The organism is Flavobacterium notoginsengisoli (assembly GCF_042686225.1).
In the GTDB taxonomy this organism is placed as follows: Bacteria; Bacteroidota; Bacteroidia; order Flavobacteriales; family Flavobacteriaceae; genus Flavobacterium; species Flavobacterium notoginsengisoli.
Map to the genome: position 1 here is coordinate 57,672 of NZ_JBHUOT010000001.1, position 57,671 is coordinate 115,342.

Below are 57,671 nucleotides of genomic sequence, written 5' to 3' on the forward strand. Positions count from 1 at the left end.
CTCGTCTAAACACAAAAAATCCAATTTTAATACTGTACTTTCATTTGTTTTAGCATTGTTTGCTATTGTTTTTACTGATGAAAGTGTTTATTCGCAGGATTGTACTGTAAATGCTGGAAATGACAGTGAAGTTTGTGCCAATGCTCCACTTGTTTTAAATGGAGTAGTAGGGGGCAATTTAGTAAGTCATACCTGGACTCAGATAGCGGGTCCGTCGGTGGTGATTCAGAATCCAAATAGTGCCATAACAAACGTTTTAGGTGCAGTTGGAGGAAATACTTATACCTTTCGTTTATCGGGCGTTTGTGCAATAGGAAGACCTTCTCAGGATGTTAGTATTGTGGTAAATCCGATTACTATTGCCAAAGCAGGAAATAATATCCAGGGCTGTCCAGGTACTTATGCACTGTCTGCAAATGCTCCTCTAAATCCGGGAGAAACAGGAGAATGGGTAAAAAGTGGTGCAGATAATGCTGGTGTAATAATAAATTCTCCAAATTCTCCAAATTCAACAATAACAATGTCTTCAACTGCGGCTGGTACTACGCAGTTAACCTGGAGAATTAGTTCTTCTTCTTGTTCATCATCTTCAACGATAACTGTAACCAACTATGGAGGAGAGGTTGTTGCCCATGCTGGTCTTGATCAAAATTTATCAGAATGTTATACTGCTACACAGTCTACAAGCTTAAATGCATCGATAGGAGGAAACGGAACAGGAACACAGCAAGGAACATGGTCATTTGTATCAGGTCCTTCTGTACCAACAATTGCAAACGCTAATACTCCAAATGCAACAGTTTCCAATTTAACTCAGGGATCTTATGTATTTAGATGGTTAGTTCAGGGACCATGTGCGGTTGGTTCTGACACGGTGACTATAAATGTACCGGCTGCAACACAAGATGTTACAACTGCAGGCGGAACCAATACATCACAATCTTTTTGTGATAGTTCTATAACTTCAACAATTTTACAGGGAAATACACCTTTATACGCGGGCGAAACGGTAGAATGGTCTACCAACTCAGGAGCAACTATTGTGTCTCCAAACAGTCCGACAACACAAATCACAGGTTTGAATTTTAGCAGTAATGCAACTTACACTTTTATTTATAAAATTAAAGGAAATAGTGCTGTCAATCCAAATTGTGAGACCCAGTCTACTTTTACGGTGCGTTATGTTAGCAGTGCTACAAGTTTAACCTTAAACAATGGTGTAAGTACTATTGTTTTGCCAGTTAATAATACTTCAGGCAGTGTACCAATGCTTACTTCAGGTGGTAATGCCAATGAAACAATATTTATAAAAGGACCTGCAGGTGTTTCACCTTCTTCCAGTGTTAATGGAGGTAATTTTACTTTTTCAGGTTTAACAAGACCGGGAACATATACTTTTAGAGTAAGAAGATTTACAGATGGTAGTTTTGCTACGGGTTGTTCAGAAGCATTTGCTGATATTAATGTTGTCGTTTCTTTAAGTCCTGAACCGTCAAATGCGGGTACTACTGTTGCTTTGCTTTGTGGCGTTACAACAACTCAATTATCGGGGAACAATCCAGCTTTGATGGCAACATCAGGCTTATCAGGTTACTGGTCACAAGTAAGTGGACCTAATAGTGCCATTTTTGATAATATAAATAATTATAACCCTACTGTTAGTGGGTTGGCTATAGGAGTGTATGTTTTTAGATGGAACATCACAGGAGGAACAAATGCGGTGGATACTTTCAGCGAAACTTCTATCACGGTATCGGGGCCTCCTAGTGCAGATGCAGGAACAACACCTGTTACTGTATGTGCGGGTAGTTATTTCCTAAAAGCTGGTGCATTAGTAGATGGGCAAACGGGACAATGGACACAAGTTGGAGGTCCTTCGACTGCTTCAATTGTAAATCCGGTAAGTCCTCAAACTTATGTTAACGGAATGTTACCAGGCAGTTCGTATACTTTTAGATGGACTGTAACAAGTGCTGCAATAGATTGTGCTCCTGCATCTAGTGATGTTGTTATAAATACTACGTCTTCATTTTCGCCTTCTCCTGCAGAAGCTGGAGCAGACAGATGTTTGCCTTCTGGAACAACTGTTGCTACATTATCGGCGACAGCACCCGCAGTAGGTACGGGAACCTGGACTCAGGCTTCGGGACCATCAATAGTTACTTTTAACGATCCTAATAGTCCTAATACAAATGTAACTGGACTGGTAGATGGAATTTATACATTTGAATGGACTACATCAGCTGATCCGGCATGTTCGGATTTTTCGGACAGAACAACTCTTACAATAGCAGCGACACCAACTTCTGTTGCCGGAGCTAATCAGGATATTTGTACTGATAGTTCTGGAAATAGTGTTACCATGAACGCAAACAACCTTACAACAGGTTTAACAGGAACATGGGTTCAGGTTTCCGGAAATAGTTTTTGGACCGTTTCTGATATTCATGATCCAAAAGCTGTATTTAGTAATTTAGCACCTGGAAATTACGTCTTTAAATGGGTAGTAAATAGAGGTACTTGTGATTCTGCTTCAAGTGAAGTGAGTTTTAAAGTAAGTTTACCACCAACTATAGCAGTAGTAACAAACTCACCATTATCAGTTTGTACTACAACTGCAAACTTAACAGGAAACACAATAACAGCAGGAGTAGGAACCTGGTCGGTTGTTTCAGGACCAAATAATCCAACTTTTGCGAATGTAAATAATGGCACAACTACAGTTTCAGGACTTACAACTGGAACGTACGTGTTGAGATGGTCTAGTGTAAATGGACCGGCTTGTGCAACTTCAACTGATGATTTAACATTAAATGTATATGCTCCTGCAGATGCGGGACCAGATCAGGTTCTTTGTGATGCATCTGAAATTATTTTGCAGGGTACAAAAGGATCTACAGGTACCTGGACTTTGGATTCTGGGTCTGGAACAACAACAATTACACCAATTTCTTCTTCTACAGCGAGAGCCACAATTTTACCGGGAAATACATATACTTTTAGATATAGCATAGCAAGTTCAGGAAGTTGTGTAGCTACTAGTGATACTATGACCGTTACAAATAGTGCTTTACCTACAATACCTGATGCAGGAGTTGACCAGGATATCTGTTTGTCAGCTGGTAATTCTATTATTTTAGATGGTAATCCAATTACTTCAGGAACAGGTATGTGGAGTAAAGTCAGTGGACCGGCAGGTGGTACAATAGCTTCACCTACTTTAAGAAATACAAACGTTACCGGACTAACAGAAGGTGTCTATATTTTTAAATGGACAGCCAGCAATGGTACTTGTAATAATTTAAGTGATGTTGTTAGAATAAACGCTTACTCACCTCCAAGTACAGCCGATGCGGGAGCAGATCAAAGCGCTTGTCAGTTAGCTACTCAACTTGATGCGGTAGCACCTACGACAGGAATTGGAACATGGACATTAACAACGGATCACTCTAATGGAGGTATTGTTATTGACAGTCCAAATAATCCAAAATCGACACTATCAATTGCTAATCCATATTTATTGCCGGTAGGAACTTATACTTTTACATGGACAGTAAGAAATGGTTCTGTTTGTGCTGTAAGTACAGATACTGTAAATATTACGTTTACAGGAGCACCTCCAACACCGGCAAATGCAGGACCTGACCAAAATTTATGTAATGCTACTACGGCAGTAATGAATGCGAATCCTGTTAATCCGGGAACGGGAACATGGAGTCAGGTATCAGGACCAAGTACTGCTATTTTTTCTAATAGATTTAGCGCTCAGTCTACAGTGTCTGGTTTGACAAATGGAACGTATGAATTTAAATGGTCAAGTTCTAATGGCGGAGGATGTAATTTAGAAGATACAATGCTGGTTACAATTAATCCGGCTATTGCAGCTGTAAATGCAGGTCCGGACCAAACATTAGGAGAATACAGCACGGTTACTATGGCAGCGACTGATCCGGCACCAAATACAGGTACATGGTCATTTGTATCAGGACCAAACACTCCGGTTATTTTAGATGTTAATAGTCCAACTACACAAATTGCAGGAACTATTCCGGGGAAATATGTGTTTAAATATACAGTTTCTAATGGCTCTTGTGCTGTTGATTCTGATACTGTAGAAATTACATTAATTGGTCAGACCGATTTAAGTTTGACGAAAACAGCTGATATTACATCGCCTAGAGTGGGAGATATTGTAACTTTTACAGTAGCTGTTAGAAATAACGGAAATCGTGATGCGACTGGAATTGCAGTAAGAGATAATTTACCGGCTGGTTTCACTTTAATTACAGGAAGTGTTACTAATCAGGGGAATTATAATGCTGGTGGAAATGCAATAAACTGGTCAGGTTTATCAGTTGCAAATGGAGCTACTTTAAACTTAACTTACAAAGCAAGAGTAAATGCCGCTACAGGAACAGCTAATGAATATAGGAATACAGCTCAAATCACAGCAAGCGATCAGGTTGATCCAAATTCAACACCAAACAATAATATCCCGACAGAAGATGATCAGGCTTCTCTAACGCTTACTCCAACTCCAAGTGTTGATTTAGCGATAACAAAAAGAATAAATAATGCTACGCCAGATGTAGGGTCTACTGTTCAATTTACACTTGAAGTTGTAAATAACGGACCTAGTAATGCTACGGCAGTAGTGGCAAATGATATTTTACCAAATGGTTATACATGGTTAAGTACTACCGGAACAGGATATGATAATGTTTCTGGCCAATGGACTATAGGAAATTTAGCGAATGGTGCAAAAGCAACTTTAATCATTAGTGCCAGAGTAAATCCAACAGGAAGTTATGTCAATACCGCAACTGTAACGAGCATTGTAACTGATACTGATACTAACACTTCTAATAATACAAGCAGCGTTTCTAGTACTCCAAGAGCAATTGCAGATTTAAGTTTAACAAAAGTCGTAAGTGCAGGTCCGTATAATGTTGGTAGTAATGTCACTTTTACGATAACGGTTAGAAACGCCGGACCAAGTGCTGCAACTTCTGTAAGTGTACTTGATTATTTACCTTCAGGTTATACTTATGTGAGCCATACAGGAACAACATATTCTAGCACTTCAGGTTCTTGGAATATAGGAACTATAAATAGTGGTGGTCAGGCAATATTAACAGTTACCGCTAGAATAAATGCAACCGGAGATTATAGAAATGTTGCAGAAATAGTTCACTCTAATGTATTTGATCCAGATTCAACACCTGGAAATAACAATCCAACAGAAGATGATCAACAGCAAGTTGTAATTACACCAGTTCAGTTAGCTGACTTAGAAGTTATTAAAACTGTAGATGTTACTACTCCAAAAGTAGGAGATAATGTTAAGTTTAGAATTGCATTAAGAAATGTTGGACCAAGTGATGCAACAGGAGTAATCGTTAATGATTTATTACCATCAGGTTATACTTTTGTGAGCTATACTTCGACCAATGGAGCTTATAGTGCAGCGAATGGAAATTGGACACTTTCAGGAAGTGTTTTAAATGGAAAAACAGAATATTTAGATATTACAGCTAAAGTAAATCCTATAACAGGAGCAGCTAATGAATATAGAAATATCGCTAGTGTAACGGCAAGTAATCAAACGGATCCAAATCCTGCGAATAATAGTTCAAATGTTACAACTGTTCCGACAGCTTCAATAAATTTATCATTAACAAAAGCAGTAAATAATATTAGTCCTTTAGCAGGATCAAATGTCGTATTTACGGTAACAGTTTCAAATGCGGGACCAAGCAATGCAACAGGAGTACAGGTTAGAGATTTATTGCCTAACGGATATACTTATGTTAGTTCGACAGTTTCAAACGGAACCTATGCTAATGGAACCGGATTATGGAATATTGGAACTATTGCAAATGGAACTTCAGCAGTTTTAAATGTTACAGCTACCGTTAATGCAACAGGAAATTATACCAATGTTGCCGAAGTTATTAGTGCTAATGAAACAGATGTAAATTCGACACCAAATAATAATGTTTTAACAGAAGATGATCAGGATGAAATCACAATATCACGTGGTCCATTAGTAGATTTAAGTTTAGTTAAAATAGTTAATAATAATACACCTAATGTAGGTGATATTGTAACCTTTAGGATTACGGTAAGCAATGCTGGACCAAGCGATGCAACCGGAGTTGTAGTTACAGATAAATTACCTTCAGGATATTTATTTGTTAGTGCTAATCCATCTGCGGGAAGTTATAATGATACACCAGGTTCATGGACACTGGGAACTCTTGCAAACAGTGCAACAGCTACTTTAGAAATTCAGGCTCGTGTATTGCCTACCGGAAATTATAATAACGTAGCAGAAGTCACAGGAGCTAACGAAGTAGATAGTAATTCTACTCCGGGAAATAATGACGCTACCGAAAATGATCAAAGCGAAGTTATTGTAACTCCTGTACAAATTGCTGATTTATCGGTTAATAAAATTGTTGATGTAGTTACTCCAAAAGTAGGCGATAACGTAGTCTTTACAATTGCGGTTTCAAATGCTGGTCCTAGCAATGCTACTGGTGTTGTTATTAAAGATTTATTGCCTTCTGGTTATGAATTCGTAAGTGCAGCTTCAACTGCAGGTATGTATAACAGAACAACAGGAGACTGGACAGTTTCGAGACCAATTATTGCAAATACTACTGAAAGCATTCAGATAACGGCTAAAGTTCTGAAAAATGGCAGTTATGTAAATAATGCTGAGGTAATTGCAAGCGATCAGCAAGATCCTGATTCTACACCAAATGACGGAACCGGAGATGATTTTTCAACAGTAACGACTACACCTTCTGCATTGGTAAATCTTGCAGTGGTGAAAAGAATAAATAATGCAACTCCAGACGTAGGATCTACAGTGGTATTTACAATTGATGTTGTAAACAATGGACCAAGTGATGCTACAAATGTGGTTGTAAACGATGTATTACCTACTGGTTATACTTTTGTAAGCGATGATGCAGCAGGAAGTTATATCAATACTTCAGGTAACTGGACAATAGGTAACTTGGTAAGTGGAGCAAGAAGAACTTTAAACATTTCTGCTACCGTGAATCCAACAGGTAATTACCTTAATACTGCTACGGCAACAAGTACTGAAACTGATGGAAATCCTACGGATAATACAAGTGAAGTTTCCAGCACTCCAAGAGCGATTTCCGATTTGAGTTTACTTAAAACAGTTGTAAATGCATCTCCTAATGTTGGCGAAAATGCAGTATTTAATATTGTGGTAACCAATAATGGACCAAGTGATGCAACAGGAGTTGTAGTTACCGACAGATTACCATCCGGATATTCGTTTGTAAGTGCAGTGGCTTCAGTAGGAACATACGACAGTAATTCTGGCGGATGGTTAGTTGGTAATTTAGCTAACAGCACTAATGCTACTTTAACGATTACTGCAAGAGTATTAGCGACAGGAAATTATAACAATGTTGCGGAAGTGACAGGTGCTGATCAATTTGATCCAAACTCAATACCTGGAAATAATAATCCGTTAGAAAATGATCAAAGTACTGTAGTAGTTACTCCGGTTAATGTATCAGATTTGGTTACAGTAAAAACAGTATCGGCTGTTGCTTTGACAGGTATTTCTGCATCAAGACCAAATGAAGGAGATACTATTAGATATAGTATTGTGGTTACAAATAATGGTGGACCAACAAGTGCTACAGGTGTTAGTTTAACAGATATTCTTCCGGCAGGTTTAACTTACGAAAGTCATACGGTTACTACAGGTAATTATAACTATGCATCTGGAGTATGGACTATTGGAGACTTGTCAGTTAATGCTACAGCTACTTTGGAAATTACAGCAAAAGTAGATGTTGGTACTAAAGGCCAAACGATTATCAATAGAACAACTGCAGCTAAAGGAGATCAAACAGATCCTACAACAGCTGGAGATGATTTAGAAGAAACAATTGTGGTTAGTTTACCACCAATTGCTACAAATGATATTAGTAATGGTAATACAACAAATCAGCCTTCGGCTCCATTAAACATTCTAACAAATGATAGATTAGGAGATGGAACTTTAGCAACTCCTGCCAATACTATTGTTGACTTAAATCCTAACACACCGGGAGTAGAAACAACAATTACGGTACCAGGAGAAGGAACTTGGAATTATGATCCAACAACTGGTTTAATTGTATTTACGCCACAGGCAGGATTTACATCTAATCCAACGCCATTAGAATATAAATTAACAGAAACACAAACGGGCTTAAGTGACACTGCGACTATAACAGTAACTTATGATGCTCAGGCACCAGTAGCCTATAATGATTTAAGCACTGGAAATCCTGTAAATACAGCAGTAACAGTAAATCCATTAGCGAACAACGGTTCCGGAATAGATGCAGATCCGGATGGAACTATAGATCCTTCAACGGTTCGTTTGTTGAGTCCATCAGGAGCAACAGCTATCGTAACAGATTCAAAAGGAATTACAAGTTTTGATGTTCCGAATGAAGGAAAATGGAGTGTTAATCCGGTAACTGGTGCAATTACGTTTACCCCACTGCCAACATTCCATAAAGATCCAACTCCAATTCAGTATAATGTAAAAGATAATGATGGTAATATATCGAACAATGCAAGGGTAACTATAGATTATGTACCAGTTGCAGCAAATGATAGAAATACAACACCGGGAACTCCAGGTTCACCAGTGACAATAAATGTTTCTGGAAACGATACAGCAGGAGATACAGTTAATGTATCGACAGTAGTATTAAATGCGTCAAGTGTTTTTGGAGGAATTCAGGTATCTCCTCAGGAAGTTTCTGTAGTAGGAGTTGGTAATTGGATTGCTGATGCTCTTGGAAACGTAACATTTACTCCAGAAACAGGGTACACAATTGATCCACCGGTAATTAATTATACAATAAGAGACAATCAAGGAAATAGTTCGAATGCAGCTACGATCACAATAGATTATGCTCCAATTACTTCGCCTGATTTATCAATCGGAAATCCAATTAATACGCCGGTAGTTGTTGATGTTACAGCTAATGATACGACAGGAGATTTAGTTGATCCAACAACAGTAAATTTGGTTAATCCAGGAAATGGAACCAATATTGTACAGGATCCAACAGGGGATATTACAAGTATAACAATTCCTGGAGAAGGAAGATGGAATGTGGATTTAGTAACCGGAAGAGTAACATTTACGCCAAATCCTGGTTTCATTACAGATCCAACTCCGATTAATTATACGATTAAAGATCATGAAGGGAATCTGTCTAATAATAGTTTGATTACTATTAGAGTGCTACCTCAAGCTGATTTAGTAGTTACTAAAACAGATAATAAAGAGAAATATGTTCCTGGAACAAACAGTGTTTATACAATAACAGTTAAAAATAATGGACCATCAGTAGCTACAAATGTAGTGGTAGTTGATGATATTACAGATCCAATATTAGAAGCGGTAACGACATGGACGGCTGTTGGTACTGGAGGTACAATAGTTCCAAATGCAAATGGTACTGGAGATATAAACGCTGGTAACGCAACAATCAGCAGTTTAAATGTGGGCGAAACGGTTACATATACCGTAACAATTGCAGTTCCAAGTAACTATACTGGTCAGATTGTGAATACAGCAAGTGCAACATCTGCTGTTCAAGATCCTAATGTTAATAATAATTCTCAAACGGATATTGATACTGTAAACGCTCTAGCAGAAATTGCACTTACAAAAGCAATTGTAACTGCGGCTCCTCATAGAATAGGAGATAATGTTGAGTTTTTAATCACAGCAGTAAATAATGGACCAAGTGATGCTACCGGAATAAACATTGTAGATAAACTGCCAAGTGGTTACACTTTAGTTAGTGCAACACCAAGCAGTGGAACTTATAATGCATCGAATGGTTTATGGAACTTAGGAGGTTTAACCAATACTTCTAATGCTACATTAACTGTAATTGCAAGCATCAATGCAACAGGAAATTATACAAACGTTGCTGAGGTTACTAAAGTAGATCAATTAGATCCAAATGGTGTTATCCACGGAAACAATACACCAAATGAAATTGATCAGTCAGATGTGACTATTACTCCAGTGAAAATAGTTGATTTGGTTACCACAAAAACAGTTGATAAATCAAATCCAAATCAAGGAGATATTGTACAGTATACAATAACAGTTGTAAATAACGGTCCAAGTACAGCGACTGGAGTAAATCTAACAGATAATTTACCTGCAGGATTAGCTTATGTATCGCATGTAGCAACCGGAGGAACAATCAATACATATTCTGGAGGTCTGTGGAATATTGGAAATATCAACATTGGATCTTCTGCAACATTATTGATTAATGCAAGAGTTACTGCGGCAGGAACGGTGAATCAAACACCTATTGTCAATACAGTTACTCCTGCAGCAGGAAATGAATCAGATCCAACAACAGCTGGAGACGATTTAACAGAATCAATTATTGTGACAAGTTCAGACTTAGTTACTGAAAAAACAGTAAGTAAAGCAAACCCAAGCGAAGGTGAAACAATAACTTACACTATTAGAGTTACGAATAATGGTCCAAGTGATGCAACAGGGGTTCGTTTAACAGACATTCTTCCAATTGGAGTTACTTATGTGAGCAACAATCAAGGAGCTGATTATAATTATGGTTCTGGTATCTGGACGATAGGTGATCTTGCAAACGGAGCGACCAAAGTTTTAGATATTAATGTTGTGATTAATTCCGGATCAGCAGGAAAAACGATTGTCAATACAACGACTGCTGCCAAAGGAGATCAATCAGATCCATCAACAGTTGGAGATGATTTAACAGAAACAATCGTAGTTCAAAATGGTGCCGATGTTGTATTGAAGAAAGTAGTAAACAATAGTACACCTAACATTGGAGAAACGGTAACTTATACTGTGACTGTAACCAATAAAGGAACAACATTAGTAACGAACTTGGTAGTAAAAGATGATCTGCCAGCTGGTTTAACGTTTGTTTCAGCTACTCCTGGAAAAGGGGTATGGACAACTCCAAACTGGACAGTAGGTACATTACAACCGGGAGAAGAAGGATCTATCGAGATTAAAGCACTTGTTGGTTTAGATCAGGGAGGTAATGTATTAACTAATACAGTATCTAATACACAGGATCAATTTGATACCAACAGAACTCCTGATGACCCTACTGAAACGATAACAGTTACGAATTTAGATTTAGCAGTTGTTAAGACGGTAAATAATGCGACACCGAATGAAGGGGAAGTTATTAGATATACTATTAGAGTAACAAACAACGGTGCTAGTGATGCTACCAATGTGAGTTTAGTAGATAAATTACCTGTAGGAGTTACTTATGTAAGTGATGTAGTTTCAGCAGGAAATTATAACAATGGTTCCGGATTATGGACAATTGGTAATTTGGTAAATGGTGCTGTTGCAACGCTTACAATTGATGCAAGAGTCAATACAGGAACTTATGGTACAACAATTACCAATACAACTACTGCAGTAAAAGCGGATCAGGCAGATTCTAATCCGGCAAATAACATTGGTAGTGTAGCCATTGTGCCAACGGCTTACATTGATTTGAGTTTATCAAAAGAAATTGTTGGAAATGTTACTAATCCTGCTGTAGGCGATGTAATCACTTTTGAAATAAGAGTGATGAACGATGGACCAACAAAAGCAACAGGTGTTGAAGTAGTAGATTTAATTCCTTCAGGATATAAATTCATCAACTATAGTTCGACTATTGGAACGTACAGTCCTTCAACAGGTCTTTGGAAAGTAGGCTTTGTAGAACCTGGAAACACAGCAGTTTTATTAGTAGATGTTAGAGTTCTGGATAATGGAAATTACATGAACTGTGCAGAAATTACTAAAGCAAACGAACCAGATATTGATTCTACTCCAGGAAATGGTAATGATTTAGAAGATGATTATGCTTGTGCTGCGGCAGCGCCTAATCAATCAGTGGATTTGGCTGTCGTTAAGACAATCTTGAAGAATACGATGAATCCAAAAGTAAATTCTGAGATTTCGTTCGAGATTCAGTTGACAAACAATGGAGATATAGATGCAACAGGTGTTGTGTTATCAGATGTACTTCCTTCTGGTTATACGTTCGTAAATTATAGTTCTACCAGAGGAGTTTATGATTATGTAACAGGAGACTGGAAAGTAGGTAAGATACTAAATGGAGAAACAGAGATTTTGATTGTTGATGTTATTGTTAATGAATCTGGAAACTATCAAAATTGTGCAAGTATAAAAGCAATGCACCAAACAGATATAGATCCGGCTAACAATCAAAGTTGTATTACGGCAGCTCCAATAGCTCTAATAGATTTAGAATTGACTAAAGAGGTAGATATCTTAAAACCAATTGCTGAAACTAATGTTGAATTTACAATAACATTATCAAACAGAGGACCAAGTAGAGGAACAGGTGTAGTGGTAAAAGATTTACTTCCGTCAGGATTCAAATTCTTAAGTGCTGCTACAACAATTGGAACTTACGATGCGGTTACAGGATTATGGAATGTAGGAACTATTGATATCAATGGTGTAGAAACATTAAAAGTAACAGCTTATGTATTACCAGCAGGTGATTTCACCAATGTTGCAGAAGTGATTGCGGCAAATGAAGTTGATATCGATTCTACTCCTGGAAATAATAAATTACAGGAAGACGATCAGGATGCTGTAACATTAGAGCCTACAGTTCCTTTAAACATCCCAGAAGGATTCACTCCAAATGGTGATGGTATAAATGATGTTTTTGAAATAGAACATTTACAAGTATTGTATCCAAACTTTAGTATGGAGATTGTAAATAGATATGGAAATCTTGTGTACAAGTACAAACATAATGGAGACAAGTACACAACGCCATTATGGTGGGATGGTCATTCAACAGGAAGACTTAATGTCTCTGGAGAGACGCTTCCGGCTGGAACTTATTTCTATACTATTCACTTCAACAATAACGAAAGAAAGCCACAAACAGGCTGGGTATATTTAAAAAAATAAAACTATTCTTTAAGGAGAGAAGAGGCTAAAAATCTTCTCTCCTTTCAAAAATTAAACTCATTTTTATGAAAAAAATTAAAATACTAATTGGATTTTTTGTTTTGATATTTTCCACTAGTACTGTTTTTGCTCAACAAGATCCTCAGTATACACAATACATGTATAACATGAACATTATAAATCCGGCTTATGCGGGTTCAAAAGGATTTACAAGTATTGGTATCTTAGGAAGAACGCAATGGGTAGGAGTTGATGGTGCGCCTCAAACTGCAACATTGTCTATCAATGGCCCTGTAGGAAAAAATGTGGGATTAGGATTCTCTGTTATTCACGATGAAATCGGACCTGTAAAAGAAGATAATGCATACGTTGATTTCTCCTATACTTTAAATCTTTCTGAAGAAGATAAATTAGCATTTGGTATTAAAGCCGGAGCAACTTTTTTGAATATACGAGAATTTACAACAGTAGATCCAGATCCGTTAAACGCACCAATAAGTCAGGTTGCACCTAATTTTGGTGTCGGTGTAATGTATTATAATGAGCGTTTTTATGCCGGATTATCTGTGCCAAATTTTATTGAATCAAGATATCTGGACAAGAAAAACGGAATCTATTCTTCTGCTTCAGAAAAGGCGCATATCTTCCTTACTTCTGGATACGTGTTTGATTTGAATGAAGACTTAAAACTGAAACCTTCAACCATGTTAAAAGCAGTATCAGGAGCACCTCTTTCAGTTGATTTGTCTTTAAACTTATTAGTGCAGGAAAAAGTAGAGTTTGGACTTTCAATGAGATTAGATGATTCAGTGAGTGCAATGGTAGGATATAACATAAGCGAAGGGATGAGAATTGGATATGCTTACGATTATACTACTTCTAATTATGGAGTGTTTAATTCAGGTTCTCATGAGATTATGATACTATTTGATTTGTACAAGAAAAAAATAAAAAGTCCTCGTTTCTTCTAGATAAAAAATAAGATATGAAAAAAATTACTTTAATTATAGTATTGTTATTTGGAGCTGGCGTTTATTCTCAAAATTACAACATCAAAAATATAGAGGCCAACACTAAATATTCTGATTTTGGTGTAACCTATTATGGTGAAAACACGGCAATATATGCTTCATCAAAAAAGACCAAACAGTCGAGAAATAAAAAATGGTATTTAAACAATCAGCCATTTTTAGATTTATACAAAGCAACTGTAACCAATACAGGTGAATTTACAGAATCAGAATTGTTTTCAAAAGACCTGAACACTAAGATGCATGAATCTAATGTAACCTTTACAAAAGATTTAAAAACGGTTTATTTTTCCAGAGATAACTACAATAGCAAAAAGTATAAGACAGACGATAAAGGCTGGGTTTTAATTCAATTGTATAAGGCCGATATCGATGCTGAAGGAAATTGGAAAAACATAACAAAACTGCCATTCAACAGCGATCAGTTTGATACGGGACATCCATCATTAAATTCTAATGATACTAAATTGTATTTTACATCAAACAGACCAGGTTCATTGGGACTTACAGATATTTGGGCAGTAGATATCAATAAAGATGGAACTTATGGCGAGCCTTATAATTTAGGACCGGAAGTAAATACCGTAAAAAGCGAAATGTTTCCTCACATTGATGCTGATGATGTACTTTATTACTCTTCAAATGGTAAAAAAGATGGAAATGGCGGTTTAGATATCTATGCTATAGAAATTCAAAATAAAAAAGGAGTAGGAGAAGCAGTTAATTTAGGTTTCCCTATAAACAGTGCAAAAGACGATTTCTCTTTAGTTTTCCAAAACGGAAAAAAAACAGGTCACTTTTCTTCTAACAGAGAAGGTGGAAAAGGAGATGATGATATCTACTTTTTCGAAGAATTAGTTAATCCAATTGCTGCAAAATGTAAACAATTTGTTCAGGGAACTGTTCGTGAAAAAGAATCACAAGCACTTTTGCCTGGAGCTTTAGTAACTCTATATGATGCAAAAGGAGATAAAGTTGAAAGTACCATTGCAGATCAATTTGCTGTTTTTAATTTTAAAGTAAATTGTGATTCTTCATACAAAGTAACCGCTGTAAAAGATTACTATGATATGGACGAAAAGGCTTTTGCCTCATCAAACGAAGCCAATTTGGAGCTCGCGCTTAATCTGGATTTAACTTCTGGTGAATTTGTTTATGTAAGAGGTAAACTAATGGTCAAAATTAATCCAATATATTTTGACTTAGATAAGTCGTTTATTCGACCTGATGCACAGATTGAACTTGAACGAGTAGTAAGAATTATGGAGAAATATCCAAAGCTTAAAATTAATTTAGGTTCACATACAGATAGTAGAGCACATGATGATTACAACTGGTCTCTGTCTACCAGAAGAGCAAGATCTACTAAAAATTGGATTGTTAGGCAGGGAATAGATCCGGCTAGAATCAAAGCCGAAGGTTTTGGTGAAACGGAATTGGTCAATAAATGTTCAAACGGTGTGAATTGCTCTGAAGAGGACCACCAATTAAACAGAAGAACCGAATTTGTTATTGTGAATCCTGAAGTCATAAAAGAAGTTGATGGTGCAGTAGATTTGGTTTCTGCAAAAAATAACGATATACCTTAGTCAAAAAGTCTATTTCATTGCGAAATAGACTTTTTTGTTTTTATACATATTCAACATTTATGGTTTTTTTGGAATAGAAGTAAACCAATTTTTCGCATTATTAGAACAACAAATGTATAATTTTGGAATTGCCTCCTAATCTGCCATAGTTTTTTCTGATAAAATTAAAGATAGCAAATAATGATCTAATAAAGATTTCAGTTATATAGTGTCCTTTTTCTGAATGACATTCAATTCCTTATTAAAAGAATTTCTATATTTTTTGATATACTCTGAAGGTTTCATTCCAAACAATTTTATAAACTGCTGACGGAAATAGCGCTGATCTTCTATACCAACCAGAGGACCAACCTGGGCAATATTAATGTTTTCAGTAAGCATAATTACGGCAGCTCTTCGGATTCTGATAGATCGGATAAAAACATTTACGGTTTGTCCCGAAATTGCTTTAATCTTCTTATAAAGACTGGAGTGACTCATTCCCATTTCGGCGGAGAAAGTCTTTAGGTTAAATTCGCTGTTTTCAAGATTGGCTTCAACAATTTCGATGCATTTATCCAGGAATTCTTTGTATTCAGTTGGAACTTTATTTCCGTTTTCACGAAGTGTAATGCTGTCTAAGAAATACTTGCGCAATTGACCTCTGTTTCGAAGAACTGAATCTACTCTTGCTAAAAGTATATCACTGTCAAATGGTTTAGTAACATAATCATCGGCACCTTCTGTAATGCTTTGTAAATGGATGTCGTTACTCGTTGTAGCTGTAAGAAGTATAACTGGAATATGGCTAAAATCGTCATTTTGCTTGATTTTTTTACATAAATCCAATCCGTTCATGCCTTCCATAGAAATGTCGCTCAGTATAATATCCGGCGTATGTTTTTCTACCAGTTTTAATCCTTCAATACCATTAGCGGCAGCATAAACAACATAGTTTTTGGAGAAAAGCTGCACCAGATAATAATTCATTTCAGGATTGTCTTCTACAATCAGTAATGTTTTTTTAGTACTAATTAATTCTTCCTGAAGAATTTCAGGATAAGATGGTTCTGTTCTTTTTTCATGTGTATTTTGATTAGCTGTAGGCATTCCTTCAAGAAGTTCTCCCACAAGCGTTGACATGTGTGGATGATTCTCGTTAATGTTCATTTCTGCAAAATGACTGTTTCCTTTTGGAAGCGTAATCATGAATGATGTGCCTTCTCCAACTTTACTTTTACAGATGATTTCCCCATGATGTTTGTTCACAAAATATTTGGCAATGTAAAGTCCGATTCCAAAACCATTGGTAGATTTAGACTGAATTTGTTTGAATTTTTCAAAAATAGTATCAATATCATTTTCGTGGATACCACTTCCAGTATCTGATATAATGATTGAAACATCAGTAATATTCTCAATTACTTCAATGGTAATTGATCCTTTATTGGGAGTGAATTTGAAAGCATTCGAGATTAAATTGAATAATGTAATTTCTATTTTTTCATAATCGCCATATATTTCGGTAGCTGTTTCATTTTCAATAAATTGATAATTTAGATTTTTAACAGCTGCCATTTGTGTAAAGCTCTCGTATATTTCTTTACAAAGCAGGTTCAGGTTAATCTTCGAAATTTTAAGTTCATCAAGATCTGTTTCCGCTTTTCTAAACAACAGCAATTGATCTGTAAGACTCAATAATCTTTTAGCATTTTTATAGGCGAGATTTAGGTCAAGATCATCTTCATTGCGGTTTTTTCTTTCCATTGCACTTTTAAGCGGATTTATAATTAAAGACAAAGGAGTTCGTAATTCATGAGCCATATACGTGAACATAGAAAATTGTTTCTCAGCATGTTCTTTGTCTTTAGTATGCTCCATTCGTGCCAATTTTATTTCATAGCGAAGTCTTTCCTTGTTTTTATGATATCCGACATAAGCGTAAATCGCACCAATTATACCAATTAAATAAAATGTATAAGCCCACCAAGTTCTGTACCAAGGCGGAAGGATGGTTACCGTTGCTAATGTTACTTCATTCGTCCAGTTTCCAAAAACATCGGTTGTTTTTACTTTAAAAACATAAGTTCCTTCAGTTAGTCGGGAATAACTTGCTCTGTTATTTTTTGAAGTATAATTCCAGGTTTTATCCCAGCCATCAAGAAAATAAGCGGTATTGATTTTTTCAGAATTGACATAATCCAGGTAAACAAAATCAAAACTCAATGCCGACTTTTCATAGGGAAGTTCGACACTGTTTATCATTTCGAGTTTTTTTTCGGTTATATAAGGACTGTTCAATGGTAAAGATTCATTGTTTACCAGCAAATCATTTAATAAAAATCGGCCCGTATTTTTTTTATCTTTTATGCTGTCCGGATGAAAAACATTGAATCCGTTTAGACCTCCAAAAATAAATTCGCCAGTAGAAAGTTTTGTACCCGCATTCCAGCTGAATTGAGTACCCTGCAGGCCATCAGTGGTGCCAAAATTTCTGAAAGTATTATTTTTTGGATTAAATCTTGAAATTCCATGATACGTGCTCATCCATAAATTACCTTCTTTATCTTCTAAAAGACGCAATATAGTATTGCTTGGAAGGCCATTTTGAGTGGTGTATTTTTTAGTAGTTCCTGTTTTTCTGTCAAATAAAAGAAGTCCGCCTTCTACTGTTCCAATCCAAAGATTATTATTTTGATCCTCAGTTATACATCTAACGTTATAATCAGAATGATAGTTTTTAATTTTTTTTGTCTTTGCATCTATCTCAAAAAAAGAATTGAATGTTCCGCCCCATATTTTGCCGTCTTTAGTTTCGTAAAGACAAGTTACGTCGCGTAAAGTGTTACTGTAGCAGATGAATTTATTTTGTTTTCTGTCAAATTGATAAAATGCCCCTGCATTAGTTACAGCAAGCCACAATGTTTTTTTAGAATCTAAAAAAAGCAGCCATGATTCTTGTTCCGCTTTTTTAGTGTATTGATTGTAAATGGAATAATTTTGAATTGCTTTTGATTTTGGATCAATACGGCATACACCACCTTTCCACATCGCCACCCAAATGGCATTATCAGAATCTCTTACTATACTGGTAACGAAATTGCTTTGAAGTTTTTTGTTAGAAGATGATGTGGTAGAGTAAACATCATAAGTGTTTTGTTTTCTGTTCCAATATCGCATTCCGGCACCATCTGTACCGATCCAAATATTTTTCTTTTCATCTTCACAAAAAGAAAGCATGAAATTGGCGGCAGGATCTTCATCTTCTTTATTAGTCTGTGGATCTTTACTTTTAAAATGATTAAAATACAGTGGTTTTTTTCCCATCATGCTGACACCACCACGCAGTGTTCCGAACCACATTTCTCCGTTTTTGCTTTCAAAAATGTCATAAAGAGATTTACTGTTCAATAAGGAAACAGGGCCGCTTGCCTGATATGAAATAGGAATAGATTGATTTTTTGTTATAGTGTAAAGACCAGCTCCATCTGTAGCAATCCAAAGTCTATTCTCCTGCTGAAAAAAATCACGTACTACCGTTTTTTCCTGAAAGTAGTTTTTAGAATAGTTATTGAGGCTCGCATTATATAAGTACGCGCCTTCATCTGACCCAATCCAGAGTCCTTCATTGGTCAGTTTTATGCAGTTTGCGCCAGTTATGGTATTGTTGAGAAGTGTTAATTTATTTGATTTAAGATCATACTGGCAAAGACCTTTTCCGGTTATAAATACATAGAAGATTTTTTTCTTGGCATCGTAAGCTATGGAGCGGGCTATATAATTTAATTTTCCATTAAATGGAATTGCTGTTCCAGTTTTCTCGCCTTCTTTATAAAGTACAATTGCTTCTTTTGTAGCAACAAGAATGACGTTTTCAGAATGTACAGCAATGATTTCGTAAGCAGTAATTTGTAAAGGTTTGACTTTTTTATCAGTTCCAATATATTTCAATGGACTAAACGAAGAGCGTTCTGCATTAAAAATAACAGGACCCGCGGTTGTTCCTATCCACAAATTATTTTGATAATCGCCTTCTATGCAGCTTATAGCGTTTCCCTGAATAGAATTAGGATCGGTATGAATATGGCGGTAAATTTTGAAATCGTTTCCGTCATATCTGTTCAGTCCATCAAAAGTTCCAAACCACATATATCCATTCTGATCCTGATATATGGAAGCAACAGAATTGTTAGAAAGTCCTGATGAGATATCAAGATGTCTTATTGGGTAATTCTGTCCAAATGCATTTATAGAAAGAAAACTGATAACAAGATAAACTAACTTATTCATAGAATTTTTTTAAGCTTATGACTCTTTAGATATACGAAAAATAGAAGGAATGCGATTTGAAAGCAGGATCAATTTTTTATATGAATAAGGTTGAAATCGGTTTGCTTTGCGAAAATAATAATTTATTGTATAAGGTGTAAAAGTAACATTTGTTTTTTAAATTAATTGTGACCGACAACTTCTATGTTCTTTTTTTTAATGAGATAAAAATTTGCTCTACAGTCATTTTTTTGAAATATTGTGGCTTAAAATTAGACTCTAAAGGGATTGTTAAATATGTTTTTTTAATGACTGATTTTTTGTTTTGTTGTTTTTTTTGGACCCAAAAAATGAAGAATATGTTTTTATAAGGTGTTGTATTTACGCTTTTACGAAATTGTCCCCTTTTATAAATGAATTTTTCCCTGTGTTTAAAACGCGCTGTATCCTTAATTTGCAATGTGAGTTGATGAGCTATAACGATTGAATAATTGTGTTTTTATTTTTTGTTTAAAGCAAGTCGGCGAAAAACATCTAACTAATTATCTTAACCAAAAACAATTTCAAAATGACCACTACTTCAATTAAACTTTACAGAGGAAACTGATCCTCATTCTAAAGAAAAGATTAAGCTTATTTTAAAAAGAAAACAGTTTATAATTCAAAGAAACAATTAGTATAAAAACTAAATATTGTTTCTTTAGGTTTATTCCGTGCCATCTTTTTTGACCAAAACTGAATTAACAAAAACTAACTTAAACCAAACCAATTAAAAAAGTATGAAAAGAATTAAAACTAAATTTTTACTTTTATTATTCTTACTTCCTTTTTGTGTTTTTGCTCAGAACACAATCAGCGGTGTCGTCTTGGAAAAGGGTTCCAAACAGCCCATACCGGGAGCTAACATAAAAGTAATAGGTGTCAATAGCAGCACCTCTACTGACTTTGATGGGAAATTTCAATTATCTGGAGTAAAAGCAGATAGTAAAATTATGATTTCCTTTACCGGTTATGTCAATCAAACTGTTGCCGTTGGCGGACAGAAAAATGTAACCGTATATCTTGAAGAAGATACAAATCAACTAAAAGAAGTCGTTGTTCAGGTAGGATACGGAAGCGTCAAAAAGAAAGATGCTACAGGATCTGTTACGGCTCTTACTACAAAAGATTTTAATAAAGGAAATAATATTACAACAGAAAATCTGCTTAACGGAAGAGTAGCAGGTTTAACGGTAAATTCAACTGGCGCTCCAGGTTCTAGTTCTCAAATTAGAATTCGAGGAGGAAGTTCGCTTTTTGCAAGTAATGATCCACTTATTGTAATCGATGGATTACCTCTTGATAATGCTACAAATACAGGTTCATCTTCGTTTTTAGCCTCATTGAATCCAGCAACTGTAGAATCTATAACGGTTTTAAAAGATGCATCGGCTTCTGCAATTTACGGTTCGCGTGCTGCAAACGGTGTAATCATTATTACGACTAAAAAAGGAAGCAAAACATTATCTGTAGATTACAATGTACAATATGCTGCGGGCACGCTGACTAAAACAGTTGATGTTTTTAGTGCCGATGAATTTAGAAGTGTCATTGCAGACAGAAGAAGCGATGACCTTGATAAATTAGGAACTGCAAATACAGATTGGCAAAGAGCGATTTATAGAAAAACGGGAACTATAGACCAAAGTTTAGCTGTTAGAGGAAGTTTGTTCAATATCATTCCGACTAGTTTAACGCTTGGAAATACAGATCAGCAAGGATTGCGTTTGACCAATAATTTTAAAAGAAATACGGTTGGTTTAGTAATGAATCCGACTTTCTTAGATAATCATTTAAAAATGAGACTTTCGGCTAATTATACAAACGAAATTAACCGATTTACAGATGGCGTTGAAGGTTCAGCAATTGGTTTTGATCCAACACAGCCTATAAAAGTTGAAGGCGCGCCTTACGGAGGATATTTTGAATATACTACAGGTGTTGATGCCAACGGTAATTATCCGTTAGTTTCAACTGCAGCAAGAAATCCTGTTTCGCAATTGTTGAATACCAATGACAGAGGAACAAATGACAGAATTTTTGGAAACTTCGAAATCGATTATAAATTCCACTTTTTACCTGCTTTAAGAGCCGTTGTAAATGTTGGTTTTGATGAATCAAACGGAGATAGAAGAAGATTAGTTGGTGCTGATGCAGGTTCTGCTCCATCAAATAATAATATTCCGTATGGTACAAATGAATACACAGAACAAACCAGAAGAAATAAATTATTAGATACTTATTTAGTGTATAATAAAACGTTCAATTCTTTGAATTTTGAAATGACGGGTGGTTATTCGTATCAAAAATTTCAAAGCTCAAAATTTGAAACGGGTAACATTTTAAATCCGGATTTACCATCAACATTTCCTGAAACTACTTTAGATACAGATGTTGTTTTGTTAGGGTTCTTTGCCAGAACAAACTTAAACTTCAGAGATAAATATCTATTGACGCTGTCTTATAGAAGAGATGGTTCATCAAGATTTGAAGAAGCAAACCGTTGGGGAAATTTCCCTTCTGTAGCTTTTGCATGGAAAATCAAAGAAGATTTCTTTAAAGAAAGCACCGTGTTATCTGACTTAAAATTAAGATTAAGTTATGGTATTACAGGACAGCAGGATATTCCTGAACCAAACGGATACTTACAGAAATATCAAGTTGGTGCTGGAAATGCTGAGTATTATTTTGGAGCAACTCCAGTTCCGATTGCACTTCCTTCAAAAAGAACAAATAATTTGAAATGGGAAGAAACCACTTCATACAATGCAGGTCTGGATTTTGGATTTTTAGACAATCGCTTATCTGCAGGACTTGATGTGTATTATAAAGAATCTAAAGATTTATTGGTAAACGCAGCAATATCTGATGGTAGTAATTTTTCTAACCGTGTTTATCAAAATGTTGGAAGTTTTACCACAAAAGGAATTGAGTTTACGCTTAACGCGAATGCCATTAAAACAGACAATTTTAACTGGAATATGAACTTTAATATTGCCAAATTCGAAAGAAGAATCAAAAATCTGGTTAACGGAACCGATATCTTTTTAGGAGACAATATTGCAGGAACAGGAACTCCAGGACAAATTTTTAGAGAAGGTTATACGCCATATTCTTTCTATGTATACAAACAATTATACAACAACGAAGGAAAACCAATTGATGGTGCTTTTGCAGATTTGAATGGAGACAATATCAAAAATGATTCAGATAAATACATTTACAATAATCCAGATCCGGATTTTACATTAGGATTTGCTTCGAATATGAATTACAAAAAGTTTGACTTTTCATTCAATTTAAGAGCAAGTGTTGGAAATAGAATTTTTAATGCGGTTGATGCCAGCAGAGCACAATATGATGCTATGGAAAATGGAGGGGTTTTAAGCAACATTCCATCTCAGGTATTAGAAACTAATTTCCAGACTACTTCAAATGTAGTATTGTCAGATATTTACATTGAAAATGCTTCATTTTTGAAATTAGACAATATTACATTAGGATATACTTTATCGAACTGGCTAAACAGCAAAGCTTCATTAAGAGTATCAACGGGAGTTCAGAACGTTTTTGTGATTACAAAATATAGTGGTTTAGATCCTGAAATTACAAATAACGGTGTAGATAAAACGATTTATCCAAGACAACGATCAGTATTATTTGGTCTTAATCTTAAATTTTAATAACGAAATCATGAAAAAATATATAGTAATAACGATAGTTGCATTGACTGTAATTTTTCAGTCTTGTACGGATGATTTAAACGTAGTCTCGAAAGATGACGACGTTCTTTCTTCTGATGTATTATTTTCTACACCTGACGGATATAAAAAAGCATTCGCCGGAGTTTATGGCAATCTAACTTTAACAGGAGTTATTGGTCCTAATGATTCTTCGTTAGAAGGCGTAGATGCAGGAACAAGTCAGTTTACAAGATGTTTATTATACATGCAGGAATTAACAACAGACGAATTGGTTTGGAGTTATGAAAATGATGGCGGAACGGCAGAATTGCAACGTAATATCTGGACCCCTGCAAATCCTGTAATTTTAGGAATGTTTAGTAGAACTATGGTTTCTGTGGCTTATGCAAACGAATTTTTACGTCAGAGTACACCGGAAAAATTAAGTTCAAGAGGCATTACAAATGCTGCAACTTTGACTGATATTGCACTTTACCGTCAAGAGGTTCGCGTTTTAAGAGCATATGCTTATTATACGATGATGGATTTGTTTGGGAAAGCGCCAATGTATACCGAAAATGATCCTGTAAATTTCACGGGGCCTGAGTTTAACAGAAAGCAATTGTTTGATTATATCGAAGCCGAATTAAAAGCGATTTTACCAGAATTAAAAGCAGCTAGAACAAATGAATACGGAAGAGTAGACCAATCTATGGCACGCATGATTTTGGCTAAAATGTATTTGAATGCACAAGTCTATATTCAGGCAAATCGTTTTAATGATTGTATTACAATGTGTAATGAAATCATTGCCAGCGGTTATACTTTGAAACCGAAATATTTAGACAACTTTAAAGCAGATAATAATACTTCTGAAGAAATCATTTTCGGAATCCAATCTGACGGGGCAGTTTCACAAAACTGGGGAGCAACAACTGTATTAACAAACGGACAAATTGGTGCCTGGGAAAATAATGGTGCTGACTTTGGAGTTGGTGGCTGGACAGGAGCGCTTAGAATCAGAAAAGAATTTGCCCAAAAATTTGACGGAGTAAAATTCAGTCAGGATACCAGAAATACTATCGGAAAAGGAGTTGCGGGAGATCCAGCAAAGCAAAGATCTATTGATATTGATGATATTGGCGTAAAAACACAAGGTTATATTTTATCAAAGTTTTCTAATAAAACTTCTACAGGAGTAGCTGGTGTAAGTTCTACTTATGCCGACACTGATTTCCCTTTATTCAGATTAGCTGATGTCTATTTAATGTATGCAGAAGCTACTTTAAGAGGCGGAAACGGCACTACTACTCAGGCATTAAATTATGTAAATGCTTTAAGACAAAGAGCAAATAATAATTCGACTGTTGGAAACATTACTTTAAGTGAGTTAACGCTTGATTTCTTAATTGATGAAAGAGCAAGAGAATTACATTGGGAAGCGCACAGAAGACAAGATTTAATTCGTTTTGGAAAATATACTGGCGGCTCTTACAATTGGGCATGGAAAGGAAATTCTTCCAAAGGAATCGCTATTGCTTCTCACATGAGTGTTTTTCCTATTCCGGAAGGATCATTGGGAGCCAATAGAAATTTAACTCAAAACACGGGTTACTAAAACTTTTTAAAACTTAAACGATACACAAAATGAAACTTATATATAAAATTTTTATAGCTGTTGTTGTACTTACAGGATTTTGGTCTTGTGAAAACGAAGAAAATTTAATGATTTTAGAACCTCAGGAAGCTGCTTTTGCTTTGATAACTCCAGAAGGTGGCTCATCAACTATTCTAAATAAAGAAACGCCAAATAATACAGCTTTGACTTTTACCTGGGAAAAAGTAAGTTACGGGACACCAACAATTGTGACCTATACCGTGCAGTTTGCGGCAAGTAATACGGAGTTTGCAGCGCCGGTAGACATTACATCTTCAACCTCTACACATGCTTCTATTACAGTGGCTGAACTTAATACAAGAGCGCTTGCACTTGGACTTACTCCAGGTGTTGAAGGAACAATCGATGTCAGAATAAAATCCACTGTTGGAACAACACTTTCAGAGCCAAAACTTTCTACGCCAATTACAATCAATTTGACTCCTTACAGAGGTGTATTTCCTAAAATCGATTTGTTTTTAGTAGGGCCAGGAACTGCTGCAGGTTGGAGCGTTACAAGTAACAATATGCCAATTTTCAGAGATCCAAAAGAGAACGCAAAACACTACTATACAGGATTTTTTAATAAAGACGGTTTTAAATTAATCGAACAAATTGGTTTCTGGGCTCCATTGTATGGAACAAATGGTGCCAAAGTACAATACAGAGCTACCGAAGCGGATGCTGATCCAGGGGTTTTCCCAACAACAGCTTCAGGTTATTATAGTTTTGAAGTTAATCTTGAAGAGTTGACATACAAAATCACACCTTACACAGGATCAATGACAACGTATGCAACAATTACTTTGACTGGATCTGTACTGACAGGCGATGATACGGGTTGGAGTAAAGATGTTCCTTTAGTAAAATCAGCATTTGATGGTCACATCTGGAAAGTTACGCAAACTTTAAAAGCTGGAGTACTGAAATTCAGAGCGAACAATAGCTGGGATGTTAGCTGGGGAGATAATGGCGGAAATATAACTGTTGAAGCTGGAAAATACGAAATCTGGTTCAATGACTTAGATGGTCGTTATATGTTTATACCAACTCCATAATTGAATTAAAAAATAAGAGAGGCCGTTCTGAAAAGTATTGGACAAAAAAACGCTTCGGAGAAGCGAAATATTTGTAGAAATTCATTTATGTCAATATAAAAGAGCTCCAGCGGAGCGAAATATACAGTTTTTGTAGAAAAAATGTCGCTCCGCTGGAGCTTTGCTATCGATAATAATTCAATTTCTACAAATATTTCGCTCCTGTGGAGCTCATTAAAATAGACAGGTAAAAAAACAGAATAGATTGCCTAATACATTTCGGTCAGCTTCTTTTTTACATTAAAAAACCTTTTTTTAAATTCAAAATTTCATTATTTATAACTTCTATCATGAAAAAATATATAAAAATTCTTGGCTTGCTTGCCATAACTGTAATTCAGTTTTCGTGCTCAAGTAATGATAATTCCGATACAGAGCCTGTTAACCCGCCAGATGCGACGGATACTTTTATCAGAGCATCAGATGTTTCTTTCCTTCCACAAATGGAATCTCTGGGAACTAAATTTTATAACAATGGAAAAGCAGAAGGAATGCTTACAACCCTAAAAAATGCAGGTTGCAATACAGTCCGAATTCGTTTGTGGAAAAATCCTGTAAACGGCCGTTCTGGTTTGAGTGAAGTAAAACAATTGGCTAGACAAGCAAGACAAGCTGGTTTAAGAGTCTGGCTTACGGTTCATTATTCTGATGATTGGGCAGATCCAGGCGTTCAAACCACTCCGGAAGAATGGAAAAATCTAAATTTTACTGATTTAAAATCGGCAGTTACTTCTTATACTTCAACAATTATTTCAGAAATCAATCCTGATATTATTCAAATTGGAAATGAAATCAACAGCGGGTTATTATGGCCGCAAGGGAATTTAATTAGTAATGAAAAACAATGTATTGAAATATTGAGTGCAGCAAGTGCAGTAGTTCGCAGCAAAGCACCAAATACAAAAATAATGATTCATTATGCAGGTGTTGGCGCTGGCGGTACAGATTGGTTTTTTACCAAAATGAAAAGTATTGATTATGACTATATCGGATTGTCTTATTATCCTGTTTGGCACGGTAAAGATTTAAATGAAGTAAAAAATACCATAGATGCTTTAGGAAAGAAATTCAGTAAAAAAGTCTTGATTGCAGAAACTGCGTATCCTTTTACCTTATTGCACAATGACCAAACGAATAATATTGTAGGTACAAGTGATCAGTTAGTTCCGGGATACCCTGCCACTCCTGCCGGACAAAGAACTTTTGTTATGGATATAAAAAACATAGTAAAAACATCGCAATTTGGACAAGGATTTGCCTACTGGGGCGGCGAATGGGTTGCTTTTAAAGGACCGCAATCGACAAGTGGTTCTACATTCGAAAATCAAGCTTTGTATAGTTTTGATAACAACGCCTTATCTGTAATGCAAGCTTTCAGTAAAGAATAAAACATGAAAAAAACGCTAAAAACGATCTCTTTTTTAATGCTAATTGGTATTGCTTTTACTTCTTGTAAACCAAAAATGATTAGCGAAAAGAATTCCTTTTCAAAAGGAGCAGACATAGGCTGGTTGCCACAAATGGAAGCAACGGGCTATAAATTCTATGATGCAGACGGTTCTCAAAAAGACTGCCTGCAATTATTAAAAGACCGCGGCATCAATACTATTCGTTTGCGTGTTTGGGTAAATCCAAATGATGATAAAGCAAGCGGACACTGTAGTCCGGAAGAAACCGTTGTGATGGCGGTTCGTGCTCAAAAAATGGGAATGCGCATTATGATCGATTTTCATTACAGCGATTCCTGGGCAGATCCAGGTAAACAAAATAAACCTGCTGCATGGGCAAAACATTCTTTTCCGGAATTATTAACCGATGTGTATCAGCATACTTACGACGTTTTGAAACTGTTAAAAAAAGCAGGAGTAACTCCCGAATGGGTTCAGGTTGGAAATGAAATTCCGGGCGGCATGCTTTGGCCGGAAGGCAGTACAGACAATTTTAAACAATTGGCACAATTACTTGATAAAGGATATGAAGCAACAAAAGCGATTGATTCAAAAATTAAAGTAATTGTTCATTTGGATGAAGGAAATAAAAGTGAAAAATTCAGATGGTTTTTTGACAAAGCAACTGAAAATAAGGTAAAATATGACGTAATTGGTTTATCGTATTATCCATATTGGATCAAAACCGATTATCAAAGCACCATTTTGGATTTAGAAAACAATCTAAAAGATATGGCTTCGCGCTACAATAAAGAAGTTATGGTTGTGGAAGTTGGCGGCGATTTTGAAGCAGTACAAAATACCAAAGAAATGCTCGAAGCAACTATAAAAGCCGTAAAAAGTGTGCCTAATAATAAAGGTTTGGGAGTTATCTATTGGGAACCGCAAGGCGAAAAAAGCTGGAGCGGTTATCAGCTTAATGCCTGGCTTTCTGATGGAAAACCTTCGCCTGCATTGGATGCTTTTAAAGAATAAAACTTTTATTAAAAATAAAATTTATCATTAAGATATTAAATTTTATAGCACTAAATTGTCTTAATATCTCAGCGGTAAAAAAAATAAAAAAGAAAATGAAATTAATTTTTAGGTCAATATTATTCTCCGGGTTGCTGTTTTTTTCATCTGTAAAAATGATGTCACAATCTACCACTGTTATTTTAAAAGACAATTGGCGCTTTTCTAAAGAAGTAAAAGAAGACGCTTTTGCTGTAGATTTCAATACTTCTAAATGGGAAAAAGTCAGCGTGCCTCATGACTGGGCTATTTATGGACCTTTTGACAAAGAATGGGACAAACAGGTTTCGGCAATTGAACAAAACGGAGAAAAAATTCCAACAGAAAAAACGGGTCGTACAGGATCATTACCACATATTGGAACAGGCTGGTATCGCAATACATTCTCTATTCCGGAATTTAAAAAAGGAAAAAAAGCACTTCTTATTTTTGAAGGAGCCATGAGTGAACCTCAAGTGTACTTAAATGGGAAAAAGATAGGAGAATGGGGATATGGCTACAGCTATTTTTATATCGATATTACGAATGATTTAAAAGCAGGTTCAGAAAATTTGTTGGCTGTTAAATTGACCAACATGCCCTTTTCATCAAGATGGTATCCCGGAGCGGGACTTTACAGAAATGTTAGTATTGTAATAAAAGAAGAAGAAAGTTTTGCACAATGGGGCACCTTTATTACAACGCCGGAAATGAAAGGGGATAATGCAGTTGTTGATATTAAAGCTGAAGTTCATGGCAGTGCTATGTCAATGATTACCGAAATAAAAGATGCAACGAATAAAGTAGTGGCAACTCAAAAAGCTTTAGAAATGAAAGATGGAAAATTCCATCAAGTAATTGAAGTGGCTAAACCTCATTTATGGAGTCCTGAGACACCTTATTTATATACAGCAGTAACCAAATTATATACTGCAGACGGAACTTTAAAAGACGAGCAAAATATAAAATTTGGTATCCGATTTATTAAATATGAAGCTAATAAAGGATTCAGCCTTAATGGTAAAGTGACAAAATTTAAAGGAGTTTGTCTTCATCATGATTTAGGGCCTCTTGGAGCGGCTATAAACAAAGCTGCACTTCGCAGACAATTGACGATTCTAAAAGATTTGGGATGTAATGCGATCAGAAGTTCTCATAATATGCCTTCTTTTGAACAGCTTGAACTGGCTGACGAAATGGGATTTATGTTTCTGGCAGAAAGCTTTGATGAATGGGCAAAACCAAAAGTACAAAACGGTTATCATCGCTTTTTTGAGCAATATGCAGAAAAAGATATTGTCAATTTAGTGAGAGCTACACGTAATCATCCTTGTATTGTAATGTGGAGTTCCGGGAATGAGGTTCCCGATCAATGGGGTGCTGAAGGGGTAAAACGTGCCAGATGGCTGCAGGACATCTTCCACCGTGAAGATCCTACAAGACCTGTGACTGTTGGTATGGATCAGGTAAAAGCAACTATGGAATCTGGCTTTGGAGCTTTGCTTGATATTCCGGGATTAAATTATAGAGTGCATCTTTACGAAGAAGCGTATAAAACATTTCCGCAAGGACTTATTTTAGGTTCAGAAACAGCTTCAACAGTGAGTTCAAGAGGAATTTATAAGTTTCCTGTTGTTCAGGCAAAGAATAAGGAGTATGATGATTTTCAAAGTTCTTCTTATGATTTAGAAGCCTGCAGCTGGTCAAATGTCCCTGATGAAGATTTTGTGCTTCAGGATGACAAACCGTGGGTTATTGGAGAATTTGTCTGGACAGGTTTTGATTATTTAGGAGAGCCAACGCCGTATGATGAAAAATGGCCGTCAAGAAGTTCTTATTTCGGAATTTCAGATTTAGCAGGACTTCCTAAAGATCGTTTTTATCTGTACAGAAGCAGATGGAATACAAAAGATAAAACCCTTCATATTCTGCCACATTGGAACTGGAAAGGAAGAGAAGGCGAAATTACTCCCGTTTTTGTTTACACCAATTACGACAGCGCTGAGCTTTTTGTAAATGGAAAAAGTATGGGAATTCAGAAAAAAAACAATTCAACTCCTCAGAACCGTTACAGGTTGATGTGGAATGATGTTAAATACGAACCAGGAACAGTAAAAGTGGTAGCATTTGATTCGAATGGAAAAGTGGCGGCAGAAAATGAAATTAAAACTGCCGAAGATCCTTATCGAATTGTGCTCGAAGCAGATCGCAAAACGATCAAAGCAGATGGAGATGATATTTCTTTTGTGACGGTTTCTGTGGTAGATAAAAATGGAATTCCGTGTCCTACAGCAACTAATGAATTACAATTTAAAGTAACGGGTGCCGGAACTTACAGAGCCGCATGTAATGGCGATGCCACTTCATTGGAAATATTTCATGACAACAAAATGAAGCTTTTCAGTGGTAAATTGGTGGTATTGGTTAAAGCAGCTAAAACTCCCGGTACAATTCAATTAGAAGTAAAAGGTAAAGGATTTAAGACAGCAAAAATCATTTTAAGCTCTGAATAAAGATTAAAATGCTGCTTTTGATAATGCAAAATAGCAGAACGTAAATATACCGCACGATGAGCGTAAAAGGATAATTGAGTCCAACTTCGGCAAGTTGTCTGGGATACTTGGGCATTGCCTGTTATAGAAAGTCAATTAATATTTCACAGAGCAAATCTGGCGAAAAAGTGTATTTGGACTTTGAGGGAGTTTACAATAGAAATGAAGTGTTCAACAACGGAAAATCATTAGGAAAACGTCCAAAGGACTATATTTTTTTGCTTATGATGCATAACCAAAGGACTTATTAAAGAAAAGAGCTGTTTTGTAGACAGCTCTTTGTTAGGTTTTTCAAGTTAGAGTATAAGCTTACTAATTCAAAATACTTCGAAGAAAATAATGAAAAACCAAAGTGTTTTTAATTTCTCTTAATTAATAGTATTGTTTTGCAAGAGACTTTTTAATTTCGGAATAGTTAATAATTATTGGAGCTATAATATTTAATTTGTTTAAACACTGTGCTTTCTTATTTGGACAGAATTCAGAAACATTTATAAATCTACTAGTCATTTTATTGCTTAAATAATTTATAGAAAATTCATAGGCTACAGTGAGCAAAAAATCTTACTATTTATTTTTTGTTCAGAAGACATTCAACATTCAATAGAAAAGGCTGTCTGGCAAAGACAGCCTCCTTTCACTAATAAAATAAAAATGTATTTAAAGTCTTATTTTCCTGATTGAATTTCAGGGCTCATAATAACTTCGACACTACTGGAACTATCCAAAACGTGCTTACTAAACTGCTGAATAGTTTTCTGATTAATTTTAGAAATTAAACTTTTGTATTCTTCATCTGTTGAAAACGGAATCTGATTTAAACTGTAATTGTACAGTGTTGTTGCCCAGAAAGCATTCGTTTTAAGTGATTCTTCTCTGTTTTTCAATAAAGCTTTTTTAATATCTTCCAAATCATTTGCATTGACTGGATTTGATTTTAAATCGTTGATTTCTTTCCAGACAATCTGCATTAATTTTTCCTGTTTGTCAGGATTGCAGTCAAAAGTCAAAGCAAGGCTAAAAGAAGGTTTAGGAATAATTTCCAGATTACCGCCAACATTTACGCCGTAGCTTCCGCCTTCTTCTTCTCTAATTGTCTGCAGGAATCTTTTAGATAACAACTCACCAATAATATACATGGTCATGGCATTTTCTTTACTGTATTCTGTTTTTCCAGTCAAATTCAAGTAAACAGTACTTTTTGCCACTTCCATAGGACGATTGAAATGCACAACCGTTTTTCCTTTTTTAGGGCCAATATTATGATCTGCAAAAGTTTCTTTTACAGCAGGATTTGATTTTAAATTTCCAATGTACTTCTGAATAATTTCTAAAGCTCCTTCAGGAATATTTCCCACAAAAACAAAAGTAAAATCTGAAGCATTTTTAAAGCGGTCTTTATAAATACTTTCTGCTTTCTGTAAATTGATGTTTTCTAAAAACTTTTCATCAAAAATAAAAGTCCTCGGATTATAATTAGAGTTTGCCAGATCAACAGAATCTTTAAAGGTATTTCCGTTGTCTTTTTTGATGTTTTCTAAACGGTTTTTATACTGTTCTTTTAGGATGCCGAAAATATTTGGGTCAAAACGCGGTGTTTCAAAAGAAAGATACAGCAGTTGCAGCATGGTTTCGAAATCGGCTTTGTTGGAGCTTCCTTGAAATCCTTGTGTATTTTCGCCAATAAAAGGAGCTGACTGTGCGACTTTACCCGTCATTTTTTCTTTTAAAGCGATATTATCAAAATTGCCTAAACCAGAAGATCTTGCCATTGTGGTTGCAATTTCCGCAGAAGCCAAATCTTCGGTTTTAATTAAAGATTTACCGCCTTTAGAAAATGCTGTAAGCACCACTTGATCTTGTGAATAAGTTGTTGAAAGCACAATGACGTTAGCGCCATTTTCTAAAGTATATCCTTTTGCGGCAGAAATTCCCGGCACTTCAAATGTTTTTTTAATTGAGGCTGGTTTTAATTCTTTTGCAATTAAAGGTTGGTTGTTTTCCTTTTTAGTATAAGGCTCCAAAGTCTTGTTTTCGACTTTTTTCATTACCTGAACTACCGCATCTTTAGTAGGGAAATTTACTTTATCCTGATCAGAACCTGTTACTAAAACAACTTGATTGGTTGGTTTTTGAATGGTTTTGATATAAGCATTAATTTCCTCTAAAGTGATGTTTTTGATAATGCCTACAATCAATTTGTAATCCTCTTCAGCAGATAAGAATGGTTTTGCTTTCAAGAAATAATTCGTCAGTTTTTCCGACCAACTGTCATTGTCTACTTTATCTTTATTGCTGATAAAATCATCATACGAACTTATAAAAAGTTTTTTAGTTCTGTCTAATTCTGCCTGTGCAATTCCAAAACGTTTTAAACGCTCCGCTTCTGTATAAGCGTCTTCAAAAGCTTCTAATGTTTTTCCTTTTTTGGCTGAAGCCGAAATATTAAAAGACGTATTTAATCTCGAAATCGGCTGAAAATAGGTTTGTAAACCTAACGCAGCACTTTGGTTTTTTAAAATCAATTCTTTATAACGATTGTTTAAAATGCTGGTGTAAAAAGAATTCATTACATTTTTACGGGTCAAAAGACTATCTTTTACCAAAGGTTCATCCAAAACATATTGTAACGTAATCTCAGTTGAAGAAGCTTCTTTATCAGATGCAGTTCCAAAATACAATTCATCATGTTTCGGAATTTCAAAATAGGTGCGGGGCGCTGCTTTTTTAGCTAACGGAATTCCGGAGAAAATAGCTTTTACTTTCTGTTCCATTGCCTTTACATCAATATCTCCTACAATAATTACAGCCTGTAAATCGGGTCTGTACCATTTTTTATAATAGTTTCTCAATTCAGGATATTTGAAGTTATTGATGATATTTAAATCGCCGATAACATCTCTTTTGCTGTATTTTGAACCTTTATACAGAATAGGATCAGTTTGCATTTTTAAACGAAAATCACTTGTACGGCGCGTTCTCCATTCTTCACGGATAACGCCTCTTTCAGCATCAATTTCTTCATTGGTCAAAGAAAGAGAACCTGACCAGTCGTGCAACACCCAAAGCGTAGAATCGATTAGTTTTTCGTTGGTAACCGGAACCGTACTGATGTTGTACACTGTTTCATCCTGAGCGGTGTAAGCATTGATGTCTTTTCCAAAGGTTACGCCATTTTTTTCCAGCATTTTAATGATGCCTTTTCCTTTAAAATGTTCTGTCCCGTTAAAAGCCATGTGTTCCAGAAAATGCGCCAATCCGTTTTGATTGTCATCTTCTAAAATAGCACCCACATTTTGGACAAAGTAAAAACTGGCTCTGTCTTTCGGTTCTTCGTTATGCAGAATGTAATAGGTTAGACCGTTTTTTAATTTTCCGGTCGTGACGTCTTTATTCAGCGGAATCGTGGTTTTAAACTGCGAAAATGCACCTTGAAAAGACAAGGCCATAATCGCAATAATGATATTTTTTTTAGTAGTCATTTTTTTTGAGTTTTATCTTCTATTTCTTCTAATAAGTATAAAAGCACCGCCTAATATGATCAATAAAGGAAAGATTCCAATAAACAAGATTTTATTGATGAAAACCTGATTTGATGTAATCGTGATTTTATTGTCGATTTTTTGAGGACGAGTAGTATCAATTGGAAATTGATAATTGCTGAACCAGCTGAAGATATCGGTTACAAATTGAAAAGTTCCGGATCCGCCACGGCTTAATTCGGCATTGCCCATAAAATCTGCATCTCCCGCAACAATTATTTTTTGTGTTTTACCATTGATGTTTCTCGTTAAAGCAGTTACAAGAGGAATTTCTTTTGAAGAAGGCTGTTTCTTTAAATCTTCTGAAATTGAAGTGACTCCTGCCTGAGATTCCCATACCGGCTGTTTATTGGTTTTTAAAAGTGTCGTAACTTTAAATCCAGCCTCTTTTGTTGAGGTAATACCACTGCTCCCTAAAAACGGAATTGGATTATTGATTTTGCTTAATTTGATAACAGTAGAATCAACATTCTTTTGAAGCTCGGTTACTAAGAAATCAGGCGAATTAGTTTCACTTTCCTGCACTAAAGTCTGTTTTGTAAATCCGATTCCTAATTTATCTGTAATCGTTACTAAAGCTGAATTCGTTTCTGGTTCTGTCAATAGCATTAAGTTTTTGCCTTCATCAATATATTTAGTAATACGGTCGATAGCGCCTTGACTTAATTGTGTTTTAGGATCTGCAATGATTAAAATATCAGTTGCAGAAGGAATATTTTGCGCATTAATATCAACAGAAGCAACGTCAAATCCCTGATTGATTAACGAGTTTCTGAATGTTATTTCGTTAAATCCGGTTTTATAATTTTTATCTCCATTTTTTTCAATGCTGCGTTCCATATTTCCAGTTGCAAATACAATCTTTACAGGATTAGAAACTAAGCGCTTTAATGAAGCGGAGATTTCTTTTTCAAATGGTACTTTAAATAAGTCATCAAACATTCTAAGGAAAGTCTTTTTCCCGTTGTATTCTACCGTTCTGACTACTCTGTTTTGCTCAGGTCCTAAATCGATAATTTTTTTGATTTCTGCAGGAGAATATAGTTTTTTAAGTTTCATATCCTGCGACTCGACCATTTTTTCAGCAAGCTGTTTGTCGTTTAATCCTGGATTTTGAGCATACAAAGCTTCATTTGTTGAAGTGTCGTAATAATAAACATACTCCATTTCTATTTGGGGCAAAAAACGGGTGTATTTTGCAAAACTCGCAATATCAGAATTTTGAGAATATGGCATTGCCATATAATAATTAATATCTAGTAAGTTGACATAGGTAGTAATTTTAACAGGTCCTTCTATTTTATCGACAACATCTAAACTCCTTTTGGTTAGTGTATTGTCTTTATTTCGGGTCATATCGTGATAAAAAGTAAGTGGTGCTCTTGAAGTGATATAACCAAGAGATAAGACAGTAGCTATTAATACAGTATATTTTAAAGCTCTTTTAGATGCAGTCTGTGCATCTCTTCCGGTCTGTAGTTTATAAATACTCAATACAATAAAAAGACTGCTTACTAAAAAAAAGTATAATACATCTTTACTAATAATCAATCCTTCCAGCATTTCATTGGCACGTCCGGCGATTGAAAGGAAATAGGTAATATCTTTTACGATTTCAATATCCTGCCAAAGTTTTCCAATAAAATTTAAACCTGCTAAAACGACCAAAGTGCTAATGGCCGCCACAACTTGATAAGAAGTCAGACAGGACATAAAAAGTCCAATTGCTGCGTAAGTACAAACCAATAAATACAAACCAATTAGTCCTGAAATGGCAAATTTAAGATCTAAGTTTTCTATAGAGAAATATGCGATAGCAACTTGTAAGCCTAAAATAGCAATGAATAAAAGACAGTAAGCAGCAATGGCTAAATATTTACCTAATACAATGTCTTTAATTCTAATTGGTGACGAAAGCAAAAGCTTGATAGAGCCACTGTTGATTTCACGGCTTACTAATCCCATGGTTAAAAGAGGAACATACAAGTACAGATAATTTTGCATTTCTGTATATAACCCACTGAAGCCAGAAAAAACAATCTGTGATAAATTGTCCATGCTTTGACCAATTTTCTGAGCTTTTTCGAAACGTTCGATTGTATTGAAAAATTTCCAGCTGGACTGGATTGAAAATATTACTAAAACAACCCAGGCAACTGGTGAGTAGAACATCGTATTGAGCTCTGTTTTAGCAATTCTATATATTGTTTTCATTTGTTTATTTTTTGTTTAAGAAAGAATGGCGTTTTTTGATGGGGCTTTTTTAGATAATTGGGCAAAGATTTCGTCTAATGAAACTTTTTCAAATTGAATTTCGCGAAGTTTCCAATTATTGTAGACACTAACAGCCACAATTTTTTCAGCAATTTCCTGTGTGCCTTCGAAAGTAATTTGTACTTTTTTAGGAGTCAGATAAACAGCATTTGTAATTTCCGAAATTTCTTTGAAAGCCTCGACAACCGGAGGATTTTCAAAACTAGCCGTTAATTTATCAGCTTCGATATAATTGTTAAAAGCGTCCAGCGTATCAGAAAAAACCATGTGTCCGTTTTCAATCATTCTGATGTCCTGACAAGTTGCCTGAACTTCAGAAAGAATATGTGAAGAAAAGATTACGGCTTTGTCTAGTGCTATTTTCTTAATTAAATTTCTAACTTCCAGAATCTGATTTGGATCTAATCCGTTCGTAGGTTCGTCCAAAACCACCAATTTAGGCTCATGTATAATCGCTTGTGCAATACCCACACGCTGTCTGTAACCTCCGGATAAGTTTTTGATCAATCGGTGGCTGAAATGCGAAATCCCGCATTTTTCTTTTGCTTTTTCTACAGCGTTTCTTAGGTTTTCTTTTGGGACTAATCTTAACTGCGCACAGTGAATCAGATATTCATCTACTGTTAAATCTAAATGCAAAGGTGGTGTCTGAGGTAAAAAACCAATCAGTTTTTTGGCTTCGACTGGGTTTTCTTTCAGGTTAATTCCATCAATATAAATGTTTCCTTTGGTTTGGTTTAGAACGCCGCAAAGAATATTCATTGTAGTAGATTTTCCAGCTCCATTAGATCCTAAAAGGCCTAAAATTCGATTTGTTTTAATTTCAAAACTAATATTTTGTATTGCCCAATCCTTACTGTATTGATGCGACAAGTCCTCAACTCTTACAATTGTTGTTTCCATAGTGTTTTTTAAAATCGCAGAAATGAATGTGTTAAACTCATTCCTGCGTTATTTTTAGTATTTAGTATCCTGAATTTTGTTTTAAGAAAGGATTGGAACGAATAGCTGTTTCCGGAATTGGATATAGCGCATCTGTAGCGGTCCAGATTTTACCAGTTAGGACAGAAAGTGTTTCGTTAATTTTGCCAGTTCTTTTAAGATCAAGCCATCTGTGGCCGTTTTCGGCAAAAAGTTCACGCTGTCTTTCAAGAGCAATTAATTCTAATAATTGATTAGAATCTGTTAGAGTAGTATTGTCTAATAAAGCTCTGTTTCTGATTGTATTAATATCTTGCTGGGCGCCAGTAATATTATTGGATTTCACTCTGGCTTCTGCTCTTATTAAATATAACTCAGCCAGTCTCAGTACTGTTGATCGTTCGATAGGAGAGTCAGTAAATCTGTTTTTGTATTTAGTTGGTGCTACTCCGGCAAGACTTCCTTGGGTACTTGTGACATTTCTGGTCCAGTTTATTTTTCGCGCATCATCCGCCTCAAACAATGAATTTCCATTTCTTAGTAAAAAGGTTGCTGTATTTGCATTTACAAAAACAGAAGATCCTTCATAGGTATAATTTACATTAAAATAAGGAATTTGTAAAATAGCTTCACTGTTATCTGAGATAAAAGGGCTGTTTGTTGCAGATAAGTCAGTAATCATACCGTAGGTTCCGGTTTCGTTGATTACAGCAGTTGCATGGTTAGCAGCTTCATTCCATCTTCCCAAATATAGATTTACTCTGGCTAATAGAGCTTCAGATGCGCCTTTTGTTGCTCTGATTCTCTCATTGTCATAATTATCATAATTTGCCGGAAGATCTTGTGAAGCTTCAGTCAAATCTTTAAGAATCTGTGCATAAATAACCTCTTGAGAAGATTGTGGCAACAATGCTGATATATCTATATCTGTAGTGAGAACTAAAGGAACCTCACCCCAAATATTAGTCAGGTAAAAAAAGCAATATGCTCTTAAGAATTTTGCTTCAGCAATCCAGCGCTTTGTTTTGGCAGGCGTAAGGGTAGTACTTTTTGTAATTCCTTCTATAACGTTGTTGGCATTATAGATGGTTTTGTACAATTCTGTCCACATGCTGCTCATTGAACCATCAGTTTCGACTAGTTCATTAGAAGTGTACGGATTTGTAAGACCGCTTCTTAATATCAACTCATCTGATGTCTGTCCAAGCACGCTGTGTATTTGATTGTAGTAGAAACCGGTTACCATACTATTATAAATTCCATTCACAGCTGCATCTGTTGTAGCATCAGATGAATAAACGGTTTCTGATGATAACTGGTTGCTTGGAAGATCCACTTCAAGAGCACTATCACAGCTAGTAAGTCCCAGTATAAAAAAAGAAAATACTGCGATATATTTAGTAGAAATATTTTTCATGATTTTTTAGATTTAAAATGTAAACTGAGTTCCAAGAGTTATGGTGCGCAACGGAGGCAGGGCCAGACCTTGTGTTTCTGGATCAAGTCCTTTGTATTTGGTAAAAGTCACTAAATTTTGTCCCTGAAGCGAAAGTCTGACACTCTGTAAATACTTCTTTGTACCTTCATCTAAAGGAATTTGATACGAAGCACTTACGTTTTTAAGTCTTATAAAAGACGCATCTGTAATTACTGCATTTGATGCTATATAATTAAAATAACTGTTTTGGAAACCAGAACTTAAAGCATTTCCCTGCGCTAAAAAAGCATTGTATTCATCCACCTGGAAATTAGCAGTTCCGTAAGGATAACCAGGCTGGGTTCCTGTAGCGGCCATCAAAGTAGTAGCGTCTTGTTTTACAAACTGGAACAAAAAGTCAAGTGAGAAAGCTTTGTAACTTATGGTATTAGACAAACCGCCATAGTACTGAGGATAAGTCGGACCATAATATTTTCTGTCACCTCTTCCAGTTTCTGCAAATCCATTTGAAATTCTGCCATCTCCGTTTGCATCTTCAAATTGAGCAATTCCATTGGCATCAACTCCTGTAAAAGTATGTAGAAAACGACCATTTAAAGGTTTTCCAACAATGTATTGAGAATAGTAGCTGGTAAATTCTATACCTGGAAATGAAACCAATTTATTAGAGTTGAATGAAATATTAAAAGAGCTTGACCAGTTAAAGTTTTTAGTACGAATGTTGGTTGAACCTAAGGTAAACTCCCATCCTTTGTTTTCAACTTCGGCAGGTAAATTTGCAGTGTAAGTAGTAAATCCTGCTTGTGGGCTTAGTGTGTATCCAACCAGTTGATTACTGGAAGTATTTCTATAATAAGCAGTAGTGAAAGAAATGCGGTCATTATTAAAGCTTAAATCTAAAGCAGCTTCAAATTTGCGTGTTACTCCCCATTTAATATTTGGATTTGCTATTCTGGATGCTGTCATAGAAGGATTTCCGTTTCCGTAAGTACGTGTATCAAAAGTATCTGCATATTGGTATTCTCCAATTCCGTCACTTCCGATTTCCCCATAACTTGAACGAATTTTTCCAAAACTAAGTACAGGAATATTTTTCATAAAATTTTCTTGTGTAAAAATCCATGCACCTCCAATAGAACCAAAATTTCCAAAACGATTATTGGCTCCAAAACGAGAAGAACCGTCTCTTCTAAAATTCAGGTTCAGAATATATTTGTTTTCGATGTTGTAATTAACCCTGCTGAAAAGCGAAATGTATTTATATTCTGTAGAACCATTGTTTGCTGTAACATTTTCGGCCATAGCTAAGTTGCCAAGTAAATTGTCGGAACTATAACCACTTGAATAAACATAGGCAGGCATTTCTGATTTTCTGTTCTGCCACGAGCCACCAACAAGAGCTGTAAGGTTTCCTTTCCATAATTCTGTATTGTAATTAAGCTGAGGCTCAACAGTAAAATTATTGGTATTATTAGTTGATGTGCTGTAAGATCTTGAAAAGTTAGATTCAAATCCGTTTGCTTCATCATAGACATGATTGCTGGCAGATGAAGGCATAAATTGTTTGGTCTGCATTTGAGCTCTTCCATAGCCTAAATCTGTTTTAAAAGAAAAACCTTTTGCTATTTCATACTGAAGGCTGATACTTGTAATTAAATTAAACCCTTTATCATCTACCCTTTTTCCTAAAGCAGCAAGAGGATTTATATCACTAAAGTAATCAGGAGACCAATAGTAGCTTCCATCAGCATTATATAACGGGCGGTTAGGAGCAGTACTTATTGCATAAGTAGTAATATCAAAAAATGGAAGCTTATTATTATCAGTTGCAAAAATCACAGAAGCCCCTATCTTTAATTTATTATCCATAGTACTATGATTAACATTAAAGTTAGTAGAGAATTTATCATAGCTAAAATCTCCCGGGACAACAGTGGTTTCTTTATGATAAGCACCGCTTAAAAGGAAATTTGTCGTTTCATTCCCACCTTTTAATGAAGCAGAGTAATTATTGAAATTAGCTGTTCCTCCAATTAATTTTTTCTGCCAGTTGGTGTAATTATTAGGATTCCAGTCAACTAGAGCAATACCATTACTGAAATTAGAAGCCGTATCGCCATTATTATCCAATGCAGTCTGCAGCATGTTAAGATAAGTTGGAGTATCTAATGTTTTGATCATATGTGCTACTTCAGAAACTCCGGAATTTGTGGTAACTGTAAACTCTGTTTTTCCAGATTTTCCTTTTTTTGTCGTAATAAGCACAACGCCATTTGCACCTCTTGAACCGTAAATAGCAGTTGCATCGGCATCTTTTAGGATTTCAATACTTTCAATATCATTTGGATTGATGATATTCAAAGGACTTGTAGATTTTTGTGCCCCTCTGATTACATTGTCATTCTGCGTTTGCTGTTTAATATCATCTCCAATGTATGGAACACCATCTACAATATAAAGCGGCAGATTACTGCCATCGATAAAGTTTCTGCCTCGTATGCTTATATTCATATCACTTCCGGCATAACCAGAAGTCTGTGATACGTAAACACCTGGAGTTCTTCCTTGAAGGGTTTGTAAAATATTTGTTATGGGCTGTTTTGCAATATCTTCAGAAGTAATTTTTACTACCGATCCTGTTGAAGTTCTTCGGGTTGTGGTTCCGTATCCGATAACTACGATTTCATCTAATTTAGCCAAATCGGGCTGCATTTTGATGGTAATAGAAGTTTGGTTTTCGATAGTTACTTGTTGTGTTTTATATCCTAAATAAGAAACTTTAAGTACATGTTTACCTGAAGGTAATTCAATATAAAACTGTCCATCAAAATCAGATATTCCTTGTTTATTACCCCCTACAAGTAATATGCTTACTCCAGGTAACGGCTGTCCGTTTTCATCTAGAATTTTTCCACTCAGTATGTAACTGGCATCTTCTGATTTTTTAGTTTTTGATGTACTTTCAACAGTTTTGTCAGCTTCTTTTTTATAAATCACAACATTTTTATCTACTTGTTTGTAGACTAAATTACTGCCCTGAAATACGCTATTCAAAATATCACTAACACTTCTGCGTCCGCGGGGAGTAGTTACTTTTGGAAAATCTTTTATGATCTGCGGCTGATAAGCGAAAAGTAATCCCGTTCTGTTCTCTATAGTTTTAAAAAGCGTTTTTATATCCTGATTATGAAGCTCAATGTCAACAGATATTGACTCTAAATTCTGACCACTCATTTCGGTTGCGAAGATCATATGAGTGCCGCAGGTCAGTAAGAAAATGTGGAATAAACTGATTCGCATAATCATAATGGTTTTTTTTGACAAGTGAAAAAAAGACGAATTCTTTTCACTGTCAAACATGGTTGTTTTACAGCGTAATTTCATAAATTTGCTTGTTTTTTAATGGTTACTGGATTAATTGTTAAAAATCTCGGCCATCTGGTGTAGGAGCTGGATGGCTTTTTTCATTTTGGTTTTGGTTAATTTGCTTTCTTTTTTTTTTAAGGTTAATATTTATTTTCTAAGCTTTCTAAGTAGGAGGTCAGTAAGCTTTATTTACTCTTTTTTCTATCTTCTATTTTCTATTTTCTATCTTCTATTTTCTATTTTCTATCTTCTATTTTCTATCTTCTATTTTCTATCTTCTATTTTCTATCTTCTATTTTCTATCTTCTGTATTCTATCTTCTGTATTCTTTATTCACAGCCTTTTCCGTCCAAAATAACAGCGCCTGCTTTATTGTAACGATATTCTGTTTCAATAACACTGCTGATTACTTTTAGCACATGATCTAGATCTTCTTCGTTTAAGAAACTGGCAGTAATTCGGCAATTCTTAATTTTTTCGTTTGAAATAAAAATCTGTACTTTATATTTTTGAGCAATTAACGAAACCGCTTCGGCCATATTAATATCGTCAAGAATCAGGTAATTGCTTTTCCATTCGGTTACAATAGCAGCGCTGACATTATTCTGTTCAAAGCTCAACGTACTTTTGTTTACTTTAATCTGCTGATTTGGAGTTATCACACCATATACTTTTTCAACATCTCCAACCTGAACTTTACCTCGGGAAACAGTCACTTCTATATTGTCTGAAGAATTTTGAGCATTAATATTAAAAGCAGTTCCTAAGACTTTAGTCTGAATTTTACCAGTATGTACAATAAAAGGTTTTGCTGCATTATGCTTAATGTCAAAAAAAGCTTCTCCAGTCAACGTTACTTCACGAGTTTTAGAGTCAAAAGAACTTTGATCATATTTTAATGTACTGTTATCATTTAGCAGAACTGTACTACCATCTGGAAGACGAACCAATTGTTTACCGCTAAAATCAATTAAGGTATTTTGTGCTATAACTTCTGGTGTCTCAGGTGCAGTTGGAAGAACTGTCTTTTCCTTAAAAAACAATGAATTACCCAAAGCAATCAACAAAGCAATACTCGCCGCAGCAAAAAGCGATTGAAAAATGACTTTTCTTCTTCGCTTCGGATTTAATTCCACTACTTTAGGTTCGTTTTGCGGTTTAGATAAAATGTAATTCAGAATATCATCACTCTGTTTTTTATCCATTACTTCAGTAACAACTTCTTTTTCCAGCAGATTCTGAATTTTTTCTTTTAGAAAATCATCATAAGCACCTTGCTGAATTATTTTCATCATTTGCTGCTTTTCTGCATCAGATAACTTGTTCTGCAGATAGCTTTCAAATAATTCTTCGAATTTTTTTTGCGACATTTTTTCGTAGATTAAATTAGTTCTTGTTAGTTAATGATAGATTTATGGATTTTTTTTTTTTTTTTTTCAGCCCTTCTTATTTTAGGGATGGAACACGTTTAAAATGTCCCTTTTATATAAAGACCATTGAAAAAAGGGGAGGGAGTAGTTGAAAGTGAAAAAAATGTAAAAAAAATGTAAAAAAAAGTGAATTAAGGCTTTTTTGAAAGAAAAACCTTTAGGCTATAGTTTAGAAAAAAGAAAAAGAGACATGAACATATTCATGTAAGGAGAAATTTTTAGACGTATAAATTTTAAAGCCTGAGCCATGTGTTTTTTTACCGTCTCTGTTGAGATGCCTAAATCTTCACCAATTTTCTGATGACTTAAACCATCTCTTTTAACCATTTGATAGACTTTTTGTTGCTGAGGCGGAAGTTGCTCTACGATCTGATTCAATATAATATTATACTGTTCATCTTTAATACTATTGTCAGTATCGATTAAACCAGTGTCTTTTTGTTCGATTTCAGATATGAGGCTTGTTTCCCGAGCGATTTTTTTAATGGCATTGAATAAATGATTGCGAGAAATTATGAAGAGATAATTTTCAAAATGAGTTACTTCGGCTAAGGTTTCTCGATTTTGCCATATTTTTAAAAAGATATCTTGTACCGCTTCTTCAGCCTGAATTTTTGATTTTGTGATTCTTACAGCTGTAGAGTACACATTGTTTTTGTACAGATTGTACAGATTAGTAAACGCAAGCTCACTTCCCTGAGACAATTCAAGAAGAAGTTTTTTTTCGTCAATATTCGAATTTTGAGCCATGTTTTTGGTGCCAATCAATTCAGCAATATTATTTATTTTTTTTGAAATGTAGATAATTTATCGATAACAAGGCTCGAAAAATGTTATTTTAATAATTTATCATTAAAATAATAAATTATTGTAAAAATAATTAACAGTCTTTTGCATAAGATTCAATAACGTAATATTGCGACGTTTGAGGTATTGTAAGTTAAGTCTTGTTTTTGTTGAAAATTGAGCAGAATGTAATTAAATTTTGATTCTTTTTTGAAGTATATTTATAAAAAATATAGATTTGTCTTTTTTTCAGGCTCTTCTTTTTTATCAGAAAATTATTTAAAATTTAATTTGATTTCTAATTATGAAGAAGAAGTTGTTTTTATTATTCAGTTTAAGCTGTAATGTGATTTTTTCGCAGACCATTAAAAAACCTTTGGTTGGCGCTATAACTTTAAAGGATCTTAAAATAGATATGTACCAAATGGCTGGCGATCATTTTAACGGTCGTGAAGCAGGTACTTTAGATGAATTGAAAGTTTCGATGTGGCTGGCAGAGAAAGCCAAAGAAGCCGGAATGTCGCCAGCAGGAGACGATGGCACTTTTTTTCAGTTTTTTGATTTGTACCGACATCAGGTTACCAATTATTCTAAATTTAAAATCGGACAAAAAGATTTTAAATTATGGAATGAAGTTCTTATTGCCGAAACCACTACAAACAAAGTAGATGCACCATTGCTTTTTTTAGGAAATGTTTCTGTAGAAGACTTCAGGAAAGCAGATGTAAAAGGAAAAGCGGTTGTAATATTGGCTTCCAAAGATGGAATTGCAGATAATATTTCGCTTTTCGAAAGACGTTATCCAGGATTTGTTAAACAAAAATATTATGAAGATTTAGCGTATAGAGGTGCCGCAGCGCTTATTATCGTTGCCGATGAATTAGGCGAAAAAAGCTGGTCTGAAGTCGAACCGCAAATGAAACGAGGCGTTTATGGTATCGAAGGATATAGAGATAAAATGCCTGTTCCACCTAGAATGCCTGCTTTTTGGGTTCATAACAATCAGTTAGAATTCTTAAAAAACACTAAAGAACGTTTAACAGCCGAAGTAATTTCAGAAACCTACAAATATCCATCAGTAAATGTGGTTGGAAAAGTGGAGGGAACAGATGCTAAATTAAAAAATGAATATGTGCTTTTCAGCGGACACCAAGATCACGATGGCGTAAGACAGAAATACGGACAAGATTCTATTTACAATGGAGCAGATGATAATGCAAGTACTTGTGTAGCCATGCTGGCTATTGCGAGAGCCTACAAAAAACAACCAGCCAAAAGATCGGCTTTGTTTGTATTTCATGGTTCAGAAGAAAGAGGATTGTTAGGTTCAAGCTGGTATGCTTCAAACCCAACTGTTCCTGAAAAAGATATCATTGCGGTTTTGAACGGAGATATGATCGGAAGAAATGATATAAATCAAGCGGCACTTTTAGGTTCAAGTGATCCGCATCAAAATTCGCCTGATCTTGTAGCCGTAGCAAAAAAAGCCAACGACGAAGGACCAAAATTTGAACTAGACAAACTTTGGGACAGACCAGAACATCCTGAATTTTTTTATTTTAGATCAGATCATCTGCCGTATGCGAGAAAAAATATTCCAGCGGTCTTTTTTACAAGCGTACTCCACAGTCAATATCATACTCCCATGGATGAATCGGAAAATATTGATTTTGCCAAACTGCATAAAATGACAGATTGGATGTATCGAACTGGCTGGATTTTGTCTAATCAGGCAGAGCGTCCAAAAGTAATCCTACAAAAGGAGGGCAAATAATTTTGAATTTTGAGGGATTTGATTCGGATTTTCTTTTGGATCATAAAAGTGAGTTGCGAATGTCCCGTTTATTGCCAGACTCTGCTAAAAATAGTTGTTTGTGAAGGCTATTGCGTTATTGATGTGTCTGGTTATGATGTTAAATGTCTCAAATTATAGTTCTGTCGCATCTGAGAATAACGTTTAAATTACTTAAAATCTTGTATTTAATTTTGACAGATGCGACAGAATCACTTCTCAGCAATAAACCAATAATTGGCCTTAGTAGAACAGCAAGTTGATAAGTAGTTAAATACGAAAAAAATCTACTTGTTCTTTGAATAATTAACATGTTTTCTAATTTTGAAGAGGACGCTCTACCATTCGAACCTTAGCGATGAAGAGCTTGATTTTAAAGAATTAAACGCAACGCGAAGGTGTAAGCACCAGGCATATGCCACAAAATTTGAATAAAAAATTATTTGTAAATTCATTTTAGCTTTCTGTGTTTTTTTGAGGTAACTTCAATTTTAGATAATTAAAAAATAGCTATGTATTTTTCATGTCTTTTTTCAGCACAATAAGTGCTTTAATGTGGAATTTATGTATACTTTTGATTCTTGTTTTTGAAGTGTTGATAGCGGTTCAGATCCGTTTTAAAGTGTATTATAATAGTTGGGTGTAGTGAGGTATTTTGTGTATTCCTGTTTCTTTTTTATTTATCCATTAGTATGTCTCTCACAGTCGGAGACTAGTGTCTGGTATTTTGGTGAGAATGCTGGAATAAAGTTCAATCCTGATGGATCTACAACGGCTCTTACTGATGGTAAATTGAAAACACTTGAGGGTTGTGCATCCATCTCAGATAGTAATGGGGATATCTTATTTTATACTGATGGAATCACGGTTTATAATAAAAACCATCAGGTGATGCTAAATGGGACTGGACTTAGCGGCCATTTCTCAAGTACACAGTCTGCAACCATTATACAAAAACCAGGCTCCTCAAATTTATTTTACATTTTTACCATTGATGCTGTTGCAAAAAACAATGGTTTAAGATACAGTGAGGTAGATATTACTCTGGATGGAGGGCTTGGAGGAGTTACTGCAGGCAAAAATGTTCCATTGTATGCACCTACTTGTGAGAAAATTTCAGTAGTGAAGCATGTCAATAATACTGATTTCTGGATAATTACACATGGCTGGCAAGAAAATAAATTTTATGCCCATTTAGTGAGTTCCACGGGGATTAATCCAGTACCTGTAGTGACGGGTTCTGGACAGTTTGTAGGCGGGAGTGATGCTTCTGCCACCCAAGGCTACATGAAAATATCTCCGGATGGGAAAAAGATAGTTTTATGTCATCAATTTTTAAGTTCTGTTGAACTTTTTGATTTTGATGCCTCAAACGGAATGGTAAATAATCCTATATTATTCAGTAAGAAAGATCAGCCTTATGGAGCAGAGTTTTCAGCTGATAGTAAGGTTTTATATATTTCGCTGCAGATTGCCAGGGCAATTTACCAATATGATTTAACTGCAGGAGATGTTGCATCAAGTGAGCAGCTGGTTTTTGCAAGTCCAATATTTTTAGGAGCATTACAGTTGGGACCCAATGACAAGATTTACATTGCGAATTATTATACCCCTTATTTAGGCGTGATTAATAATCCGGGTATTTTAGGCATTGGATGTGATGTACAGAGTCAGGGAGCGAATCTTGAAGGAAGGAATTCCACCCTTGGCCTTCCAGCTTTTAATCAGTCTTTTTTTAATCCATCTTTTAAAGCGGAGCATTTGTGTCTTGGATCAATGACCAGCTTCAGCCTTGGATCTTCACCTGTCGTTACGTCGGCATTATGGGATTTTGGAGACGGAAGTACTTCTACGGATATAAGTCCTTTACATACTTATGATAGTCCGGGGAAATATACAGTAAAGGTTTCGGCTGAAAGTTCTTTTGGAAAGGGATTAAAAACCAAAGAAATAACCATTTCAAAAATACCTATGGCGTACAAACCGCAGGATTTATTGTTTTGTGATGACAATAATGATGGTTTTTATGTTTTTGATCTCACGAGCCAGAATGCGTCAATTTTAAACGGACAGAATACAGGGGAATTTGCGGTACGTTATTATAGCAGTGGCATTCTTATTTTGACTCCTAAGGAGTATATCAATAAAGCTGCATACCAGAGTGAAATTATTACAGCTGAGATTTATAATATAGGTAATAATGAATGTAAGAGCAGTACTGATTTTACTCTTCATGTGTTTGATATGCCATTGCCAGCACTGCCTGCTAATATTTCAGATTTTACAGTATGTGATAATACAAGCGTCGGAACCGATGAGGATGGTAAAGTTATTTTTGATTTAACGCTGCAGGAGCCAAATATTTTAAATGGACAGCCTGCAAATCAATTTGTAGTCTCATATTACAAAGATGCTTTAATGACTCAGCTAATTAATTTTCCAAATATTTATCAAAACACTAATTCTAAAGAAATTATATATGTAAAAGTTGTAAATAAAGAGAATAAGGTTTGTGATGCGCAAACTTCTTTTAAAATAGAGGTTTTAGCTCTTCCCAAAATATCCAATGTTGTCAATCTTAAACAATGTGATGATGATATTGACGGATACAGTATTTTTAATCTGGAAGAAGCGATTAATAAAATAACTTCCAATTCAATAAATGAAGTTATTACATTCCACAGAACTTTAGCTGATTCTGAGAATAATATTAATCCAATTTTAAATAGAACTACATATAGAAATACTGTAGTAAGTGCAGATAAGTTATTTGTCCGCATAAGTAATAGTCAAGGCTGCTATAGAACGTCACAGCTGAATCTAATTGTTTCTACAACTCAGATTCCTTCTAGCTATTCAAAAACATTTATACAATGTGATGATTCTAATTTAAATAATCAGGAAGGCATTTCTAATTTTGATTTTAGTTCAGCAACAAAAGAAATTCAAGATATTTTTCCGTCAGGACAGCTTTTAGATATTACATATTATCAAAATATAGAAGATGCTTTAGAAGAAAAAAATGCAATTACAGAAATTTCAAATTACCGAAATACGAATTCACCTCATCTTCAAAAGATTTTTATAAGAGTGGACAGCAGGATTAATAATGACTGTTTGGGGTTGGGAGGATATATAACTTTAAAAGTGGAACCAGTTCCAATTATACAATCTCTGGAAAGGACTCATTGTGATGATGATCATGATGGAATATTTGCTTTTGATACATCAAACATTGAAAATGAAATGCTGAACGGACTAAACAATGTTTCGGTTTCTTATTTTGACGAGAATAACAATCAGCTTTCCAGTCCGCTTCCAAATCCGTTTTTAACATCTTCACAGACGGTAAAGGTTTTGGTTGTAAATAATACTCCAGCAGCATGTTCATTTACATCTGCTATAAAATTTACAGTGGATTTATTACCACAAGTCTATTCTTTGAATTCAGCGTTAAGTAAAGTTTGTGATGATGAAGAAAATCCATTAATTCAAGATGGAAAATATGCATTTGATACTTCTTCTTTTGAATCTATTTTATTAGGATCTCAGAAAGGAATGATTGTGAAGTATTATGATGCTGAGAATAATTTGCTTTCAAGTCCGCTTCCAAATCCTTTTGTAACTAAATCGCAAAATATAAGAGCTGAAATTATAAATCCAAAAAACTTAAACTGTAAAGCTGATTATGTAATTCCATTTATTGTAAATTCTGTTCCAAGAATTAATTTGGAAGGGACAGAACTGGTGTGTAGCAATCTGCCTTCTTTTACAAAACAGATAAATGCAGGTCTTATAAATGAAAGTGAAATCGAAGAATATGATTACCAATGGTTTTTTAATGGAGATAAAATTCTAAATGAAAAGAAATACAGTTTAGTTGTAAATAAAGAAGGAATTTATAAAGTAGACGTGAGTGATAAATATACTCATTGCGTGAGAACCCGAATCATAAAAGTATCTGCTTCAGATATAGCTTCGAATGTTTCGATTCAAGTTGATGAATCAAACAAGATAGTGGTTTCAGTTTCGGGTAGAGGAGATTATTTATATGCAATTGATGATCCAAATGGCTCCTATCAATCTGAAAATGTCTTTTTAAATGTTTCAGCTGGAATTCACACTGTCTATGTAAAAGATCAAAATGGATGTGGAACAGTTTCACAAGAGGTGGCGGTATTTGGTGTTCCATCATTTTTTACCCCCAATCAAGATGGTTATAATGATTACTGGAATGTCAAAGGAATTAGTGCTGATATAAAAGAAAAAACGACAATTAAGATTTTTGACAGGTATGGAAAGCTATTAAAAGAAATGACTCCTTTTAGTATTGGATGGGATGGAAATTATTTAGGATCACAAATGCCTTCAGATGACTATTGGTATGTAATTGAACTAGAAAATGGCAAGGTGTTTAAAGGACATTTTTCTCTTAAAAGATAGTTTTAGGAATTAAAGTTCTTTTCAATTCAAGCCTAAGTTTTAGTTGGTTTTAATTGCTATAGAATTATATTTATAAAAATACTCAGGTATTATTATATCACAAAAATTGACCAATCGATATAACTTTAAAAACAGTCTTAACTTTTTGTTGCATAAAAGGTATGCATTTCATTTGCTCTGTGCCACGAGTGCGCCACAAAATTTTTGTGCGGTTTTGTGAATTTAGCTTTTTTTGTAAACTTTGAAACGTTTTTTAAGCTCTCAGCGGAGAAAGAGGCTCCGCCACCTGTATCGTAAGCCCCAGCAAACACTGGGTGTGATGTTATGTCAAAAAAAGAAGGGCACTAATAGGGCACTCTTAAAATTATTGGGTTTATCAACCTCTGTAAATGTAGGAAAAAAAATCGAGAAATAGCTGGATAATTTTGAAAAAAGGAATGTGATCTTGCCTTGTTTGCGGTTTATCATTTCGATTGTATCCGAAACTAATTTGGGTAATTTTTTCTTATGCTCATCTGGTAAAAACCGTTTTCAATCCACAAATTTCCTTGTTTGTTTTTTTTGAAAATATTTTATATGTCTTTTCGATCTGTTTTTGTTAAGGGTTAAGTTATGAAATTTGATACTAATTTTAATAGAAAAAAAATGAAATATGTAACTCACTGACAAGAAAAGAATTATATGATTTAGTTTGGTCAACCGCTATTTCAAAAATACTAGAGCGATTTGCCTTATCGAATGATGATTAAAAAAAAAAGTCAAGCAACATGAAATATCGCTTCCTTAAATGGATAATTTTATTATGGAATAGTTATCGGTGAAATTTTCTATTTGATCAATAAGTATATCTTTAAGTGTTTCATCATTTAGATTAGCTAAGTTTTCCAATTTCATGGGAAAGTTTTTCCATAAACCATCCGAGCAAATTAGAAATATGTCTCCCTGCAATACATTAAGTTCTTTAATAGAAAGCTTGTCGATATCTTTTCCTGATACCGAAGCCGTGGTAATATTATTATAGTTGTAGATTTTGGGTAGAATAGTTGAAGATTCTGTTTTTAGGTAGTTACTGAGGGAATGGTCTTCTGATTGAAATATAATTTGGTTATTTCGTATTTGATAAACACGAACATCACCAATCCAAAAGGCATAAATTATTTTTTTATTTTTACTTAATAGTCCTGCAATTGTAGCTCCAAATTTTGATTTGAGTTCTTTTCTTTTATTCCATATCGATTCGTTTGCTGTGCTGACAGCACCTTGAATAAGGCTTTTTGGCTGTAATTCTTTATGATTTTTGGTGATATAATTTATTATTTCCGTTGTGATAACTCTTGCTGCTAATTCACCATGTCCATAATTACTGGTTCCGTCAGATATTAAATACAAATCAAGATTTTCCAATGAAAGTATTCCAATACGATCTTCGTTTATATCTTGTTTGCCTTTATTAGAAAAGTTGAAATATTTAATATCAGTCATTAAAATGTCAGTTTCGGTTATTCTTTTTTAAGTTCAGTTACAATACTTAATAAGGCTCTATATATTTGGTCGTAATTTAAAATGATGTTAGATTTCATAATTTGTGAGATTAAAATACTTTGTTCTGCTGTTTCCAATTCTCTTTCAATAATTGCAAGTGCTTCATTTTTGATATCTGGTTGGCCTGTAAATAATTTTTTTAAATCTCTTCCTATTAGTGTGGCACCGGCATTATATGTGTCGTAATTGTCGTCCTCGTATATATCGTAATTTTTTTCTTCCAGATTATCTTCATTTATTCCAAGGTAAGTATCTAGAATAAAAGAAATATCATCGGCATCTTTACTTGTTTTATAATGGCGATCTTTCCATGCAATTAGTTTTAAAATGAATATTCCAGGAAGAGAAGCTACCTGCACGGTAAATTCTTCATCGACATTTAAAGTTATAGTGTTTTTTGCTACTTCTGAGAAACCTTTAACCGACATAGCATGATCTTCTTCTGGAGGCCAGTATATATTTTGATCTTCTTTTGCAATTTCTCCAAAGGGAACAATATCAAGTTCGTATATTCCTTTATAATGAAATCGTTGTTTTTGTTTTGGCGACTTTGTAAAATTTTCCAAATTGCACAGCGCAGCAGCTATTTTTTCAAAATCATCCCAATTTGGAATCGCGATAGCAATATCGAGATCAAAAGTCTTGCGCCCAGGTTCCTGATCGTGGATAGCACTAAAAATGATATCCCTTGCTGTTGCCCCAATAATGTAGAATTGAGTTCCTATGGAATCGAAGTATAGGGTTAGTTCCTGAAGTAATTCTTTTAATAGGGGATTGTCAAATTTATTACTGGATATGGGATAGCTCATTTTCTAGAATTATTTTTGCGGTTTCTATATTTCTATCGTTTCCAGTTCCTACCAAATCGGCGTAAACCAATAGTGGAGGGACCGTATTTGTTTTTTTGGACGTGTCTTTTTCTATCCAAAATATTTTTAATATTTCAATTTCTCCATATTCTGATGGAACAAGTTCCAAATCATTAATCAGCGTTTTCCATACGCCATCAGTATATAGGGTAAAAGCGGCAGGAAATAAGTAGTTGGTCATAAGAGCTCCCGCAGGTTCTCCTCCCCAAAGTACCAGATCTTGCGCATCTTTTATGGGTAAGTAGCTCCATTCATTTTTTTCTCTTTTCATAAAACGCATCTTCTTTAGAAATAGTCGGGGGCGTAATACTTCGTGATAAGCTATTACCCATCTATTTAGAAGTTCTTTTTGGTTTTTTAAGAAATTTCCTTTTTTGGTTTTCATAAAAAAACTAAGTTCCGTAAGTTCTTGCAATACATAGCCTACTGATGCCAGTGAAACACCAGATTCGGTTGCAATTGCACGGTAGGGCAGATTGATGTTTTCGGGATTGTTAAGCAAGTAGAATATTATTTTAATGCCAGCTTCCTGAAATGCACGGGATTGATTTTTTCGCTCGGCTTTTTCCCTTTTTTTCCCTTCTATTAAAATAAAAAAATCTTTGGTTCTAATGTGGCAATTTCCGGCAAGATCTAAATAATTAACTCTGTATTTATTAACGTACTCAAATGCTATATCATTAGGGATGTATTTTGTTACTAATAAAAATGGAACATCAGTTTCATTTATTAGCGGATGAATTAAGTTTAATAGGACTCCTTTGTTTCCTTTAGTTATTTCTTTAACTATGGTAACATTAAATTTAGTTCCATTTATAGCTATATATTTATCTTTGCCAAGACCTTGATCATTACGAATTTTAAATCCTGAATATCCTTCTAATTTTGTAATAGCTTCTTCTAGTATATCTTCTCCTGTATTCATTTGTTCATTTTTATCTTGCGTTCATTTTAAATGAACAGTCAAATATAGTGAACAAAATAACAAGGAACAAATAAATTTTAAAAATAACGCATTGACAGTTAGCTGTATATCTTGTATATGTCAAATTTAAAACTTATCTTTGCTTCAAGCCATCAGCGCTTGAAGGATAGGAGCCATGCAGCGAGCACTTAAGTGCTCGCTGCATGGCTCCTAAGGTTTAAAAACAGATTTCTCAAACTAAATAATTTAATTAAGGTGTTGCATGATATTATTTATAGAAGTCTAGATGTATATTGGAAAGTCAAGGCGCAGAATTAAATATTAAACTTTCCAGCTTTTATATATTATCTTGTAAAAGAATAAATCCAAGATACTGTCATTCAGAGACATTGCTTTGGTCTTAAGGAGTAATGGGCTTTTTGTAATAGTTTATTGATATTACCGTATTTTATTTCTATTTTCGTTTAGCCGAAAATACACATTTTATGACTGCCTAAAATCTTCAGGTGCCAAAAGATGATGTGTAACTTTCTCCTAAAAAAAACAAAACTAATCTATTTAAATAAGTAGCTGGTGGTTACAAGCCAAAATTTGCGGGCGATTCCAAATTAAATCAGCGCTAAAATCAAATTCTAAATGAAAAAATCACATCAGCATTTTATACCACAAACCTACCTTAAAAAGTTTGCCCATACAGTTGATAATAAGAATTATTTCGTTGCAGTTTATGATAAAATATCAGGAAAGTATAATCCAAAAATGAGCGTTGGAAACTTATGCGTTGAAACAGACCTATATACTTTGGATCATTTAAATGGTGATGAAAAATATGCAATCGAAAATTTTTTCTCTGATAATATTGAAAATAGGTATCCAAAAGTATTTAAATTATTAGTTGAAGATAAGAAGCCAATAATCAGCAGCGAGGAAAAAACATTCATTTTGTATACGACATTAAGCATGTATTTTAGAACTCCCAAAGTTTTGAACCAATTTGTTGATTTTGCCGGAAGATTGGTTGAAAACGTTAAAAATGGCTCCTCTGCAAAATCAATTGATTTTTTGGGCTATAAAATTTCTCTCGATCAAAAATCATTTACTGATATTAAAAAAGATATCAGAGCAACAAATCGTATAGATTTTCTACAAACACAATTAGCACTGCTTGATGCTCTGGTTGAGTTTAAGTTTAATGACGGACTAGTTATTACAGAATTAATCGGTGAACAGGAATTTATTACAAGTGATAATCCTGTGGAGATTAGGAATATGGGTGAAATAGGTTTTAACCTTTTTAGTGACAGGAATTCTATTTATATACCATTGGATCCTAAACATGCATTGTTTATTGCACCAAAAGACAAAGGTTCAATAACTAATGAAGTTTTTTATCAAAAAGATAATTTTGTACAACATATTACATTAAATCATGTTTTATTTAAAAATGCCGAACGATGGATAATTGGTTCATCAAAAGGTGTTCAGCAATTTCTCAAAGATGAAGAAGAATACACAAAACCAGTTGAAGATAATCACCCTATGCTTGTCAAATTCAGAATGAAGCTTAAATTAATGGAAGATGTTTTGCAGCAAGCAGAGAAAGGAGTTTCTAATGAAAATTTGGGATTAATTGAAAGTCTGCATACATTGAAAAAGAGCATGGATGAACCCGGAAGTGAAGATTTGCAAGATTTGTATAATAAATTCAAAGAAACAGGATTAAAATTAGATTAAACTACTGCAATAAACTCTAACCAAAAATTGCTTATTTTAATCTTATAGAATACGGTTCATAATGGAACCATTCACACACGCCGACTGATTATGTCTATAGTGCGACAGAGACTGCAGCAGCATCCTTTTTTCAAAAAATACAGTGAAGTGCGCGATTGTCGACCTATAAAAAAAACTAATAAATAACTGATCGCTGTTCATTGGACTTTTTTAACCAAAATCAAACTATGAATCCTATCACAAGAAAAACTGAAAACATTAATGGAATTGAATATTCATTCCACCTATCGACCGAAGCGGATCAAAAACATGTAAAAAGCTATATAAAACTTTTAAGTCATGAAGACAGTTTTAGGAAATTAGAGAATCCATCTTTGGTTTTAAAACGCATGCTGTATTATTATATCTACTCAGAATTGAATAAATATCTGGTAGTCAAGACAGCCACAATCGAAAGCGATACGGAATACCAGGCGGTTTTCGAAATCGTCGATCTTGATTTGAGAAACACCATAGTTACCGAGAGCCTCCAATCAGGAAACAATCAGGAAATCACATTATCGATAGCAGTACTGAATTCATTTTCGGATTGTGAAGAATATATCCAGACTCCGTTAGGGCGATACGCAAGAACGCTTTTCGACCCTGCCACCCTAGAGATAATGAGTGTGTTTTCGCATACAGTTCTTCATATTAAAGTCAGTGATCCCAGCTATTCACAAGCCTCATATACCAGCATAATAGAGAACGCAGCAGATACATTCAACGAGAAAAGATTTGGGAAAGCCTTTCTTCCTATAGAGAGCGAAAGAATGAATTGCAATCCAAGAGAAGTGCAGATAAAATATACTATAATGCCTCTGGGCTTCTAGGAAAGAAATAAGCTTTGGGTTTCAGGTAAGTTCCCTGGCTTTTCACTAAAGTTTGCGCTCTGTTTTAGTATACAAAGCTTTACCTTGACCGCAAAACTCAGATGGAACCCATATTAATTTTTAATGCGGAAACCTCAGGATCAATAAATACTAAACTATGTCAGACTTTGCAGTAACAATCGACGGGGAAATTTTAGATTCAAATCTTTTTGATGATGACTCCTGGAATGATTTTAAAAAGAATTATGAGATTGGAAAAATAAAAATGATCTGCTGTGATGCCAATGCGATTCCAAAGACAAGCATGAGATTTACAAGATTCTTTGCACATCAAAACGGAGAGTGCGCAACAGCTCCGGAA

The 57,671-nt window shown here is 34.8% G+C and carries 26 protein-coding genes (2 of these 26 cut by a window edge); 15 read left to right on the plus strand and 11 right to left on the minus strand.

Translation table 11 applies throughout. The features are described 5' to 3' along the window. The 3 genes from ACFS3A_RS00195 to ACFS3A_RS00205 form a co-directional block, all read left to right on the plus strand. A protein-coding gene (locus tag ACFS3A_RS00195; RefSeq protein WP_379823129.1) for a PKD domain-containing protein crosses the window boundary here: on the plus strand, positions 1-13,039 show its 3' portion. Its footprint begins 14 nt before the window's first position; 13,039 of the gene's 13,053 nt are visible here — the last part of the coding sequence; its start codon lies off the left edge, out of view; it ends in the stop codon at positions 13,037-13,039. A 65-nt stretch (positions 13,040-13,104) separates the two neighbouring features. Further along, on the plus strand, positions 13,105-14,010 hold the full coding sequence (locus tag ACFS3A_RS00200) for a PorP/SprF family type IX secretion system membrane protein (RefSeq protein WP_379823130.1): 906 nt from the start codon (positions 13,105-13,107) through the stop codon (positions 14,008-14,010). 14 nt (positions 14,011-14,024) lie between these two features. Next, positions 14,025-15,659, plus strand: a complete 1,635-nt coding sequence (locus ACFS3A_RS00205) for an OmpA family protein (RefSeq protein ID WP_379823132.1) — start codon at positions 14,025-14,027, stop codon at positions 15,657-15,659. 201 nt (positions 15,660-15,860) lie between these two features. Here the strand turns inward: ACFS3A_RS00205 and ACFS3A_RS00210 are convergent, their stop codons facing one another. Beyond that, a complete protein-coding gene (locus tag ACFS3A_RS00210) occupies positions 15,861-19,928 on the minus strand; it encodes a hybrid sensor histidine kinase/response regulator transcription factor (RefSeq protein WP_379823134.1) in 4,068 nt (1,355 codons plus the stop codon). Between the two features lie 758 nt (positions 19,929-20,686). On the opposite strand from ACFS3A_RS00210, the gene ACFS3A_RS00215 reads away from it, so the two are divergent. The 7 genes from ACFS3A_RS00215 (at position 20,687) to ACFS3A_RS00245 (ending at position 31,627) form a co-directional block, all read left to right on the plus strand. Further along, the gene (locus ACFS3A_RS00215; protein WP_379823136.1) at positions 20,687-23,629 is read left to right on the plus strand and encodes a SusC/RagA family TonB-linked outer membrane protein; all 2,943 of its coding nucleotides are present in this window, start codon (positions 20,687-20,689) and stop codon (positions 23,627-23,629) included. Positions 23,630-23,639: 10 nt separating this feature from the next. Continuing rightward, positions 23,640-25,247, plus strand: a complete 1,608-nt coding sequence (locus tag ACFS3A_RS00220; protein WP_379823137.1) for a RagB/SusD family nutrient uptake outer membrane protein — start codon at positions 23,640-23,642, stop codon at positions 25,245-25,247. Positions 25,248-25,276: 29 nt separating this feature from the next. Continuing rightward, entirely contained in the window at positions 25,277-26,344 is a 1,068-nt protein-coding gene (locus ACFS3A_RS00225) for a SusE domain-containing protein (RefSeq protein ID WP_379823140.1), read from the plus strand. A 329-nt stretch (positions 26,345-26,673) separates the two neighbouring features. After that, entirely contained in the window at positions 26,674-27,771 is a 1,098-nt protein-coding gene (locus ACFS3A_RS00230; protein WP_379823142.1) for a glycoside hydrolase family 53 protein, read from the plus strand. Between the two features lie 3 nt (positions 27,772-27,774). Beyond that, positions 27,775-28,806, plus strand: a complete 1,032-nt coding sequence (locus ACFS3A_RS00235; RefSeq protein WP_379823144.1) for a glycoside hydrolase family 53 protein — start codon at positions 27,775-27,777, stop codon at positions 28,804-28,806. Between the two features lie 155 nt (positions 28,807-28,961). Continuing rightward, positions 28,962-31,337, plus strand: a complete 2,376-nt coding sequence (locus ACFS3A_RS00240; RefSeq protein ID WP_379824347.1) for a DUF4982 domain-containing protein — start codon at positions 28,962-28,964, stop codon at positions 31,335-31,337. Positions 31,338-31,444: 107 nt separating this feature from the next. Beyond that, positions 31,445-31,627, plus strand: coding sequence for a sugar-binding domain-containing protein (locus ACFS3A_RS00245; protein ID WP_379824348.1), 183 nt, complete (start codon positions 31,445-31,447; stop codon positions 31,625-31,627). Positions 31,628-32,044: 417 nt separating this feature from the next. Here ACFS3A_RS00245 and ACFS3A_RS00250 read toward each other — a convergent pair whose 3' ends face one another. The 7 genes from ACFS3A_RS00250 to ACFS3A_RS00280 form a co-directional block, all read right to left on the minus strand. Continuing rightward, positions 32,045-34,858 (minus strand): M16 family metallopeptidase, encoded by a 2,814-nt coding sequence (locus ACFS3A_RS00250; RefSeq protein WP_379823145.1) that lies wholly within the window; start codon positions 34,856-34,858, stop codon positions 32,045-32,047. Positions 34,859-34,870: 12 nt separating this feature from the next. After that, complete coding sequence (locus ACFS3A_RS00255) at positions 34,871-37,132, minus strand: Gldg family protein (protein ID WP_379823148.1); 2,262 nt, start codon at positions 37,130-37,132, stop codon at positions 34,871-34,873. A 15-nt stretch (positions 37,133-37,147) separates the two neighbouring features. Then, complete coding sequence (locus ACFS3A_RS00260; RefSeq protein WP_379823150.1) at positions 37,148-38,095, minus strand: ABC transporter ATP-binding protein; 948 nt, start codon at positions 38,093-38,095, stop codon at positions 37,148-37,150. Positions 38,096-38,156: 61 nt separating this feature from the next. Continuing rightward, complete coding sequence (locus ACFS3A_RS00265; protein ID WP_379823151.1) at positions 38,157-39,530, minus strand: RagB/SusD family nutrient uptake outer membrane protein; 1,374 nt, start codon at positions 39,528-39,530, stop codon at positions 38,157-38,159. A 12-nt stretch (positions 39,531-39,542) separates the two neighbouring features. After that, on the minus strand, positions 39,543-42,935 hold the full coding sequence (locus ACFS3A_RS00270) for a SusC/RagA family TonB-linked outer membrane protein (RefSeq protein ID WP_379823152.1): 3,393 nt from the start codon (positions 42,933-42,935) through the stop codon (positions 39,543-39,545). Between the two features lie 311 nt (positions 42,936-43,246). Continuing rightward, positions 43,247-44,287 carry a FecR family protein gene (locus ACFS3A_RS00275; RefSeq protein WP_379823153.1) on the minus strand — a complete coding sequence of 347 codons (1,041 nt, stop codon included), beginning with the start codon at positions 44,285-44,287 and terminating at the stop codon, positions 43,247-43,249. Between the two features lie 222 nt (positions 44,288-44,509). Further along, positions 44,510-45,097 carry an RNA polymerase sigma factor gene (locus tag ACFS3A_RS00280; protein WP_379823155.1) on the minus strand — a complete coding sequence of 196 codons (588 nt, stop codon included), beginning with the start codon at positions 45,095-45,097 and terminating at the stop codon, positions 44,510-44,512. Positions 45,098-45,437: 340 nt separating this feature from the next. On the opposite strand from ACFS3A_RS00280, the gene ACFS3A_RS00285 reads away from it, so the two are divergent. Beyond that, entirely contained in the window at positions 45,438-46,907 is a 1,470-nt protein-coding gene (locus ACFS3A_RS00285; RefSeq protein WP_379823157.1) for a M28 family peptidase, read from the plus strand. 663 nt (positions 46,908-47,570) lie between these two features. Further along, a complete protein-coding gene (locus ACFS3A_RS00290; protein WP_379823158.1) occupies positions 47,571-51,368 on the plus strand; it encodes a T9SS type B sorting domain-containing protein in 3,798 nt (1,265 codons plus the stop codon). 783 nt (positions 51,369-52,151) lie between these two features. Here the strand turns inward: ACFS3A_RS00290 and ACFS3A_RS00295 are convergent. The 3 genes from ACFS3A_RS00295 to ACFS3A_RS00305 are packed head-to-tail and all read right to left on the minus strand — an operon-like array spanning position 52,152 to position 54,704. Beyond that, positions 52,152-52,850 (minus strand): PP2C family protein-serine/threonine phosphatase, encoded by a 699-nt coding sequence (locus ACFS3A_RS00295; protein WP_343590797.1) that lies wholly within the window; start codon positions 52,848-52,850, stop codon positions 52,152-52,154. 17 nt (positions 52,851-52,867) lie between these two features. Then, positions 52,868-53,719 carry a nucleotidyl transferase AbiEii/AbiGii toxin family protein gene (locus ACFS3A_RS00300; protein WP_379823160.1) on the minus strand — a complete coding sequence of 284 codons (852 nt, stop codon included), beginning with the start codon at positions 53,717-53,719 and terminating at the stop codon, positions 52,868-52,870. Further along, positions 53,697-54,704, minus strand: coding sequence for a type IV toxin-antitoxin system AbiEi family antitoxin (locus ACFS3A_RS00305; RefSeq protein ID WP_343590799.1), 1,008 nt, complete (start codon positions 54,702-54,704; stop codon positions 53,697-53,699). Before ACFS3A_RS00305 ends, ACFS3A_RS00300 begins: the two co-directional genes overlap by 23 nt. A 636-nt stretch (positions 54,705-55,340) precedes the next feature. Between ACFS3A_RS00305 and ACFS3A_RS00310 the strand changes: the two genes are divergently transcribed. The 3 genes from ACFS3A_RS00310 to ACFS3A_RS00320 all read left to right on the plus strand — a co-directional run. After that, positions 55,341-56,438 carry a DUF4238 domain-containing protein gene (locus ACFS3A_RS00310; RefSeq protein ID WP_343590800.1) on the plus strand — a complete coding sequence of 366 codons (1,098 nt, stop codon included), beginning with the start codon at positions 55,341-55,343 and terminating at the stop codon, positions 56,436-56,438. Positions 56,439-56,665: 227 nt separating this feature from the next. Continuing rightward, positions 56,666-57,310 (plus strand): hypothetical protein, encoded by a 645-nt coding sequence (locus ACFS3A_RS00315; RefSeq protein ID WP_343590801.1) that lies wholly within the window; start codon positions 56,666-56,668, stop codon positions 57,308-57,310. Between the two features lie 157 nt (positions 57,311-57,467). Then, positions 57,468-57,671 carry the start of a competence protein CoiA family protein gene (locus tag ACFS3A_RS00320; protein ID WP_343590802.1) on the plus strand. The gene runs 495 nt beyond the window's last position, so only the first 204 of its 699 coding nucleotides appear in the window; the start codon lies at positions 57,468-57,470; its stop codon lies off the right edge, out of view.

Coding starts and splice junctions, on each gene's coding strand:
- ACFS3A_RS00200 (WP_379823130.1), top strand. CDS start 13,105: ATGAAAAAAATTAAAATACTAATTGGATTTTTTGTTTTGATATTTTCC.
- ACFS3A_RS00205 (WP_379823132.1), top strand. CDS start 14,025: ATGAAAAAAATTACTTTAATTATAGTATTGTTATTTGGAGCTGGCGTT.
- ACFS3A_RS00210 (WP_379823134.1), bottom strand. CDS start 19,928: ATGAATAAGTTAGTTTATCTTGTTATCAGTTTTCTTTCTATAAATGCA.
- ACFS3A_RS00215 (WP_379823136.1), top strand. CDS start 20,687: ATGAAAAGAATTAAAACTAAATTTTTACTTTTATTATTCTTACTTCCT.
- ACFS3A_RS00220 (WP_379823137.1), top strand. CDS start 23,640: ATGAAAAAATATATAGTAATAACGATAGTTGCATTGACTGTAATTTTT.
- ACFS3A_RS00225 (WP_379823140.1), top strand. CDS start 25,277: ATGAAACTTATATATAAAATTTTTATAGCTGTTGTTGTACTTACAGGA.
- ACFS3A_RS00230 (WP_379823142.1), top strand. CDS start 26,674: ATGAAAAAATATATAAAAATTCTTGGCTTGCTTGCCATAACTGTAATT.
- ACFS3A_RS00235 (WP_379823144.1), top strand. CDS start 27,775: ATGAAAAAAACGCTAAAAACGATCTCTTTTTTAATGCTAATTGGTATT.
- ACFS3A_RS00240 (WP_379824347.1), top strand. CDS start 28,962: ATGATGTCACAATCTACCACTGTTATTTTAAAAGACAATTGGCGCTTT.
- ACFS3A_RS00250 (WP_379823145.1), bottom strand. CDS start 34,858: ATGACTACTAAAAAAAATATCATTATTGCGATTATGGCCTTGTCTTTT.
- ACFS3A_RS00255 (WP_379823148.1), bottom strand. CDS start 37,132: ATGAAAACAATATATAGAATTGCTAAAACAGAGCTCAATACGATGTTC.
- ACFS3A_RS00260 (WP_379823150.1), bottom strand. CDS start 38,095: ATGGAAACAACAATTGTAAGAGTTGAGGACTTGTCGCATCAATACAGT.
- ACFS3A_RS00265 (WP_379823151.1), bottom strand. CDS start 39,530: ATGAAAAATATTTCTACTAAATATATCGCAGTATTTTCTTTTTTTATA.
- ACFS3A_RS00270 (WP_379823152.1), bottom strand. CDS start 42,935: ATGAAATTACGCTGTAAAACAACCATGTTTGACAGTGAAAAGAATTCG.
- ACFS3A_RS00275 (WP_379823153.1), bottom strand. CDS start 44,287: ATGTCGCAAAAAAAATTCGAAGAATTATTTGAAAGCTATCTGCAGAAC.
- ACFS3A_RS00280 (WP_379823155.1), bottom strand. CDS start 45,097: ATGGCTCAAAATTCGAATATTGACGAAAAAAAACTTCTTCTTGAATTG.
- ACFS3A_RS00285 (WP_379823157.1), top strand. CDS start 45,438: ATGAAGAAGAAGTTGTTTTTATTATTCAGTTTAAGCTGTAATGTGATT.
- ACFS3A_RS00295 (WP_343590797.1), bottom strand. CDS start 52,850: ATGACTGATATTAAATATTTCAACTTTTCTAATAAAGGCAAACAAGAT.
- ACFS3A_RS00300 (WP_379823160.1), bottom strand. CDS start 53,719: ATGAGCTATCCCATATCCAGTAATAAATTTGACAATCCCCTATTAAAA.
- ACFS3A_RS00305 (WP_343590799.1), bottom strand. CDS start 54,704: ATGAATACAGGAGAAGATATACTAGAAGAAGCTATTACAAAATTAGAA.
- ACFS3A_RS00310 (WP_343590800.1), top strand. CDS start 55,341: ATGAAAAAATCACATCAGCATTTTATACCACAAACCTACCTTAAAAAG.
- ACFS3A_RS00315 (WP_343590801.1), top strand. CDS start 56,666: ATGAATCCTATCACAAGAAAAACTGAAAACATTAATGGAATTGAATAT.